The 57,671-nt window shown below is 40.2% G+C and carries 58 protein-coding genes; 7 read left to right on the top strand and 51 right to left on the bottom strand.

The features are described from left to right. Window positions 1-199: 199 nt before the first annotated feature. From ileS to spoIIGA, 11 genes are all read right to left on the bottom strand, one after another. Window positions 200-2,971, bottom strand: coding sequence for an isoleucine--tRNA ligase (ileS, locus tag NCCP133_RS17185; protein WP_264806318.1), 2,772 nt, complete (start codon window positions 2,969-2,971; stop codon window positions 200-202). Between the two features lie 569 nt (window positions 2,972-3,540). After that, complete coding sequence (locus NCCP133_RS17180) at window positions 3,541-4,059, bottom strand: DivIVA domain-containing protein (RefSeq protein WP_264806317.1); 519 nt, start codon at window positions 4,057-4,059, stop codon at window positions 3,541-3,543. 137 nt (window positions 4,060-4,196) lie between these two features. After that, window positions 4,197-4,970: a YlmH family RNA-binding protein gene (locus NCCP133_RS17175; protein WP_264806316.1), complete on the bottom strand. Its 774-nt coding sequence runs from the start codon at window positions 4,968-4,970 to the stop codon at window positions 4,197-4,199. Between the two features lie 66 nt (window positions 4,971-5,036). Further along, window positions 5,037-5,300, bottom strand: a complete 264-nt coding sequence (locus NCCP133_RS17170) for a YggT family protein (protein ID WP_264806315.1) — start codon at window positions 5,298-5,300, stop codon at window positions 5,037-5,039. Window positions 5,301-5,306: 6 nt separating this feature from the next. Beyond that, window positions 5,307-5,753, bottom strand: coding sequence for a cell division protein SepF (locus tag NCCP133_RS17165; protein WP_264806314.1), 447 nt, complete (start codon window positions 5,751-5,753; stop codon window positions 5,307-5,309). Window positions 5,754-5,757: 4 nt separating this feature from the next. Continuing rightward, entirely contained in the window at window positions 5,758-6,444 is a 687-nt protein-coding gene (locus NCCP133_RS17160; RefSeq protein WP_264806313.1) for a YggS family pyridoxal phosphate-dependent enzyme, read from the bottom strand. Continuing rightward, on the bottom strand, window positions 6,445-7,272 hold the full coding sequence (gene pgeF / locus NCCP133_RS17155) for a peptidoglycan editing factor PgeF (protein WP_264806312.1): 828 nt from the start codon (window positions 7,270-7,272) through the stop codon (window positions 6,445-6,447). 70 nt (window positions 7,273-7,342) lie between these two features. Next, the gene (locus tag NCCP133_RS17150) at window positions 7,343-7,612 is read right to left on the bottom strand and encodes a YlmC/YmxH family sporulation protein (protein WP_264806311.1); all 270 of its coding nucleotides are present in this window, start codon (window positions 7,610-7,612) and stop codon (window positions 7,343-7,345) included. Between the two features lie 126 nt (window positions 7,613-7,738). Continuing rightward, a complete protein-coding gene (sigG, locus tag NCCP133_RS17145; RefSeq protein ID WP_026041699.1) occupies window positions 7,739-8,518 on the bottom strand; it encodes an RNA polymerase sporulation sigma factor SigG in 780 nt (259 codons plus the stop codon). A gap of 184 nt (window positions 8,519-8,702) precedes the next feature. Beyond that, a complete protein-coding gene (gene sigE, locus NCCP133_RS17140) occupies window positions 8,703-9,422 on the bottom strand; it encodes an RNA polymerase sporulation sigma factor SigE (protein ID WP_009330857.1) in 720 nt (239 codons plus the stop codon). A gap of 44 nt (window positions 9,423-9,466) precedes the next feature. After that, window positions 9,467-10,408, bottom strand: a complete 942-nt coding sequence (gene spoIIGA / locus NCCP133_RS17135) for a sigma-E processing peptidase SpoIIGA (protein WP_264806310.1) — start codon at window positions 10,406-10,408, stop codon at window positions 9,467-9,469. Window positions 10,409-10,702: 294 nt separating this feature from the next. Between spoIIGA and hmpA the strand changes: the two genes are divergently transcribed. Further along, window positions 10,703-11,932, top strand: coding sequence for an NO-inducible flavohemoprotein (hmpA, locus tag NCCP133_RS17130; protein WP_264806309.1), 1,230 nt, complete (start codon window positions 10,703-10,705; stop codon window positions 11,930-11,932). 92 nt (window positions 11,933-12,024) lie between these two features. Here hmpA and ftsZ read toward each other — a convergent pair whose 3' ends face one another. The 24 genes from ftsZ to NCCP133_RS17010 all read right to left on the bottom strand — a co-directional run bounded on the left by ftsZ (window position 12,025) and on the right by NCCP133_RS17010 (window position 39,859). Further along, window positions 12,025-13,170, bottom strand: a complete 1,146-nt coding sequence (gene ftsZ, locus NCCP133_RS17125; RefSeq protein WP_264806308.1) for a cell division protein FtsZ — start codon at window positions 13,168-13,170, stop codon at window positions 12,025-12,027. Window positions 13,171-13,340: 170 nt separating this feature from the next. After that, entirely contained in the window at window positions 13,341-14,627 is a 1,287-nt protein-coding gene (ftsA, locus tag NCCP133_RS17120) for a cell division protein FtsA (RefSeq protein ID WP_264806306.1), read from the bottom strand. A 125-nt stretch (window positions 14,628-14,752) separates the two neighbouring features. Continuing rightward, complete coding sequence (locus NCCP133_RS17115; RefSeq protein WP_264806305.1) at window positions 14,753-15,121, bottom strand: small basic family protein; 369 nt, start codon at window positions 15,119-15,121, stop codon at window positions 14,753-14,755. Continuing rightward, window positions 15,121-15,852: a DUF881 domain-containing protein gene (locus NCCP133_RS17110; protein WP_264806304.1), complete on the bottom strand. Its 732-nt coding sequence runs from the start codon at window positions 15,850-15,852 to the stop codon at window positions 15,121-15,123. The genes NCCP133_RS17115 and NCCP133_RS17110 overlap by 1 nt, the downstream gene beginning before the upstream one ends. An 82-nt stretch (window positions 15,853-15,934) precedes the next feature. Continuing rightward, on the bottom strand, window positions 15,935-16,630 hold the full coding sequence (locus NCCP133_RS17105) for a DUF881 domain-containing protein (protein WP_264806339.1): 696 nt from the start codon (window positions 16,628-16,630) through the stop codon (window positions 15,935-15,937). Beyond that, window positions 16,614-17,405: a cell division protein FtsQ/DivIB gene (locus NCCP133_RS17100; protein ID WP_264806303.1), complete on the bottom strand. Its 792-nt coding sequence runs from the start codon at window positions 17,403-17,405 to the stop codon at window positions 16,614-16,616. The genes NCCP133_RS17105 and NCCP133_RS17100 overlap by 17 nt, the downstream gene beginning before the upstream one ends. 508 nt (window positions 17,406-17,913) lie before the next feature. Next, complete coding sequence (murB, locus tag NCCP133_RS17095) at window positions 17,914-18,822, bottom strand: UDP-N-acetylmuramate dehydrogenase (protein WP_264806302.1); 909 nt, start codon at window positions 18,820-18,822, stop codon at window positions 17,914-17,916. A gap of 93 nt (window positions 18,823-18,915) precedes the next feature. Next, entirely contained in the window at window positions 18,916-20,019 is a 1,104-nt protein-coding gene (gene murG / locus NCCP133_RS17090; RefSeq protein WP_264806300.1) for an undecaprenyldiphospho-muramoylpentapeptide beta-N-acetylglucosaminyltransferase, read from the bottom strand. 506 nt (window positions 20,020-20,525) lie between these two features. Continuing rightward, window positions 20,526-21,626, bottom strand: a complete 1,101-nt coding sequence (gene spoVE / locus NCCP133_RS17085; RefSeq protein WP_264806299.1) for a stage V sporulation protein E — start codon at window positions 21,624-21,626, stop codon at window positions 20,526-20,528. 166 nt (window positions 21,627-21,792) lie between these two features. Continuing rightward, entirely contained in the window at window positions 21,793-23,145 is a 1,353-nt protein-coding gene (gene murD, locus NCCP133_RS17080; protein ID WP_264806298.1) for a UDP-N-acetylmuramoyl-L-alanine--D-glutamate ligase, read from the bottom strand. A gap of 1 nt (window position 23,146) precedes the next feature. Beyond that, the gene (gene mraY / locus NCCP133_RS17075; RefSeq protein ID WP_264806297.1) at window positions 23,147-24,121 is read right to left on the bottom strand and encodes a phospho-N-acetylmuramoyl-pentapeptide-transferase; all 975 of its coding nucleotides are present in this window, start codon (window positions 24,119-24,121) and stop codon (window positions 23,147-23,149) included. A gap of 2 nt (window positions 24,122-24,123) precedes the next feature. Continuing rightward, on the bottom strand, window positions 24,124-24,573 hold the full coding sequence (locus tag NCCP133_RS17070) for a hypothetical protein (protein ID WP_264806295.1): 450 nt from the start codon (window positions 24,571-24,573) through the stop codon (window positions 24,124-24,126). 1 nt (window position 24,574) lies between these two features. Continuing rightward, the gene (locus NCCP133_RS17065; RefSeq protein ID WP_264806294.1) at window positions 24,575-26,035 is read right to left on the bottom strand and encodes a UDP-N-acetylmuramoyl-L-alanyl-D-glutamate--2,6-diaminopimelate ligase; all 1,461 of its coding nucleotides are present in this window, start codon (window positions 26,033-26,035) and stop codon (window positions 24,575-24,577) included. A 275-nt stretch (window positions 26,036-26,310) separates the two neighbouring features. Continuing rightward, the gene (locus tag NCCP133_RS17060) at window positions 26,311-28,230 is read right to left on the bottom strand and encodes a stage V sporulation protein D (RefSeq protein WP_264806293.1); all 1,920 of its coding nucleotides are present in this window, start codon (window positions 28,228-28,230) and stop codon (window positions 26,311-26,313) included. Window positions 28,231-28,325: 95 nt separating this feature from the next. Continuing rightward, the gene (locus tag NCCP133_RS17055; protein ID WP_264806292.1) at window positions 28,326-30,551 is read right to left on the bottom strand and encodes a penicillin-binding protein; all 2,226 of its coding nucleotides are present in this window, start codon (window positions 30,549-30,551) and stop codon (window positions 28,326-28,328) included. Next, window positions 30,551-30,916, bottom strand: a complete 366-nt coding sequence (gene ftsL / locus NCCP133_RS17050; RefSeq protein WP_264806291.1) for a cell division protein FtsL — start codon at window positions 30,914-30,916, stop codon at window positions 30,551-30,553. The genes NCCP133_RS17055 and ftsL overlap by 1 nt, the downstream gene beginning before the upstream one ends. 51 nt (window positions 30,917-30,967) lie before the next feature. Beyond that, window positions 30,968-31,900, bottom strand: a complete 933-nt coding sequence (rsmH, locus tag NCCP133_RS17045; protein WP_264806338.1) for a 16S rRNA (cytosine(1402)-N(4))-methyltransferase RsmH — start codon at window positions 31,898-31,900, stop codon at window positions 30,968-30,970. 121 nt (window positions 31,901-32,021) lie between these two features. Beyond that, the gene (gene mraZ / locus NCCP133_RS17040; protein ID WP_264806290.1) at window positions 32,022-32,453 is read right to left on the bottom strand and encodes a division/cell wall cluster transcriptional repressor MraZ; all 432 of its coding nucleotides are present in this window, start codon (window positions 32,451-32,453) and stop codon (window positions 32,022-32,024) included. 289 nt (window positions 32,454-32,742) lie between these two features. Next, window positions 32,743-34,377 carry a bacillithiol biosynthesis cysteine-adding enzyme BshC gene (bshC, locus tag NCCP133_RS17035; RefSeq protein WP_264806289.1) on the bottom strand — a complete coding sequence of 545 codons (1,635 nt, stop codon included), beginning with the start codon at window positions 34,375-34,377 and terminating at the stop codon, window positions 32,743-32,745. Window positions 34,378-34,726: 349 nt separating this feature from the next. Continuing rightward, window positions 34,727-35,116, bottom strand: a complete 390-nt coding sequence (locus tag NCCP133_RS17030) for a DUF3397 domain-containing protein (protein WP_264806287.1) — start codon at window positions 35,114-35,116, stop codon at window positions 34,727-34,729. 15 nt (window positions 35,117-35,131) lie between these two features. Then, window positions 35,132-36,016, bottom strand: coding sequence for a 2-dehydropantoate 2-reductase (locus NCCP133_RS17025; RefSeq protein WP_264806286.1), 885 nt, complete (start codon window positions 36,014-36,016; stop codon window positions 35,132-35,134). Window positions 36,017-36,440: 424 nt separating this feature from the next. Next, on the bottom strand, window positions 36,441-37,982 hold the full coding sequence (locus NCCP133_RS17020; RefSeq protein ID WP_264806285.1) for an acyl-CoA carboxylase subunit beta: 1,542 nt from the start codon (window positions 37,980-37,982) through the stop codon (window positions 36,441-36,443). Window positions 37,983-38,287: 305 nt separating this feature from the next. Next, window positions 38,288-38,500, bottom strand: a complete 213-nt coding sequence (locus tag NCCP133_RS17015) for a biotin/lipoyl-containing protein (protein WP_264806284.1) — start codon at window positions 38,498-38,500, stop codon at window positions 38,288-38,290. Between the two features lie 15 nt (window positions 38,501-38,515). After that, entirely contained in the window at window positions 38,516-39,859 is a 1,344-nt protein-coding gene (locus NCCP133_RS17010; RefSeq protein ID WP_264806282.1) for an acetyl-CoA carboxylase biotin carboxylase subunit, read from the bottom strand. A 265-nt stretch (window positions 39,860-40,124) separates the two neighbouring features. Between NCCP133_RS17010 and NCCP133_RS17005 the strand changes: the two genes are divergently transcribed. Next, complete coding sequence (locus NCCP133_RS17005) at window positions 40,125-40,598, top strand: N-acetyltransferase (protein WP_264806281.1); 474 nt, start codon at window positions 40,125-40,127, stop codon at window positions 40,596-40,598. Window positions 40,599-40,698: 100 nt separating this feature from the next. Here NCCP133_RS17005 and NCCP133_RS17000 read toward each other — a convergent pair whose 3' ends face one another. The 4 genes from NCCP133_RS17000 to NCCP133_RS16985 form a co-directional block, all read right to left on the bottom strand. Further along, on the bottom strand, window positions 40,699-41,331 hold the full coding sequence (locus NCCP133_RS17000; RefSeq protein WP_264806280.1) for an RsfA family transcriptional regulator: 633 nt from the start codon (window positions 41,329-41,331) through the stop codon (window positions 40,699-40,701). Between the two features lie 408 nt (window positions 41,332-41,739). After that, window positions 41,740-42,495: an enoyl-CoA hydratase/isomerase family protein gene (locus tag NCCP133_RS16995; protein ID WP_264806279.1), complete on the bottom strand. Its 756-nt coding sequence runs from the start codon at window positions 42,493-42,495 to the stop codon at window positions 41,740-41,742. A gap of 169 nt (window positions 42,496-42,664) precedes the next feature. Then, the gene (rpmF, locus tag NCCP133_RS16990; RefSeq protein WP_009791160.1) at window positions 42,665-42,838 is read right to left on the bottom strand and encodes a 50S ribosomal protein L32; all 174 of its coding nucleotides are present in this window, start codon (window positions 42,836-42,838) and stop codon (window positions 42,665-42,667) included. A gap of 119 nt (window positions 42,839-42,957) precedes the next feature. Beyond that, on the bottom strand, window positions 42,958-43,482 hold the full coding sequence (locus NCCP133_RS16985) for a YceD family protein (RefSeq protein ID WP_264806277.1): 525 nt from the start codon (window positions 43,480-43,482) through the stop codon (window positions 42,958-42,960). Window positions 43,483-44,020: 538 nt separating this feature from the next. Here NCCP133_RS16985 and NCCP133_RS16980 point away from each other — a divergent pair. After that, window positions 44,021-45,235, top strand: a complete 1,215-nt coding sequence (locus tag NCCP133_RS16980; RefSeq protein WP_264806276.1) for a nucleotidyltransferase — start codon at window positions 44,021-44,023, stop codon at window positions 45,233-45,235. Between the two features lie 67 nt (window positions 45,236-45,302). Here NCCP133_RS16980 and NCCP133_RS16975 read toward each other — a convergent pair whose 3' ends face one another. Next, window positions 45,303-46,313, bottom strand: a complete 1,011-nt coding sequence (locus NCCP133_RS16975) for a SepM family pheromone-processing serine protease (RefSeq protein ID WP_264806275.1) — start codon at window positions 46,311-46,313, stop codon at window positions 45,303-45,305. Beyond that, on the bottom strand, window positions 46,313-47,101 hold the full coding sequence (locus tag NCCP133_RS16970; protein WP_264806274.1) for a patatin-like phospholipase family protein: 789 nt from the start codon (window positions 47,099-47,101) through the stop codon (window positions 46,313-46,315). Before NCCP133_RS16970 ends, NCCP133_RS16975 begins: the two co-directional genes overlap by 1 nt. Before the next feature lie 369 nt (window positions 47,102-47,470). Between NCCP133_RS16970 and ylbJ the strand changes: the two genes are divergently transcribed. Beyond that, entirely contained in the window at window positions 47,471-48,688 is a 1,218-nt protein-coding gene (gene ylbJ, locus NCCP133_RS16965) for a sporulation integral membrane protein YlbJ (protein ID WP_309298087.1), read from the top strand. A gap of 43 nt (window positions 48,689-48,731) precedes the next feature. On the opposite strand, the gene coaD is transcribed toward ylbJ, so the two are convergent. From coaD to NCCP133_RS16945, 4 genes are all read right to left on the bottom strand, one after another. Then, window positions 48,732-49,211 (bottom strand): pantetheine-phosphate adenylyltransferase, encoded by a 480-nt coding sequence (gene coaD / locus NCCP133_RS16960; RefSeq protein ID WP_264806273.1) that lies wholly within the window; start codon window positions 49,209-49,211, stop codon window positions 48,732-48,734. A gap of 47 nt (window positions 49,212-49,258) precedes the next feature. Next, a complete protein-coding gene (gene rsmD / locus NCCP133_RS16955; RefSeq protein WP_264806272.1) occupies window positions 49,259-49,831 on the bottom strand; it encodes a 16S rRNA (guanine(966)-N(2))-methyltransferase RsmD in 573 nt (190 codons plus the stop codon). A gap of 369 nt (window positions 49,832-50,200) precedes the next feature. Continuing rightward, on the bottom strand, window positions 50,201-51,619 hold the full coding sequence (locus tag NCCP133_RS16950; RefSeq protein ID WP_264806271.1) for a copper amine oxidase N-terminal domain-containing protein: 1,419 nt from the start codon (window positions 51,617-51,619) through the stop codon (window positions 50,201-50,203). Between the two features lie 341 nt (window positions 51,620-51,960). Continuing rightward, on the bottom strand, window positions 51,961-52,194 hold the full coding sequence (locus tag NCCP133_RS16945; RefSeq protein WP_264806269.1) for a hypothetical protein: 234 nt from the start codon (window positions 52,192-52,194) through the stop codon (window positions 51,961-51,963). 151 nt (window positions 52,195-52,345) lie between these two features. On the opposite strand from NCCP133_RS16945, the gene NCCP133_RS16940 reads away from it, so the two are divergent. Then, window positions 52,346-52,735 carry a DUF7147 family protein gene (locus NCCP133_RS16940; protein ID WP_264806268.1) on the top strand — a complete coding sequence of 130 codons (390 nt, stop codon included), beginning with the start codon at window positions 52,346-52,348 and terminating at the stop codon, window positions 52,733-52,735. A gap of 126 nt (window positions 52,736-52,861) precedes the next feature. On the opposite strand, the gene NCCP133_RS16935 is transcribed toward NCCP133_RS16940, so the two are convergent. The 5 genes from NCCP133_RS16935 to NCCP133_RS16915 form a co-directional block, all read right to left on the bottom strand. Further along, window positions 52,862-53,137 (bottom strand): YlbG family protein, encoded by a 276-nt coding sequence (locus NCCP133_RS16935; RefSeq protein WP_264806267.1) that lies wholly within the window; start codon window positions 53,135-53,137, stop codon window positions 52,862-52,864. A 125-nt stretch (window positions 53,138-53,262) separates the two neighbouring features. Next, a complete protein-coding gene (locus tag NCCP133_RS16930; RefSeq protein ID WP_264806266.1) occupies window positions 53,263-53,703 on the bottom strand; it encodes a YlbF family regulator in 441 nt (146 codons plus the stop codon). A gap of 58 nt (window positions 53,704-53,761) precedes the next feature. After that, window positions 53,762-54,190: a hypothetical protein gene (locus NCCP133_RS16925; protein ID WP_264806265.1), complete on the bottom strand. Its 429-nt coding sequence runs from the start codon at window positions 54,188-54,190 to the stop codon at window positions 53,762-53,764. A gap of 133 nt (window positions 54,191-54,323) precedes the next feature. Then, complete coding sequence (locus tag NCCP133_RS16920) at window positions 54,324-54,566, bottom strand: YlbE-like family protein (RefSeq protein ID WP_264806263.1); 243 nt, start codon at window positions 54,564-54,566, stop codon at window positions 54,324-54,326. A gap of 20 nt (window positions 54,567-54,586) precedes the next feature. Further along, window positions 54,587-54,991 carry a YlbD family protein gene (locus tag NCCP133_RS16915; protein ID WP_264806262.1) on the bottom strand — a complete coding sequence of 135 codons (405 nt, stop codon included), beginning with the start codon at window positions 54,989-54,991 and terminating at the stop codon, window positions 54,587-54,589. Between the two features lie 163 nt (window positions 54,992-55,154). Between NCCP133_RS16915 and NCCP133_RS16910 the strand changes: the two genes are divergently transcribed. Further along, window positions 55,155-55,652, top strand: coding sequence for a PaaI family thioesterase (locus NCCP133_RS16910; protein ID WP_264806261.1), 498 nt, complete (start codon window positions 55,155-55,157; stop codon window positions 55,650-55,652). 305 nt (window positions 55,653-55,957) lie between these two features. Next, window positions 55,958-56,347: a hypothetical protein gene (locus tag NCCP133_RS16905; protein ID WP_264806260.1), complete on the top strand. Its 390-nt coding sequence runs from the start codon at window positions 55,958-55,960 to the stop codon at window positions 56,345-56,347. Between the two features lie 25 nt (window positions 56,348-56,372). Here the strand turns inward: NCCP133_RS16905 and NCCP133_RS16900 are convergent, their stop codons facing one another. Beyond that, a complete protein-coding gene (locus NCCP133_RS16900) occupies window positions 56,373-57,434 on the bottom strand; it encodes a CAP domain-containing protein (protein WP_442874286.1) in 1,062 nt (353 codons plus the stop codon). Window positions 57,435-57,671: the final 237 nt, after the last annotated feature.

The raw sequence follows: 57,671 nt of genomic DNA, 5'->3' as shown, positions 1-57,671 counted from the left end.
TTAACTTTTTCCTGCAGCAATCAATAGGAGGCGCAGAGAGTTCTATACAGGAATTCTTAATGAAACACACTTTGAAGTGCTCTTAATCCATGACTTTATTCAGTAATACTGAACGATGAGGTGTTGTGAGCAATCTTAGCAAAAATTTCTATAAACAAACAAAAACAGCCCCCTAATAGTCAGGGGACCGCTCCAATTATTATACCAAATGGCTATAATTATTTTTTACAACGTCAGCACAGCGAGGACAAAGTGTATCATAGCCTTCTGTCTGGCCTACTTCTGGCGTTACAGTCCAGCATCGCTCACATGTTTCGCCTTCCGCTTTGGATACAGCAATTGCTGTGTTTTCAAATTTCATGGTATTTTCAGGAGCATCTTCCAGGCTGCCTGCTACTTCAAAGCCTGAAACAATAAAGAGCTGCTGAAGACTTTCCTTGATGGAATCCAGGAGATTTTTAGCTTGATCGTTTACATATAGGGTGACATTCGCTGTTAGCGATTTGCCGATAACCTTTTCATTGCGGGCTTCTTCCAATGCCTTTAAAACATCATTGCGAAGCTTCATGAATGCTGTCCACTTTTCTTCAAGCAGCTTAGCATTTGGAAGTTCTTGATATTCCGGCATATCTGTTAATTGTACACTATCTTCTTCCACATTAGGGATAAAGCTCCAGACTTCATCTGCAGTATGGGAAAGAATAGGCGCTACAAGTTTTGTAAGAGCCATCAAGCTCTCATACAGCACGGTTTGGATCGCGCGGCGCTCTGCATTATCTTTTGCTTCAATGTAAAGAACATCTTTTGCAAAATCAAGATAGAACGCACTTAAATCCAATGTACAGAAATTATTGACCGCGTGATAAATGCTGGCAAATTCGTATCGGTCATAGGACTCACGGACATTCATGATCAATTTGTTCAGTTTTACAAGCATAAACTGATCTACTTCACGAAGGTTTTCAAATGAAACCGAATCTGTCGCAGGGTTAAAGTCTGCAAGATTTCCAAGCAAGAAACGGAAAGTATTGCGGATCTTTCTGTATACTTCAGCAACCTGTTTCAGGATTGCATCGGAAACACGGACATCAGCCTGGTAATCAACGGAAGCAACCCATAAACGAAGGATGTCAGCACCAAGCTGGTTCATAACTTTAGCCGGTACAACCACGTTGCCGATTGACTTACTCATTTTTCTGCCTTCCCCGTCCAGTGCAAAGCCATGGCTTAGGACACCTTTATAGGGAGCTTTTCCTGTTACAGCTACTGCAGTGGATAGCGAAGAGTTGAACCATCCGCGATACTGGTCAGATCCCTCAAGGTATAAATCTGCTGGACGCTGTAAATCATCGCGTTCTAAAAGTACCGCCTGGTGGGAAGAACCAGAATCAAACCAAACGTCCATGATATCCGTTTCTTTCGTAAATTGGCCGTTCGGGCTGCCAGGATGAGTAAATCCTTCAGGGAGCAATTCCTTCGCTTCTTTTTCAAACCAAATATTTGAACCATTTTCACGGAAGAGATTTGATACATGTGCGATTGTCTCATCTGTGATAATTTCTTCTCCACTTTCAGCATAAAAGACTGGAATTGGCACACCCCACACACGCTGGCGCGAGATACACCAGTCCCCGCGGTCGCGGACCATGTTGAATAATCTTGTTTCCCCCCATGCCGGATACCAGTTTGTTTCCTTTACAGCTTCTAAAAGCTCCTCTCGGAAATCCTTAATGGAAGCAAACCATTGTGCAGTAGCACGGAAAATAACTGGCTTTTTAGTTCTCCAGTCATGCGGATAAGAGTGAGTAACGAATGTCAGCTTTAAGAGTGCGCCAACCTCCTTAAGTTTTTCGGTGATCGGCTTGTTGGCTGCGTCATAGAACAAGCCTTCAAAGCCAGGAGCTTCATTAGTCATATTTCCCTTATCGTCAACAGGGCATAAAACATCAAGTCCATATTTCATACTTACATGGAAGTCGTCTTCCCCATGGCCAGGAGCTGTATGAACGCAGCCAGTACCTGCTTCTGTTGTTACATGTTCACCCAGCATAACAAGGGAATCGCGGCCATATAGAGGATGCTCTGCAATTACATGTTCAAGCTCGTATCCTTTAACTATTTTGACAACCTTATGCTCTTCCCATTCAAGCTCACTTGCTACAGCTGATAATAGATCTTCAGCAACAAGATACTTATTTCCCGATGTTTCAGCAACTACATAATTTAATTCTGGATGAACAGAAATACCAAGATTAGCTGGAATCGTCCATGGAGTTGTTGTCCAGATGACCATTTGGATATCATGATCAAGCACGTTTTTTCCATCTTTCACTTTAAATCCAACGAAGATGGATGGAGAACGTTTATCTTTGTATTCAATTTCCGCTTCTGCCAAAGCAGATTCAGATGAAGGTGACCAATAAACAGGCTTTTTACCCTTGTAAATATAACCTTTTTTCGCCATTTCACCGAATACTTTAATCTGCTGTGCTTCGTACTCGGGCTTTAGAGTAATATACGGATTTTCCCAGTCACCGCGAACTCCCAATCGTTTAAATTGGTCGCGCTGGCTGTCAATTTGTTCATATGCATATTCTTCACAAAGCTTACGGAATTCCGCAACACTCATTTCTTTGCGCTTAACCCCTTTATTAGTCAAAGCCTGCTCAATAGGCAAACCGTGTGTATCCCATCCAGGAACGTATGGTGCTTTATAGCCAGTCATTGACTTAGATCGAACGATGAAATCCTTTAAAATCTTGTTCAGTGCATGGCCAATATGGATATCGCCATTCGCATATGGAGGCCCGTCGTGCAGCACGAACATTGGACGGTCTTTTGTGCGCTCCTGAACCTGTTCATAAATTTCAATTTCTTCCCATTTTTTCTGAATTTCAGGTTCGCGCTTAGGTAGATTTCCGCGCATAGGGAATTCTGTTTTCGGCATTAATAAACTATCTTTGTAATCCATTCCATTTCCTCCTGTATAAAGTGAAACTTTAAATACCATGATTGCCAATTAAAGGAAAGATGCATCATCAGAGAATATAAGAAATGAGCGGGGCGCCTTGCCCACCTCCGACATGCACAAGAGGAGCCTCCCCAAAAGGCGTCCTATGCCTTTTGAGAATCGGCTTGTGCCTCAAAGGGGTAGGCTGCTTGCGCTAGACAGTCCTCTAAGCTCAAAGGGATATAAATGCTGATATCAAAAAAACCTTCTCATCCCAAAAAGGGACGAGAAGGTTTTATTCTCCCGCGGTACCACCCTTGTAGACGGATTATTTCAATATTCCGTCCGCTCAAAGCATTCTTAACGTGAATGATTCGCCTTGGCCTACTAATCCTAAGATGTTCGGCAAGGAACTCAAGGGTGATTTTCCGGATTTCCGCTTATTCCCGGGCTTCCACCGTCCCCGGCTCGCTAACAGACGTGCCGCTGCACTTCTGCACTTAAGCTAAAAAGCTGTACTATCCCTCTCATCGTTCGTAACCATGGTATTTACTTTGTTTTAAAATTATATGCGATATCGCAAGCTTTCGTCAAGCCAGTGATTCTTCCTCTTTTTTTATTGATTTCAGGTCAGTAGAGTCAAGCTTATACTCCATCAGATGATCCCAATCATCGTTGTTCAGCATATCAAGCTGTGCTTCAACGAGCATTTTGAAACGTGTTCTGAAAACCTTGGATTGTTTTTTCAAGTCTTCAATATCCAAAGCAATTTTTCGAGCTTTCGATAATGACTCATTAACAATCCTGTCAGCATTCTTTTCCGCTTCCTTAATAATCAGCTTTGCTTCCTTGTGTGCATTGCGCCTTACTTCTTCTGCAGCTTCCTGTGCCACCACAATGGATTTATTCAAAGTCTCTTCAATTGTAGTAAAGTGGCCAATGCGATCGTTAACCTCATTGAGCTTCTCTTCAAGTTCCTTTTTTTCTCTGATCAGGATTTCATAATCTTTAATGATTTGGTCGAGGAACTCATTTACTTCATCTTCATCATATCCTCGGAATCCTTTGCTGAATTCCTTGTTATGAATATCTAACGGTGTTAATGGCATAGGTGCCACCTCCCAGATCTGTTGTTCTTATGTAAAAATTTGACTTAGCCTGCTGGTTCTTTTCCATTATAGCAGACTATTCTATCTTTTGACTTATTTATTCGACAGGTTGCATCAAATCCCTTCATTTTTTCAAATTATTTTTGTCTTCCAGCAATAATTCTCCATTTTTCCTTCTTCGTTTTTCCATCAATCTCCATGATCTTTGAACGCCCTTGTCCCCTGACAGAAATTATATCCCTTTCCTTGCATTCAAAGGCGGGATTTTCCACTAATGTCCAATTGATCTTAACAATCCGCTGCTGGATATAAGCCTGAGATTTTTGCCTGGAAAGATTATATATAGCTGAAATAACAGTATCCAATCTTAAGGATGATGATGTTACAGAACATTCTTTCCACTCATCACTGGTCTGAATCGCTTCGGCAAAGGGCTTCTTACTAAGAGTGACAGAGGCTCTTCCGATTGTCTCGAGCTGCAATCGAACATAGTCTTCAATTTCTTCAGATACAAAAAATTGGATCCGCTCATCAGCAAAAAGAATATCTCCGAACTTACTGCGCTTTAGCCCCAGAGACATAAGACTGCCTAAAACCTGTGGATGATCTAAGGTAACAAATTTTTTAGGATAATCTATTTCAAACAGGCAGATTTGAAAATCATCCTGGCCGCTTTCATAATAATCAGGAAAAATAAGACCCCTTTTCCTTTCTGCATCATTTGTACCCCCAAATAAATCCACTAGGATTCCGGAATGCTGGCCAATGATACTTTTAAGGATTAGCTGTTCTCTAGGGTCAAGAAATTCAGTGACCTTTGGAGCATAGGTATTATCCACTTGGTCCTTCCAATTAAGGACTTGGTCAATAAACTCTTTTTCCTCCGGACGGTAATGCTGGTAGATGCTCATTTACTTATCGGAAACCTCCTTTTTCACAAAATAAAAAAGGGCCATAATAGCCCCCCCTTTTTATGGTTATGCAATCCATTGGTACAATTGATGTAATCCCCCGGTAGCAAAGCGCAGAACCAAGATGGCGACAATCGGAGAAATATCAATCATGCCAAGCGGAGGAATGATTTTGCGGAATGGCTCAAGATACGGTTCGCAAATTCTTGCCAGGAACTTTCCAAGTGCAGATTCTTTAGCATTTGGAAACCAGGACAGGAGAATATAAATGATCAATGCCCATGAATAATAATAAATTGCTTGTGATAAGATTCCAAATAAAAATTCCATTAAAAGTTACCACCTCGTATTTTCTAATTCTTGTTCCTTCATCAATTGTGAAATATTGCCTGAAACTTCAACATTATCAGGCGTACACAGGAAAATGTCTGTCCCGACCTTTTGAATATCTCCACCGATCGCATAAACAGTTCCACTTAAAAAATCAACGATGCGTTTCGCCTGATCTTTTTCGATCCGCTGCAGGTTCACCACAACTGCTCTTCTATTTTTAAGCTGGTCAGAAATGTCTTGAGCTTCAGCATAAACTCGCGGTTCAACAAGGACCACTTTAGAAGACTTTTGCACACTTTGCAGGCTGACAACATTTTGCTTTTGCACAGTCTGGTTCTGTTTCTGCGGCTGCCTTACCGGTTCTCTTTCTTCTTCGATGATTTCCTCTTCCTTATAGTCATATTCATCATCCAGGAAGAAAAATGTTTTAAATTTAGATTTTATACTCATTTTATTAAACCTCCTGATCCTTTTCGCCAACTAAAGCCGTTCCAATTCTCACCATAGTTGCCCCTTCTTCAATGGCAATGGAGAAATCATTGGACATGCCCATTGATAGCTCTGCGCAGGGAGCGAATTCATAATTTAAATCTCTCACCTTTGATTGAAGGTCTTTCAGCTTCCGGAAACAGGAACGCAGCAGATCCTCATCGGACGTGAACGGAGCCATAGTCATAAGGCCGATGATATGCAGGTTCTTATATTCAGCAAGTTTTGAAATGAATTCGAATAAATCTTCTGGCTCTATTCCCTGCTTCGACTCCTCACCTGAGACATTAACCTGAACAAAACAATTGATTTTCCGACCTGCCCGTTTATCGATTTCTTTTGCAAGTGATATTCGATCAAGTGAATGAATAAAATCAACTTTATCAATTATATTTTTCACCTTGCGCGTCTGAAGGGTACCAATAAAATGCCAGGTTGGTTTGTCTCCTAAAACCTCCCACTTGGCAAGAAGGCCCTCATCTCTATTTTCTCCTAAATGACGAACTCCTGCCTCGATGGCTTCCAGGGCCCTCTCAACTGATACATATTTGGTTACTGCAATTACCGTAATATCTTCAGGTTTACGGTTTGCTTTTTCACACGCTTCCTGTATTGCAGACCTAATTTGGTTATAATTCTCTTTTACTTTCATTTAGCTTTGGACTTCCTCCTTCCAGCCAATAAAGCTCATCATTCTGCCTGTTCTCCCTTTATCTCTTCTGTGGGAGAAAAAGTAGTCTTTTTGGCAGCTTGTACAATAATCCGTAAGCTTTATATTATCTTCCGAAATCCCTGCATTCATAAGAATTTGCTTATTAAGCTCCTTCAAGTCAAGATGGTACTGATTATCTTTAATTAAATTATATGGCTTTGCCTCGACATCTTCTAGTATTTTTTGCACTTTTGAAATGACACGATTATCGACAATATAACAATTTTTGCAAATAGAAGGGCCTATCACTGCCTGTACCTCGCTTAATAAGATGCCCTCATTAATGTACATTCTGGCCATTTCTTTTCCAATTCCGCCGACCGTTCCCTTCCAGCCTGCATGTGCAATCCCAATCGCTCCAGTATTTTCGTGCATAAAATAAAGCGGCACACAATCTGCATAACAGAGGGTTAACAGAATCCCTTTATCATATGTAAAAAAACCATCTGTCCCGGAAAATGAGTCCTCGTAAACGAAAGCTCCTTTCCCCTGATCTTTCCTAAAGACCTTTTGGATTCTTACTTGATGTGTTTGCTCTGCACCAACCCATTTTTCCTGAGAAAAACCAAGCAAGTCAGCCACATGCTTTCGATTTTGGCTGACTGCTTCATGTCTGTCATTTACGTGAAGCCCCAAATTTAAGGCTTCGAACCCATTTTGACTGCAGCCTCCATTCTTGGTTGTAAATCCTGCTGTTATAGCAGGAAAACGATTGGTCCATTCTTTTATAAGAAAATACTCATCATTTTTCAAAGTAAATGGTTCCATTACTATTACCCCATCATATTTTTCTATAGTTTACCATACAGTTAGGGCTGTTTACAGTTTTAACAGCTCTTTAAGCCTCTTCCTCAATAAATTTTACCTCAGATATGTCCTTATAGCGCACCAATATAACATCTTCCCCTATTTTCAAAATATTCTTCCAAGGAATGACAATGTCCTCATCCTTGCCAAAGAAACCTAGAACTTTCCCTGCTCCGCCTATTATAATTGCTTCAATTTTGCCCGTATTTATATTTATATCTATGTCCCCTATATTGCCAAGCTTCCTTCCATCTGCAACATTGACAACATCCTTCATCTGAAATTCGGATATTTTCACCATCGAGCCTCCACTCCCAATTTTATGTTCTTATTAAATATATGTTAGCTGCTATATGAAAAATGTTAGAAAAGGAGCGAAAAGTGCCCAGCTTTAGGGTTAAAAGCAAAAAGCAGCCGATACGGCTGCTTAGCTTTGAATATTTTTATTCATTTGTTTAATGGCCGCTTTTTCAAGCCTGGAGACTTGCGCTTGAGAAATGCCAATTTCCTCAGCTACTTCCATTTGCGTCTTGCCTTGGAAGAAGCGTTTTCTTAAAATCAGTTTTTCTCTTTCATTTAGCCTCCGCATGCCTTCTTTTAATGCTATTTCCTCTATCCATTGAATATCCTTGTTACGTTCATCGCTCAATTGATCCATCACATAAATCGGATCTCCGCCATCATTATAGATTGGTTCAAATAAGGAGACAGGATCCTGAATAGCGTCTAAAGCGAAAACGATTTCCTCATGAGGAACATCGAGTTCTTTTGCAATTTCTTCTGCTGTCGGTTCTCTTGACGTTTTGCTCATTAATCGTTCTCGCACTTGCAGGGCTTTGTAGGCTATATCCCTCAATGACCGCGATACGCGTATTGGATTATTATCCCGCAAGTACCTGCGGATTTCCCCAATAATCATTGGTACTGCATAGGTGGAAAACTTAACGTTTTGACTTAAATCAAAATTATCAATAGATTTCATGAGACCGATACAGCCGACCTGGAACAGGTCATCAACAAATTCGCCCCTGTTATTAAACCGCTGAATTACACTTAATACGAGACGCAAGTTGCCATTGACGAGTTTTTCCCGTGCGGTTATATCCCCCTTATGCATTTGCTTGAAGAGCTCTCTCATTTCTTCGTTTTTTAAAACTGGAAGCTTTGAAGTATCTACACCGCAAATTTCTACTTTATTTCGAGTCAATCATTTCCCTCCTCACAGGAGCTGCTGTACAAAAAACAGTATCTCCTTGAGAAGGAAAAATATGCACAGGCTATTTCAGCCACAGGATGGGCAATTGCTCGAAACATCATCAATACTAGGTTTTCGACTTGCGAATTTTTGTAAAAAAATTTTAATGCTATCCTTAAAAAGTGTTCCGACTTTTCTAGACCATTTTATTAAATTCTTTCTTTAATCGCTTAATGATTCTTTTTTCCAAACGTGAAATATAGGATTGAGAAATACCAAGCATATCAGCAACGTCTTTTTGTGTTTTTTCTTCACCAGATCCCAGACCGAACCGTAATTCCATGATTTGCTTTTCCCTGTCAGATAGTTGATGCAGCGCCTTCAACAGAAGCTTTTTATCAACATTGGCTTCCAAATCTTTGGTTATGATGTCGTCCTCAGTGCCAAGAACGTCTGACAGCAGCAATTCATTTCCATCCCAATCAATGTTCAGCGGCTCGTCAAATGAGACTTCAGAACGAATTTTATTGTTTCTTCTTAAGTACATTAGGATCTCATTCTCTATACAGCGGGAGGCGTATGTAGCAAGCTTAATTTTTTTCTCCGGGTTAAAGGTATTGACTGCTTTAATCAGCCCAATTGTTCCAATGCTGATTAAATCCTCAATATTGATGCCTGTGTTTTCAAATTTACGTGCAATATAAACAACTAGTCTGAGATTTCTCTCAATAAGAATCGACCTGGCAGCTTTATCGCCTTTAGGGAGCTTAATCAAAAGCATTTCTTCTTCTTCCTTGCTGAGAGGAGGAGGGAGTGCTTCGCTGCCGCCTATATAATAAACTTCATCCGTTTTGATCCCCAGTTTTATTAATAATTTATACCAATAATAGGATAAGCGAAGTTTCAACTTTTTCATAATTTGTCCTCCTTCTACATTATGTTTTGGCAGAGTATAGTGTATTAACTTACCTTTGCATCGGGATGTGTTTTGCTTCTGCCAGTGAGCATTTTTGGATGTACAATACATTGGAAAGCATCATCTGCTGACAGCTGCTGCATAGAAAAGGAAACCAATCCTTTATCTGCTTCAATTGTTTCGTTATCATCCTTTTCAAATGCGATGCGGTCAGGTTTGAATGCAATGATCAGCTGATGTTCTTGTCCAACAACTTTGCATGGTATAACCCTCATTTTATGATCCCACTCTCCGCCAATTGAATCATTGCCCATCATTATTTCTTCGGGGCTTCCGGCAATTTTAATAATTTCTTCAGGAAATTCTTCCAGCCTTTTTTCGATTGATATGAACATAACAGGCATTTTTGAAATTGGGTCATAAAGCTGATTTCCGCTGTCAATCAGGCCTGTGAACCGATATTCCGTTCCATTAATGACAATCAGCACCTTGATTAGAGAGTCGTATTGAATTTTAGTCATTTCAATTCCTTCTATATTCCTTTTAGAAAAATGCCAGACCAAAGGAAAACCCAAGAGCACAAACAGCCAGCTGATCGGATCTCCGAACCCCTGTACACTTGCCATCATGACAGAAGAAGAAGCTTGAAAATCAAACTTAATAAAATAATGGATTCCAATTAATGACCCGCCAATTAAAAATGTCGAAAAATAGAACGTCATGAGACTTTTTAAAAAGGTTCGCAGTCTCTTGAATCCAAAAACAGTGAAGACCATAACAATTGAGAAACATAATTTAGTAATGGGATGTCCTGAATAGGAATTTAATGGTGTAAAAACTAATAAGATAATAATCGATCCTATTAAGCCTCCCGCAAAAATTCTCCAAAGGCGAACTTCTCTTTTTAAAATAATGGCTGTCAAATAAAGGAGGAGGCTATCAAACAGAAAGTTTAATGCCCAAATAATATCTAAATAAACCGCCAAATATCTTCCCCCTTAATACTTCTGCTCTAAAAAAATTCAAATGGAAAAGTCAAAATTTCATGGAGTTGTAATTCTATGAATCTGTTAGAAAAAAGTATACCCCACAACAGCAGTTAAAGTGTGTCACTTTCTGTAAACAAAACGATAGAGATTTTCTCTATTCCCTTCGGATTTTGTCAGTATTTTTCCTTTTATACCCCTTAGAGGTCTTAGAGGTGTGATGTACATCACATATTTCTTTTTTTATATGACCTATAATGACAGTGAAAATATAAAAAAAGGAGTTTTGCTGTTATGCTAGACACTAAAACTATTGAAATTATTAAAAGCACTGTACCTGTACTTGAAAAACATGGTGAGGATATTACAAGAACTTTTTATAAGCTAATGTTTACAAATCACCCGGAATTATTGAATATCTTTAACCATGCAAATCAAAAGCAAGGACGGCAGCAAAAGGCACTTGCAAACTCTGTTTATGCTGCTGCAAAATATATTGACAATTTAGAGGTCATCCTTCCTGTTGTTACACAAATTGCCCATAAGCACCGTTCATTAGGAATAAAACCGGAGCATTATCCGATTGTTGGAGAGCATTTAATCCTGGCAATAAAAGAAGTTCTTAAAGAGGCTGCAACCGAGGAAATTATCGAAGCTTGGACAAAAGCCTATGGAGTAATTGCAGATGCTTTTATCGGCCTGGAAAAAAACCTTTATGAAGAAGCCGCTCAAAAGCAAGGGGGCTGGAATGACTTTAGGACATTCACCGTTGCAAAGAAGATTAAAGAAAGTGAGGTCATTACTTCATTCTACTTCAGTCCGATTGATGGAGGGGAAATTGCAAGTTACCTTCCTGGACAATATATTAGTGTGAAAGTTAATATCCCTGGAGAAGAATATACTCATATTCGCCAATACAGCCTATCCGATTCTCCTGAAAAATCTTACTACCGCATTTCTGTTAAGAAAGAAGAAGGAACTGACATAAAGCCAGAAGGAAAGGTTTCCAATTATATTCACAACAATCTAAATGAAGGCGACCAAATTGAAATTAGTGCCCCAGCTGGAGAATTCGTTCTAGAGCAGACCGATAAACCGGTCGTTCTCCTCAGTGGCGGAGTTGGCATCACCCCTATGCTCAGCATGCTGCATCACCTGGATGCATCAGAAATCAGCAGCGAAACTACTTTTATCCATGCAGCACTTAATGGCAATGTCCATGCTTTTGCGGATGAAGTCAAAGAAATTGAGGAAAATAACCCACTTGTTAAGGCGTATTTCTGCTATGACAAACCTACAGATAAGGATCGGAAAGAGAAAGTCTTTCATAAGGAAGGCTATGTGACTTCTGACTGGCTGCAAACAATAGTATCAAATAAAGAGAGCCAGGTTTACATGTGCGGACCTGTTCCTTTCATGCAAGCGATGTATGAAGCATTACTGGAAGCAGGGTTTAAAAAAGAGAATATCCGTTACGAATTCTTTGGCCCTTCATTAGAGTTAAAAGAAACGCAAAACGCTTAAAACAAAAAAGCATGGCTCCTCATCACAGGGTGCCATGCTTTTTCATACTAAAACACCTGGGACATACCTCATGGCTCCAGGTGTTTTTATTATTATCTTCTGCGGTTACGATTGCGGAGAAACGTTGGAATATCCAATGTTTCTTCCGGCTGTTGAGAATGGCTGCTTCTAACATTCTCTTGTGGAGCTTCCTCTCTCTTTTGTTCACGTTTCACTGTTCCCATCATGCTCGGCGCAGCTTTTGGCTGTCCAAACGCAGGTCGGGCTGGCTTAGGCTGAATCACTTCTTCATTAAAGCCAGTTGCAATCACTGTTACTACAATTTCATCTTTTAGATTTTCGTTAATAACAGATCCGAAAATCATATTCACATCCTGATCTGAAGCAGAAGCAACAATATCAGCAGCTTCCTGCACTTCATAAAGGCTCAGGTTTGATCCGCCTGTGATATTCATTAGAACCCCTTGCGCTCCATCAATAGATGTTTCTAGCAATGGAGAAGAGATAGCTTTCTTTGCAGCTTCAGCAGCACGATTCTCCCCTGCGGCAACACCGATTCCCATTAAAGCAGAACCCTTATTGGACATGATTGTTTTAACATCAGCAAAGTCAAGGTTAATAAGTCCTGGTACAGCAATCAAATCGGAAATACCCTGGACACCTTGGCGGAGAACATTATCCGCCTCACGAAATGCCTCAAGCATTGGCGTGCTTTTATCAACAATTTCTAACAGCCTGTCGTTAGGGATGACAATTAGCGTATCAACTGCTTCTTTCATAGATGCGATACCGCCTGCAGCCTGGGTAGAACGCTTCCTGCCCTCAAAAGTGAACGGTCGTGTCACAACCCCAACTGTCAGTGCGCCTAAATCACGGGCGATTTGGGCAATAACCGGAGCAGCCCCTGTTCCAGTACCTCCACCCATTCCAGCAGTAACAAATACCATATCAGCGCCTTTAAGCGCTTCCTCTACCTGCTCTTTACTCTCTTCAGCTGCTTTTTTTCCTACCTCAGGATTTGCACCTGCACCAAGGCCTCTTGTTAGCTTACCGCCTATTTGCATTTTCACTTCTGCTTTTGAAAGGTTCAGCGCTTGGGCATCCGTGTTAACTGCAATAAACTCGACCCCTTGAACACCATGCTCAATCATTCTGTTAACTGCATTGTTACCGCCGCCACCAACGCCGATGACTTTTATTGTAGCTAATGAATCTAAATTAGTATCAAATTCCAACATGACAAATCCTCCTAATTCGTCGATATTCCTAAGAACACCTTTTTCTGATTCGCTTTTTTATTGCACTTTGTAAAAAAAGCATTCTGCTAGTTTACTGTGCCTATTTTTTTGCTGTTAGCCTCAAGTGGCTGCTTAATTCCGTTTCCAAAACCCTTGCGAATCAAATCAAGTTATTCGAAAAAGTATCCGAGGAACTTTTTAACTCTTGATGTGATTTTTTCTTCCGGCTGTTTTTCCGGCTTTGTTTTTGGTTGCGGCTGTTGTTTTTGAACTCGTTTCTCTTTTGTTTCAGGAACCGTTACTGGCTGCTCCATTTTTCTGCCCTGTATTTTAGCATTTTTGTACGCAAACTTGATCAGACCGACCGCAGTCGTGTACTGAGGTTCCCTGACACCAATATAATCCGGGATTGCAATGCGCACCCGATTCTGAAATACGACCTGTGCCAATTCAAGTATTCCCTGGGTATTCGCTACCCCTCCAGATAGAACATAGCCCCCTGGCAGGTCCTTGGCACCAAGGCGTTTTACCTCATGCTGGATAAGATCAAAGATCTCTTCCATCCTTGCTTCAATAATATCCGATATTTCAAGCTGATTAAATTGCTGGTGCTGGTCGCTGCCAATAATCGGAACGCTGAATACCTCATCTTCAGATGCATGGTCGTAGAATGCATATCCATGCTTCGTCTTAATTTTCTCTGCATCTTCAGTAGATGTGCGAAGACCAATCGACAAGTCCTTTGTAATATGGTCTCCCCCCACTGGAAGGACGCTGGCTGCTTTCAAAACTCCATTTTCAAACAAAGCAATGGTTGTTGAACCACCGCCAATGTCTACTAAGGCGACTCCCAGATTTTTTTCATCTTTCGAAAGGGCAAAAGCTCCTGCTGCCAGTGGCTGAAGCGTAATATCCATAATTTCAAGACCTGCGCGTTCTACACAGCGCAGTGTGTTATGTAGTATGGTTTTGGAACCAGTAATGATTGTGCCTTCCATTTCAAGGCGCACACCGATCATACCGCGGGGATCACTAATCTCATCCAATCCGTCAACGATAAACTGTATTGGGATTACATCAATGATATCTCTTTCAGGAGGGATGGATACAACTTGTGCCGCATCAATGACTCTTGCAACATCCTCGTCCGTGATTTCTCTGTTTTCACTGGAAACAGCCACAACACCATGTGATGGCTGAAGCATAACATGATTGCCGGTAATCCCTACAATCACATTCCTAATTTCCATTCCTATCATTCTCTCAGCCTGCTCTATTGCCTTTTTAATAGAATGAACGGTTTCGTCTATATCAACAATGGAGCCCTTTCGTAACCCTTCAGACTGCACATTGCCCACACCAATAATATTTAAAGAGTCATTGACCATTTCCCCAATGATTACTTTCACACTGGATGTACCGATGTCAAGACTAACATATATTTCATTGCTGTTCATTCTTTGGCACCTCCTCTTTTTGCAATTCCATTTATTGAACAACAATCATTTATTTTTGCTGTTGTTTTAACAAAATAAGTAGTTTATCTATAAAATTATTCGTCAAAACTAATATATTCCCTTTTTTAAAAATCATTTTTTTCTGTTTTTTCTTTATTTTGGGACCATTTCGCGATCAGAATACGCCTAATAACCGCAATATTTTGGAATAGCCTTACTCCAAACGCAAAAACTGCTGCTAAGTACAAGTCTACACCAAGATGAACACCCAGAAAAGCTAAACTTGCCGCCAGTAAAATATTAAAAAAGAAACCGGAGACAAAAACTTTTTCATCATAGATGTTTTGAAGCTGAGCCCTTATCCCTCCAAATAAAGTATCTAATGCTGCCAGAACCGCAATGGATAAATAATTCGAATATTCATCAGGAATTTTGATATCCGTCAATAGACCAAGGATCACCCCTATGATTAATCCTAAAATCGGAAGCCACATTATGATTTGCCTCCTTCTTTAGGTTTCACAGACTCCATATATCTGATTCTAAGTGTATCGTCATAAGCCGGAACAGTAACAGGCTCATCCGGTTTATGCACTTTGACCCGCAGGTTGTCAATAAAAAATTCCTCAGCAGATTTTGAAACCTGCATGCGGTTAAAAAGTTTCTCGGCTGACTGGGCATTCTCAGCTATTACTTTTATTTCGATAGGCAGCCTGTTTAGTGCAAAACCATCTATCATCGTTTCTCGATTGATATCCCGAATGACAGTCGTGTTAATAACTCGGCGCCCGCCAATTGAAATATGCTGGGCTTCGTACATATTCAGCTCGTTGACCAGCCTTTTCAGCAGATCTGGCGAAACTGAGTCAACTTGCTTTCCAAGAAGCAGCTCTTCATAAACCGGTTCTATAGTCAAAATGACCCCTGGTCCAGTGACCTCACTCAATCCGGTTTCCATCTTTAATTCCTCCAGCGTTTCCCGAAGCACTTGTTCTTTGCTTTGCTTGCGCTTTGTTTCGTATTGGGAAATCTTCTCTTCGTTTGAACTAATCTCACGGAGAAGCTTTAATTGCAGTTCCTTTTCTTTTAGCAAATCTTCTCTAAGCTGCCAAGTATCCCGTGTATCACGGACTACAGGCTCTTTTACAGTCTGGAACTGTATGGCAACCATAAAGCCGATGACTGCCGCTATAAAAGTAAAGCTTAGTTTCTTTTTGCTGTCCACTTTAATTCCACCTTACTTTCCTGCACAGATCTGTTGTGGACACACCTTTAAATCAAAAGGGAAGAGGTTGTCACCAGCTGCATTAAGTACCCAATAACGGTTCCATGATAATTTCAGCTTTTTTTTCTAGAGTGAATTGGATATTCTCATCTACCAATGTATCCTTTACTCCGCCCGTTAAATTGAGGGCAGAGGAGAGTACGTCTGCATCACCAATAGCACTTATCACAAATGGCGCTGGATGCTGATAGCCATCAATTTCAATTACAGGCCCATTGCATACCACATAAGAACTGTGTGACAGCCTCTGGCCGTTAACAGAGACAGCTGCAGCTCCTGAAATATAAAGTTCATTAATAACTTTAAAAACATGATGCTCATGAACAATGTAATTGTTAATGTTATCCTCATCAGGATTATAGTCACCGTCTGCAAGGGTAATCTCTACTCCTTCACCCTTTACCTTCACTTTACCTAGATGCATCCTGTACTTTTCTGCATCTTCGGCCAAGTTGAAATAAATCTGTGCTTCTTTAGACAGTTCTTTTTCAATTTCCAGAACGGTTTCCTGTTTTTCGTTTAGCTCTTTTTGAAGCATTCTGTTTTTTTCTTCCAGTTCAACCAGCTGATTCCTGATTTTTAAATCTCTTTCCCATTGTTTGCCTGTCATAGAAGACTTGTCATTTTCCCCCTGTGTAAGATGGTATGAGAAAGCCATCATATACCCAAGCACCAGAAAGACCAGGGAGAAAATCACATGATTACCCTTCACCTTCATTTTCTTCCTCAACCTTATCAGCTCCCTCAGTTTCAAATGCTCTAAAATAAGAGCCTACTTCCAAGTCGATGATACCTTTTTTATCGGGATCCAGCTGACTAATAATAGAAGGGTAATGTGCCATTTTTTCTGAAAAGCTTCTTAAAGTTGCGCTTACCTCAAATCCATCATTCATATATAAAGTAATATGAAAAGAATCAGTATCTTTCGGAGAGTGCTGGATTTCGGAAATGGAATTTAAGACCTCTTCAGGCAAAGTTTCAAGTTCTCCAATCATCATCTCAAGTATATCACCTTCCGAAAATCCGATTAGAATAGGTGCGTTAACTGGAATCTCGGCGACCTTTTCATCTTTGAGAATTTTTCCATTTTCCAAAACCGGCAAATAATGCTTCTCTTTTGTTATGTAGGCAATGCGTTTTAATTCATCCACCTTTATGACAACTGTATTTGGCAGGTGAATTTTCACAGCTGAAGATTTAATTTCAGGCAGCTCTTTAAGCTTACCCTCTATAGCCTCTTCTTCAACCTTCCAAATATTTGTTTTTTCAGTAACTCCGCTGATTTGTATAATTTCTTCCTTTTCATAAATCGAATTTCCGGTTACCTTGATGTATTTAATATGGCTTAAGGGCGATTGGAAGTATATAACCAGAACAATTAAAGAGAAAAAAAGGAGAAGCAAAAATATCAGCCTTCTGTTCGCTTTTTTTCTCCTTTGCTGTTTCAGCTTAGGTATTCGATCCTCAAGCGAGACAACCTTACTTTTCTCCACTTTAAATTCACCCCTCATAGAAAAGCGCAAGGCTCCCGCAAAATGATATACAGACAAAAACGGCGACGCGTTCAGCCAAAACTATTGCTTTTTGGCTTCATTATTTGTTGGAAATATCTGTATACTTCCACTCTGCAGGCCTTAAGTTCCTGGAGCTTAATGTTGTCTGGCCATAGGCAAAAGAGCATTTCCCATTATACTTGCCTTTTTAAGCAAGTAGGGTAATACATGAGTATGGCCAGACACTGACAAGACCTGGGGATATTTTCTTCGAAGTAAGAAAGTATTTGAAAGGGCTTGTCCATTCTTTTCATAATACTTTGATAAATATGCGGATTGAAATCTCATCCCAACAGTATGCGATATTTCAATCCGCAAGAACAAAGCTTTCTTAAGTAATTATAAGGGAACAGAACGGCATGTTTTCCATGCCGTTTCTGCTAGCGATTTGCATATCTAAGAAAATATTATATCACAATAAATGGAATTCGTAAGGTATAATTCCCTGTTACTTTCGGCCGATTATTTCAACTTCCGTTTCCATTTTTATGCCATATTGATCAAAGATCGTATCTTTAACATGCTGAATTAAGGCAAGAACATCTTCAGCCTTCGCATTTCCGGCATTTACAATAAAGTTGCCGTGCATATCTGATATTTGGGCACCGCCTATTGAATGTCCTTTCAAACCAGCCTTTTCAACAAGCTGCCCTGCATATTCAGGTAGCGGATTTCGGAAAATACTGCCCGCGCAAGGAAGGTTCCAAGGCTGGGTCTCCTTGCGGTAGTCCTTGTTTTTTTGCATTGCCGAAGATATATGTTCCTTGTCTCCCTCTTCCAGTTCGAAGACGGCCTCAGCAACAATCCCAGGATGTTTTTTCTGAAGCACGGATGTCCTGTAGGAAAATTCCATTTCCTCGTTTGATAGCCAATCCATTCGTCCATCTTCAAAAAGAATATGAGCCTTCGTTAATATTTTTGAAATATCAGACCCATGGGCACCTGCATTCATATAAACAGCACCGCCGACAGAGCCTGGAATGCCGCTTGCAAACTCGAGCCCCGATAATCCTTTTTTGCTGATAATTGTTGAAAGGGCAACTAAGGAGTATCCTCCCCCCACCTTTAACTCCGTACCATTCAGTTCCATTTCATCCATGCCACGGCCCAATTTGACAACCGCACCTTCGATCCCCTGATCTGATACCAGTAAATTTGACCCTCTTCCAATTGCCGTCCACTTAATTTGATACTGACGTACCAGTTCCATCGTTTTTCCAAGGTTTTCAATAGATGAAGGTTCAATAAACAAGTCGGCAGGACCGCCTATTTTCATCGTTGTATGATTGGCCATTGGCTCGTTTTCTTTGATGGTGCCAATATTCAATTCTCTAAGTTTGCTAATAAATTCGTCCATATATACCTCCATTTCCCTCGTCGTGAAAAAATTCATAGATGTTATTTATCTCAACCTAAATTTATTTATATTATGCATATTAGGCATTCAAGGCTACTTTGCCTTTTTTGAGACTAATTCTTCCATTAGATTATATAGCCTGTTTGCCGCATCTGGAATTCCTAACTTACTGGAAGCCTTTTTCATATCCTTCATTTTATTAGGATCAAGAAGAATTTTATCAATGCTATCAACAAGTTTTTTGCCTGTTAAATCCCTTTCCAAGAGCAGCTCTGCAGCACCGTGGTCACTTAGTGCCCTTGCATTTTTTTCCTGATGGTTATTTGTCACATACGGGCTCGGTATTAAGATGCTTGGGACCCCGAGAGAAGTGATCTCTGCCAAAGTAGTTGCACCTGCCCGGGAAACCACAAGATCTATTCCTGAAAGAACTTCTGGCATATTATGAATGAAAGGTTTGATGACAACATTTTCAGGATTGCCGACCAATTCAACCTCATTCTGAACATCCTCATAATGGACATCACCGGTTATATATAAAACCTGATATGGCTTTTCTCCCAGTTCAGCAAGTGTTTTAATTACTGCCTCATTAATTGGCTTTGCTCCCCTGCTCCCTCCGAAAACCAAAACAGCAGGTTTGCCCGGCTTTAACCCAGCCGAGAGCCTTCCAATTATTCCATCCTGCCCCAGAACTTCTGAAGCACGGGGATTGCCTGTCAAAACCGTGTTATTTTCAGGGAAGAAAGCTTTGGCTTCTTCAAAACAGACTGCTATACGGTCCACATACCTGCTGAGGAATTTATTGGTGAGTCCTGGAACACTGTTTTGTTCATGGATGATTGTTGGGATTCCAAGCTTTGCAGCAGCATAAACAACTGGCCCGCACACATACCCGCCGGTGCCTATTACAACATCTGCTTTGAAATCCTTCAGCATTCTTTTGCTGTCACGGACCCCTTTTAAAAACCTTAACACTGTTTTTACATTTTCTAAAGAAATCTTTCTTCTAAATCCGGTTATATGTATAGACTTAAAAGGGATGTTTTCACGTTTGACTATTGTACTTTCCAATCCCTTTTCTGTTCCTATATACAGGAATTCGGCATCTTTATGTTCTTTCTGTATTTCTCTAATAAGCGCAAGGGCCGGATAGATATGTCCACCGGTCCCGCCGCCGCTAACCACTATTTTCATTCCTTCACCTCATAAAAGAGTCTTCTAAAAAAGGCTCTGTTAAACTTGGATATTAATTTGTGCAGCTGGACTTTATCTCCGCGAATGTCTTACGACCCTCCGGCAAGATAACAATGAATATACTTAAAAAACCCATCTTGAAGCATTTCCTGCGTTTCACTTCAATCAATAAAGTGCCAAATTAATAATTAGCTTTTTTAAAAATTATTTAAAAAGAAAAGAATAAATTCAGCAGGCATCGCCAGCCCACTTTTCTTTTCAGGAGAAGATCATCCAAAGGCATTATGAACACCAGCGTGAAAAAAATACACTCCCCTGCTCTACCCTATTCTACTATATTTAAAACAGATAGATGGGAGCAGTAAACATAATGTTAAAGAAATGTAATAATGAATTGCCCAAATAGAACAAATTCAAAATTTTATTGTTGCTGGTGATGTTTGTTTGCCCCTAGCTCTCTCTCCAAAAAAGAAACCCTGCTGGGCAGGGTTTCTTCATAGCAAATGTTAATACCGTGCATAGCGGCTGATATTCAGCAGAACTCCTATAGCCATCAGCATAAGGGTTAACGAAGAACCTCCATAGCTCAGAAAAGGAAGAGTAATGCCGGTAACAGGCATTAGGCCAGTTACAACTCCGATATTAATCATTACTTGGATGGCTACCATGGCGATAATTCCAACTGCCAAAAAACTCCCGTAAAGGTCTGGCGCCCCCAATGCAATTCGTATTCCACGCCATAAGAGGAGTGCAAATAATAATATTACAAAAGATCCCCCGATAAAACCAAGCTCTTCAGCCAGGATAGCAAAAATAAAGTCCGTTTGCGGCTCTGGAAGATAAAAGAACTTTTGCCGGCTCTGCCCGAGCCCTAACCCGAATAGTCCACCAGGTCCAATAGCATATAGAGATTGGATTATTTGGAATCCGCTCCCTAAGGGATCTTCCCAGGGGTCAAGAAACGAAGTGATCCGCTTTATTCTGTAGGGAGCTGAAAGAACAAGCGCCACAAATCCTGCCAAGCCAGCTACACCAAACCAAACAAAATGGCTGATTCTCGCGCCTGATATAAAAATCATTACCACACAAGTTCCGACCATAACCGTCCCTGTCCCCAAGTCAGGCTGAAGCATAATTAATCCAAAGGCTAAAAAAACAAGGCCCAGGGAAGGGATAAGCCCTTTTCTGAAGGAGGTAATAAGTTTTTGTTTTTCAGATAAGAATTTTGCCATAAAAACAATCATTGCCAGCTTCATAAATTCCGAGGGCTGGATGGAAAAGGCGCCTACACCAATCCAGCTTCTTGAACCATTTCGAACATTTCCGATACCAGGAATCAGCACTAAAAGCAAAAGCACAAAGCAAACAATAATCAATACTTTTGCCCATGTCCTCCAGGTCCAATAATCCACATTCATAATAAAAAACATGGCTATAATTCCAACACCCGCAAAAAGCATTTGCCTTTTTGCAAAGAAAAAAGAGTCATCAAATTTATAGTCTGCCCATATCGCACTTGCGCTATAGACCATAGTCAAGCCTACAGCAAGCAGCATAAACGTAACAATCATTAATATAAAGTCGGGAGTGGTTTTTTTTGTCGGCAACGCAATACACCTCGAATGCAAGTTTTAGGGCTATTAAAAAAAGCAGGCTCCTGCCGGCATGGTTTCCCTTCCAGGCAGGGCTTTTGCTATTCCGTTTAAAGCTCTAAATGTCTTCGCGAAGCAGATGTATGCCTAAGCTGAATATTCTAGTCCCGCAGACAAGCCCTTATTTAAGCTTATGCACCGCATCTATAAACATGTCTCCCCGAACCTCAAAAGTTTTATATTGGTCCCAGCTTGCACAGGCCGGGGAAAGCAGAATCACATCTCCCGGCTCCGATAGCTTATAGGCAGATTGTACGGCTTTTTCAACATTATCGACACGCTCGATGGTTTTTATTCCGGCTTCCAAGGCTGCTACCTCAATCTTTTCTGCAGTTTGACCGAAGGATACAAGGGCTTTGACGTGATTTAGCGATGGGATAAGTTCTTCAAAGCCATTTCCGCGGTCAAGTCCCCCTGCAAGCAAGATTACAGGATCACTAAAAGCTGATATGGCATTTTTCGTCGCCAAAATATTTGTAGCTTTTGAATCATTATAAAATTTCCTGCTTTGGAATTCCCCTACATATTGCAGACGATGTTTCACTCCCGCAAATGTGCTTAATACGTCTAAAATGGCTTCATTTCCAACATCCGAAAGCTTTGCGGCAGCAACCGAGGATAAAATATTTTCAAGGTTGTGTGCTCCCGGCAGGCTTACATCTTTTCTTTGCATCACCTTTTCACTATTGAAATAAATCCATCCACCCCTGACATATGCGCCTTCTGTCAGTTCTTTAGTTGTTGAGAAGGGAATAATTTTTGCTTTGGAACCAGCTGCTGTTTCCATCACTTTGTCTTGATCGGCATTAACAATAAAGTAATCACTGCTAGTCTGATTCACCGTAATATTTGCTTTGGCAGCGTGGTACTCTTCCCTTGTGCCATGGTAATCAAGGTGTGCATCATAAAGATTTGTCAAAATGGCAATCCTAGGCCTGAATTCCTGAATGCCCATAAGCTGAAAGGAAGATAATTCAATAACAATCTGATTCTCTACAGTAGCATCCTGGGCAACCTCAGAAGCAACCGTTCCTATATTGCCGGCAATTATAGGTTTTTTACTTCCTGCCCGAAGCATTTCAAATACAAGTGTTGTCGTAGTCGTTTTTCCATTTGTACCAGTAATGCCGATAAAAGGAGCTTCAGAAATCTGATAGGCAAGCTCTACCTCTGTAATAACTGGAATCCCTTTTTCCTCAGCCCCTTTAATCATGGGGTTGTGATATGGAATACCAGGATTTTTAACGATTAGCTCGAAACCTTCCTCAAGCAATTCAATAGGGTGGCCTCCGCAAATAACTGTAATTCCCTGCTCAAGCAGGCCTTGAGCTTCTGGGTTTTCCGCCAGAGGCTTAAAGTCGTTAACTGTAACAAAGGCTCCTAGTTTATGTAAAAGGGAGGCTGCTGCAACACCACTCTTAGCGAGCCCCAATACTAATATTTTCTTATGTCGATAGCGATTAATTTCCTTCACTTTACACCCACACCTCAATATAAATTCCGATGATTGCAAACAGCAGGCCTACAGTCCAGAAGGTTACAACTACCCGCCATTCCGACCATCCTACTAGTTCATAATGATGATGAAGCGGACTCATCTTAAAAATACGCTTCCCGGTTGTTTTAAAAGAAGCTACTTGCAAAATAACAGAAAGCGTTTCGATAACAAAAACACCGCCGATAATGATCAAAATGATTTCAAGCTTTGTCAGGATAGCAATCGTTGCAATTGCTCCGCCTAGAGCCAGGGAGCCTGTATCTCCCATAAATACTTTCGCAGGGTGAGCATTAAAAACAAGAAAGCCCAACACTGCTCCAACGACTGCAACAGAAAAAATTGATATTTCAAATTGCGATTGGTTCCAAGCCAATACCGCAAAAGCCCCAAAGGCAATTGCCGCAGCGCCTGACACGAGACCATCAAGTCCATCTGTCAGATTAACTGCATTAGAGAACCCGACAAGCCAAAAGATAATAAAGAAAACATACCACCAGCCCAAATCAAAAGAAAGGTCTGTTAGCGGGATATATACTTCAGTAGAAAAATCATTTTGCTTGAAAACAAAATAAAAAATAACCGAAATAATGATCTGGCCCAAAAGCTTTTGCTTAGAAGTAAGTCCCAGATTTCGCTTCAACGCTACCTTTATAAAGTCATCCAGGAAACCAAGAAGACCAAAGCCCAATGTTACCAATAATAATAAATAGGTTTTTACAGTAGGCTCAGAAAATTTCCCTGTCATCAGTAAAGTTGTTGCGGTGATGGAGAAAAGGATCATGATCCCACCCATCGTCGGTGTACCTGTTTTTTTCTGATGGGATTTGGGCCCTTCCTCACGGATGCTTTGCCCAAATTTCAATCTTCTTAAGAAGGGAATAAATATAGGAGACAGTAAAACCGTTATTAAGAAACCTGCCAAGATCGTGAAAAAAATAACTTGCTCCATCATATTTATCCCCTCCTTTCTTGCTTGTTTTGTCCATAGGCTGCATGCAATTTTTCAGCCATCACAGCAATATCATATGTCGCATCATTTTCTTTCAGACTTTTTTCATCTAAAAAAAGGAAATTAGTTGTATTTATCTTTTTATCTGCTCTTTTCATTTTTTCTATATATAATTCCATGATATCCTTTAAGCCTTTCCTTAAGTCATTCATATAAAATATTGGGAAATGATTTGGCGTATATGCCGGTAACTGGTCTTTTTTATTCCAAAGGGCAGCAACTGCTCCATTTCCAATCGCTTCTTTCAGATTTTCTTTTTCTTCTAGCGGAATATATATTCCTTTTGGCTGAACGATCGAAGAGGAAGCAGCTACCGTATGAAAATGCAGCTCATTGTCCTTAATACCTGAAGCTTTTGGAAACAATTCTGCTAAATCACCATACGTTAAATACATTTTATCGCTCCTCTATCGCTTCTTTAGCAACTAGGCGGTCATCAAAATCAAATACTTGGTTCCCAATTATTTGATACGTTTCATGGCCTTTGCCGGCAATCAATATAACATCGCCTTCACTTGCATTTGCCACAGCATAGCGAATGGCCTCTCTTCTATCGACGATCATCTTATAATTTTCACCCTTTGCGCCTACTTCCATATCCCTTAAGATCTGCTGCGGATCTTCACTGCGCGGATTGTCTGATGTGAAGATCGGATCAGTGCTAAATTCACATGCAATTTCTGCCATAAGAGGTCTTTTGGATCGATCTCGATCTCCTCCGCAGCCGACTATTGCAAATATTCTTTTCTGCGCAAATTGCTTAACCGTCTCCAAAGCGTTCTTCAAGCTATCTGGGGTATGGGAATAATCAACGATTACTGAAAATCCCTGGCCTGCGTCAATGGTTTCGAACCTGCCGGAAACTCCATTCATTTGCTCAACAGATTTAATAATCTTAGCGATTGGTATGCCAGAGGAAATTCCTGCTCCAATACTTGCGAGCACGTTGTATACACTGAATTTGCCAATCATTTTCAGCAATACTTTATGTTTTCCAAAAGGGCTAACCAAATCGAATGCAGTACCTCCTGAAGTCATTTCGATATTGACAGCGCGAAGATCAGCGTCATGTTCAATGCCATATGACAATACATGGGCTGCAGTTGATTTTTCATATTCAGCTGAAGCCCGATCGTCCGCATTCAATATGGCATATTTGGGCCTTTCCTGGTTAAAAGCACTGCCCAGCTGCGCGAAAAGCAGACCTTTAGCATGGCGGTAATCATCCATCGTTTTATGATAATCCAAATGGTCCTGGGTCAAGTTTGTAAACACGGCTACATCATAATCACATCCATGGACACGGCCTTCATCAAGCGCATGGGAAGAAACCTCCATAACAGCAGAGTCAACCCCTGCATCGACCATTTTTTTGAAGGTGCTTTGAAGGGTAAGGCTTTCAGGTGTAGTATTTTTCACTTCGAAAGTCTCTTCACCAATTTTCGAATACATCGTTCCAATTAATCCCGTTATCTGACCTGCATCAGATAGGATTTTTTCAATTAGATGACTTGTTGTTGTTTTACCGTTTGTGCCAGTTACCCCGATCAGGTGGAGCTTTTGACTCGGTTGGCCATAGAAAGCATCAGCAAGCAAGGCCATTGCTCTCCGTGTGTTTTTCACAAGTATAACAGGTATGTCCAAATCCAATTCCTTTTGGGCTACAACAGCTGCTGCTCCTTTTTCTGCAGCTGAGGCAGCAAAATCATGCCCATCAACCGTATAACCCTCTATACAAATAAATAAGCTGCCGGCTGTTACTTTTCGGTTGTCATTGACAATGGATGTAATTTCCGGATTGTCCCCGCCGTAAGACATGTATGGCCGCAAATATTGCAGCAAGGTATGTAATTTCATATTTTTCATTCCTCTCATTCTAAAGCAACGCTATCTGTTTTCCTCTTTTAATAGCAATCTGAATTCCTTGCATATTTCAGCTTAATTGAGTAGCGCAGAAGATTCATCTCCAGCATATATAAAACTTCCCCAAAATCATGGCGTTATATATTGTACATGATAATTGCCTTTTTAGCCATTTAATCATACTCCTATTCACAAAGCGGCAAAGGCGTATCCTTCAAAAAAACACAAAAATTCAGGCGGCGCAAAAATTGTGCCGCCCTCTATGGCTGCTAATCCTCTTCATCGAAGTATAGACGAATTGTCGACCCTTCCTTTAGCTTTATACCAGGCTGAGGCGTTTGCTTCACAACTGTATTGCCCGTGCCGCTCGCATCGATTTTTAAGTTCAGATAGAGCTCGCCCAGATCCTTCTTAGTCATGCCAACCATATCGGGAACTTCAATCATTGGAGAATCCATCCAGGTCAGTTCCTTTTCAATCTGTTCTTTTCTAGGCTTCACACCCATGGCACGCAGACTGTCTCCCATTATTTCACCAACAATCGGCGCAGCAACAACGCCTCCAAATTGAACAGTTCCTTTCGGATTATCTACTGCCACATAAACAACCAGCTGCGGGTCATCGGCTGGAGCAAAACCAATAAAAGAAACAATATGGTTATTTTCAAGGTAACGGCCATTTTGTGCTTTTTGCGCGGTACCGGTTTTACCTCCAACTCGGTATCCTTCCACGAATGCCTTTTTACCAGACCCCTTCGCAACTACATTTTCAAGAGCATATCTAATTCCATCGGATGTTTCCTTTGAAATTACTTTTCTTTTAGCCTCAGGAGACTTTTTCATAAGAATCTCTCCATTAGCAGGATTAATCAGCTCTTTGGCAATATAAGGAGTATATAACGTTCCGCCATTGACCGCAGCTGAGATTGCTGCTACTTGCTGGATTGGCGTTACGGAAACCCCCTGTCCAAATGCAGTGGTTGCCTGTTCGACCGGTCCTACACGATCGAGATTAAATAAAATCCCTTTGCCTTCACCCTGAAGGTCAATACCTGTTTTCTCCCCAAAACCAAAATCACGGATATATTTAAATAACTTTTCTTTTCCCAAACGTTCCCCCAATTCTACAAACCCAGGGTTACAGGAGTTTTGGACTACTTCAAGGAAAGTCTGGCTGCCATGGCCACCTTTCTTCCAGCATCTTAGCCTCGCACCGCCAACTTCCACATAACCCGGATCATGAAAATGGTCTTTCGCCAAGTCTACCTTCCCTTCTTCAAGTGCAGCCGCCAGCGTAATAATTTTAAAAGTGGAACCCGGCTCATATGTACTCCAGATTGGCAGATTCCGGTTGTAAATTTCAGGAGGCACGTTTCTAAAATTAGCAGGGTCAAAATCAGGTCTGCTTGCCATGGCAAGGATTTCCCCATTATTTGGATTCATGGCGATCGCTATGATTCCGTCAGGATTATATTCTGCTTGGGCAATATCAAGCTCTCTTTCAACGATCGTTTGGATTTTCGAGTCTATCGTCAGCCTAAGATTCATTCCGTCCACTGGCGGTTTATAATCATCCGCCATATCATTCATGCGCTCCCCTTTTGCATTTGCATAAAATTTCACGGAACCTTTTTTTCCTTTTAGTTCTTCATCATAATATAATTCAAGGCCCATTAACCCCTGATTGTCAATTCCGGCAAAACCAAGGACATGGGAAAGGTAATTGCCAAATGGATAATGCCGCTTGGAGTCTTCACCAATATAAACACCTTCTATTTCCAATGCGCGAATTTCCTTTGCTTTTTGATGAGAAATTTTTTGACCTTCAGGAATTTTCACACTAGAGGCTTTTTTTGTAATGAGCTGGTAGGCTTTCTCTTTCGACATATTCAGTACAGCGGCCAATTTTTCCGAAGTGTCAGCTGGATCCTTTATTTGCCTAGGAACTACATAAACAGTAGGTGCACTGACATTAGTGGCTAGCGGAACACCATTCCGGTCGACAATTTCCCCCCTCTCCGGTTCAAAAGGGATATCTCTGCTCCAGAGTTCTTTTGCGCCATCTGTAAGCATATTCCCAAGAAAAAACTGTACATACCCAAGACGTAAATCAATGATAAAAAAAACAAGAATACCAACGATCAAAGCTACAGTCAGCCGTTTTCGCACGGTCACATTTGAAACTCGCATGTAAGAACGAACCTCCTTAGATTATGGCTCGTTCCAATATATGCTTGTACCCATATGAATAGAACGCACTGCCTCACAGACAATGCGTTCCAACATTAATCAAGCACCGTTTCCATTTCTTCCTGCTCATCTTCTTCTGTATTCAAATCATTATCCTTGTATTTTTGTGAAGGAGGTTCCAGTTCGACGATTAAATAATCCCCTTCTTTTAAGGAGGATCCTGCCTTCAGGTTTTGTTTGACAACGTAGCCGTTCCCAACTGTATTAAGCTTTAAGCTGGCCAATTTCGCTACTTTCATGACATCCCTTAATGACCATCCATTCATGTCGGGTATGGTTAATTCACCATCTGTTTTCAAAATCACCCTTTCTCCTTCAAGCAAGTTATACATATTGCCTGGAACCTGTCTCTCGACTTTATCCCCTTTTCCAAGGACAATGGCTTCAAACCCGGATTTCTCCAGCTCCTTTTTCGCCTCTTCAGCAGTCAGGCCCTCCACTTCAGGTGCTTGTTCGGAATTGATTTTTAATTTTTTGGAAGGTTCAATATTTAGATATTGCAAGCTGCTCTTCATAACGGGCGTGAATATTTTCGAAACCGGCTCGGCACCATTTGTGCTGAGATCTAGGTCTGGCTGCTGCACAGCAACATAGATAATTAATTCGGGATTATCTTTTGGCGCCATGCCCAAAAAAGAAAAGATAAAGTTTTCATGACCGGTTTGATATCCCCCCCCATTTGGGTCGGGGATTTGCGCTGTACCTGTTTTTCCGGCTACTTCGTAACCTTCAATGTTATAACGTTTATAGCCTGTGCCATTTTCAGACGAAACGACTGTCTCAAGTATATCTCTCGTTTTTTTAGCTGTCTCCGCTGTTATCGGTTCAGCTTTGACCTCGGGTTTCGTTTCTTTGACTACTTCGTTTTTGTCACTATCAACAATTCTGCCGATTACATGCGGCTGCATCATTTTTCCGTCGTTCGCGATAGCTGTGGCCGCCTGTATCTGCTGAATAGGTGTGATGGCAGTTCCTTGTCCGAAACCGGTAGTAACCTTTTCCAGCGGCCATTCATATGCGATATTTCCGCCTGTTTCATTTGGCAAGTCAATCCCTGTTGGATCTTCAAATCCAAACTTTGTTAAATATTCCCGATAAGACTCAAAGCCAAGCTTTTCTTTAACTATTTTCGCAAATGCAACATTCGATGAGCGCTGGACACCTTCAAGATAAGTAATGGACCCCCATCCTCTTCCCTGGTTATGATCTCTTATCGCAGGAGAATTTTCAGTTACTTTATAACTGCCTGATTTGAACCCTTCGTTTGGATTAAAGACACCCTCTTCAATGGCAGCTGCCAGGGTAAAAATCTTCATGGTGGATCCTGGCTCAAAAGAATTTTCAATGACTTCGTTATGCCAGGTTTCTTCTATCCCTTCCTTTGTCTTAGGGTGGAAGGATGGCCTTTGCCCCATAGCAAGAATATCACCCGTTTTTGCATCAGCTACGACTGCTACCATTTTTTTCGGTTTATACTCTTCGTCCACTTTATTTAATGAGTCTTCAAGGAAGGTCTGAATTTTTTTATCTATTGTCAAATAGACATCTTTGCCATTTTGTGCTGGCTTGATCATTTGGTCGCCATTTGGCAGCAAATAGCCCCAAATATCACTTTCATATCTGAATTTCCCATCCTTGCCTGTCAATATTTCATTTAAACTCTGCTCAAGACCCAGCATCCCAATGGTATCAGTCTTATTGGTTTCATTATTTTTCTTTTCAACATAACCAATCAAATGTGATGCAAAAATACCATTCGGGTAAAACCGCTTTGAATCAGTGATGAATGTAATGCCAGGAAGTTTCATCTCCTCAATTTCAAGCTTAGCCTTTAACGGAAGGTCTCTTCCGGCTTTGCCAAACTCCACTTGAAAAGGAGTCTTCCCTTTTTTTGTTTTCTTAGTGAGAATTCTATAAATCTCCGACTCTTTCAAATCTATTACGTCCGAAAGTGCCTTTGCCGTCTTATCTGGATCCTTCACATAATCCGGTTTCATGCTCTTATCGAGAATAGCCACAAGCTTGTAGGAAACAGTATCCTCAGCAATCACTTCACCATTCCGGTCATAGATCGTACCCCTTTTGGCTTCTATCGTTTTTTCCCGTTCATATTTTTGCTGAGCTTTTGCCGCAAGGGCATGTCCAGCTGCTTCTCCGGTAAATTGAATCGATATAAAGCGAAAAATCAATACAAAAAAGAGCAGACTGAATATTAGGAATAATATCGCTGCTCCAAAATTTATATTAGGCTGCTTATTCATTAATCTTCCACAACCTTGACATTATTTCCGCTGAATTTTAATCCCATTTCTTCAGCTTTCGCTTTTATGCGTTCATATGTACTTAACTCGCTGACTTGCATTTCAAGATCCCCATTAACCTTTGTCTGGTTTTGAATAGCCCGCTCCGTTTGCTGAATCTCTTTGTTGACTTCGTATATGGCTGCCTGGTTTGAAACCATCTGAACTGCACCAAAACATACAATTCCTGTAAAAGCAAGTCCCAGAATCTTTTCACCGGGAGAAAGCCAGGACTTTCGGGACTTTATTTTTTTGGGGGCCTGGATTTGCTGGGTTTGCTGCTGAAGCTGCTGTTCTTCCTGCATCTTTCGTGCTAAATTGCTCATAAATTCCCTCCTATTGATTTATTTCTTCTATATCGATCAAGTCTTGGCAGCTTATCGTTTTTCCGCAATTCGGAGCTTTGCAGACCTAGCCCGGTTATTGTGCTCAAGCTCTTCTTCTGAAGGAAGAATCGGTTTTCTGTTAATCAGCTTTAAGACAGGTTTATATTCGTCAGGAATAATCGGAAGTCCCGGAGGCAAATTTGGTGTTTCACTTGCTTGCTTTAATGCCGCTTTGCAAATTCTATCTTCCAGAGAGTGGAAAGTAATCACACTAATTCTGCCTTTGGGATTAAGGATCTCAATGGCCTGCTGCAAAGAATTTTCAAATACACCCAATTCATCATTAACCGCTATTCTAATAGCCTGAAACACTCTCTTTGCAGGATGTCCTCCTTTTCTCCTTGCAGGTGCAGGAATGGCATCCTTGATAATTTCAACTAACTGCCCTGTCGTTTCGATAGGAGATAGAGCTCTGGCTGCCTCAATTTTTCTCGCAATTTGCTTGGAGAATTTTTCTTCACCATATCTGAAAAATATCTTTACAAGGTCTGCATACTCCCACCCATTTACCACTTCATAAGCTGAAAGATCTGCGTCTGTATCCATTCTCATATCAAGGGGGGCATCATTATGATAGCTGAAACCCCGTTCAGGTGTGTCCAATTGCGGCGAGGAAACACCAAGATCATATAACACACCGTCCACTTTCTGCACACCCAAATTTTGAAGCTCTTCCTGAAGATACTTAAAGTTGCTTTTAATAATCGTTATTCTGTCGCCGTATTTACTTAACTTTTCTTTAGCAGTGGCGATTGCTGCATCATCCTGGTCAAAAGCATATAGCTTTCCTTCTCCTGTAAGCTTGCTGAGAATAAGTTCACTGTGCCCAGCACCTCCTAAGGTACAATCCACATATACTCCATCAGGATGAATATTTAAGCCATCAACCGTTTCTTTTAATAGTACTGTAGTGTGATCAAACATCATTGTTTATTTCCACCTTTCCAATCCGAAATGCACTAGATGCCAAGACCTGCCGGGAGCTTACATTCATCTTTGTAAGAAATAATAAATAACGGGAAATTATATTAATAAAACATTCCCATTATATATCAAACCCAATCATATTTTCTGCAATATCAGCAAAAGATTCCTCTGATTCTGCAAAATAATCTTCCCAAAGACTTTTGCTCCAAATTTCAATCCGATTGGAAACGCCCAGTACCACACATTCTTTTTCCAATTTTGCATATTGAAGTAGCGGGGAAGCAATATTTATTCTTCCTTGCTTGTCTATTTCACATTCTGTAGCACCCGAAAAGAAAAATCGGGTAAAAGCACGGGCATCTTTTTTTGTAAGAGGCAAACCTTTCAGCTTTTCTTCCAGCAGCCTCCACTCATCCATTGGGTAGCCAAACAAACATTGATCAAGTCCGCGGGTCAAAACAAATGTCTCACCCAAATGATCACGGAACTTAGCAGGCACAATCAAACGGCCCTTGATATCAACGTTATGATGGAACTCACCCATGAACATACCCACTGCACCCACTTTCTAACTTAAATGTACCACATTCCCCCACTTTCCTCCACATGTTTTTAATTATTCTACCACTCCATTTAAAATCCTGCTTTCATAAAGTTTTTCTGCTTATTTCCGTTCGTCTTTTTATTACAATTTCTTTAACGGCATTACTATTTTTTCACTGTTTCCACTTGCATGCATAAATGCTTGCATATCACTATTTAATTCACCTTTCCAGGGGAATTAGACATAAAAAAAACACCTTATCCATTTGGATAAGGCTAGAAAATCTTAGCGAATATTAAATTTTAATGACTTTGTGTGTCCCATCGAATTCAAAGCGGCACTCGAGCAAATCATAAACAAAATTCAATCCATATTTATTAATGTAATAAAGTCCGTTCCATACCCTCTCCTGCGGAGTCCCAGCCGGTTTTAAAGTATTCCCTGCTCTTTCATACTTTTTGATGATAACACTATGCTTCTGCTGGATTGATTTTTGGATCTTATTCTCCATAAAATCCATTTGCTTAGTGAGCAGTTCCTCGTTTTTCTTTAACATCGGAAGCAATGAATTGGCTTCTTTCTCAGTTAACTCTTTAATTAAAAGATAATTTCGCTTTAACTGTTCTTTTGTTTCCCTGAACTGCCTTTCTATACTTTCATTCTTTACAAGATCCAGATATTCTTCTTTTTTTTCTTCCGTTCCCAATACAAGCACCTCTCGTAAATCAAGCTGCAATTCCCTCAGGTCGCTTTCAACAGAACGCTCCAATATGGTCATATTAAGCCGGGGCATAATTGGAGGCATCTTCATCCCAAACCACTCAAATGCCATTTTGAGTTCAGCCCAATAGGCAATTTCCCCCGGCCCAGCAATAAAGGAGAGCGTTGGGAACAGGCATTCCTGAGTGATTGGCCTTGTCACAACATTATTACTTAACCGTTCAGGATCGTTTTCTGCAATCTCCAGCAGTTCGTTCATTGTAAACTCGTAAAAACATTCCTTCCCTGTGAACACCCCTTTTTCATGATTGTATTCAAGAAGAATTCGTTCCCTATGTTTTTCATCATAGTAAAATAAGTTTGCAGCATTATGGCTAATTTCGATTGTGTTAGAAAATCCCAATTTTCCCAGCTGACTTTGCTGATCCTTTACACACTTGGTGATTTCTGCAAAGTTTTCAATCTGTTTTGAAAATATGTCTCTTTCAAGCTTTCGCAGGCTGGGATCACCAGAGTCGATCAGAAGCAACCCGGAATCCTTAAACAAATGCATGATAATACCTGCAAAGAAGTCAACAAAACTCTTAGATTCGTTTATCGTTTCACTTAACATTCCAAGCAGGTCTTTGGTGTATTGTGTCTCTCCAAATGATTCAACGATATCCTCAACCCATGCCCTGCACTTTCTGTGATCCAGTCTAATCGCAGAAACCATCCTCTTTTCATGCACCTTCTCTGGATAAACGGCTTTTTCCATTCTGTTGCCTTTCTCAATATACACATGGTTTACTTCCTGATAATCATGATCCTCACCAGCAATCCAGAAAACAGGTATAACTGGAATCCCGAGCTCTTTTTCCTGTTGTTTGGCGAGAGAGACAATTGAAATGATTTTATGTATGGTATAAAGCGGGCCTGTCAAAATGCCAGCCTGCTGTCCGCCAATAATAACAGTGCTATTTTCCTGTTTCAGCTTCTCAAGTGATTTCTGTACAGCTGATGATCCTGGAAAGCGGTCCATAAACCTTCCGATATGCTCAGAAAGTTCATTCCTTTTAAATGTCCGATCTTTTAATTCACTTATTCGCGCTTTAAAGTCCGAAGAAGAGTTGAAACGGTAATGGAAAAACTTCATTAGTTCTTCTTCTTGTGCGATATAATCTGTTGCAAACCGGTTTGTAGCCGGCAATGAGAGATTTAGAATCTCCATTAATGAACTTCCTTTCTCATACACAATTTTTCAAAGGTTCTTCAAAAAGTCCGGGGAAACAGCAGTATAATCTGCTTGAATACACAATGTGCTGATCCGGAGTTCGCCACAGAATGCGGCGGCCTTTCGTCAGGCAGTGCCAGTTTGGCTCCATCCTCAAAATCCCCTCTTAATGCTGGTTTTCAAGAACCACCATTTTGCTGAAGCTGCACTTCCTCAATCTTCACAGCCCTTTTTGTCCGTCTATTGAACACCCAAGTTATTTTCATCTTCTGAGTATATCATTGTCTGAATCTAAAAGAAAAAAACTTTGCTTGCCTAAAAGTTTTAATTCTAGATGTTTAAGTCTTTAACCTACTACAGCTGTAATCCTTTGGATGAGGCCAATTATAATGAGAATAATATAGGCAGTAAAGTATAATAAAAAATTAAATCGCCAAAATCCTTTAAACATTACCCTCATGCCTATTTCTTTTTTAGCTTTCCAGTGAAAAATAACAAACATTACCGCTGTAAGGAGCAATGATAAAAGAATGACCCATAAATAGGATTTATCCCAAATCACAATGATTAAAAAATGCACAGATAATATAAATAAAAAAGTACTGGTATCCAAGGCTATATGTACAGATCTTTTATGCTTTTTTGTAATTTGTTTGCTTACTATAAAAACAGTCAAGTACCCGAGCAGCGGAATAGTGACCAATGTCGCGATAAAGGCTGAAAGTACTGAATTCAACTCATTTCTCCTCCTTTACTCCTTCCCTTTAACCAGACAATAAAGACTTTCAGAATATGGCACAGCCATTTTCCTGTCATTTGCTTCCTTAAGGATATAGCCCAGGATGGCATCTATTTCAGTCGGCCTCCCTGCTTCAATATCCTTTAGCATAGATGAGCGGTTATTCCCTGTGGACTTGCAAACACTTTTTACATGCTCTAAAGCTGCTTCTTTATTAGAAAGACCCAATACCATGCTTGCCTCCTCAAAAAGGTTTAGGAACAAACGAAAATAATACTGATTGTCAAGAAGCTCTCCATTTCTGACCCGCAGGACAGCAGTCAATGGATTAATGACAGAGTTGACAATCAGTTTTTCTGCCAGCATCTTTCTATAATCATCACGAAAAACAAAAGGAAAATGATCGAACTCTGGTTCAGAAATGGCCTTTAAAAAAGCAGCATCCCCTTTAATGGCAGCCAGCTTGGTTACTCCAACACCTGTATGCTCAACAGTATCTGGTCCTATTTTTAATGCACCATGCTCCACGCTTCCAACAAACAGCCGCTTTGTCTGAATATTACTTATCCACTTCAAATGCTCCATGCCATTTTGAAGAAACAGCATAGACAGAGGACGGACAGGATTCACTTTTTGGATGCTGCTTACAACATCCGGAATGCTATACTGCTTCACAGCAATAATTGTTAACTCTTCCTCTCCCTTCCATCCGGAGAAGAGCTCCGCCTTTACAAGAGATTTATTTTGTTTCCCATCTCTTACAAAAGTAAGTCCCTGTGAACGCAGCTTTATTGCCTGACTGCTGCTCCTGACATATATACGTATGTCATGATGCTCACTAAGATAATTGGCAAATAAAAGACCTATGGCGCCTCCGCCAATAATCGCAATCTTCATATCCATCCCCACCATTATTTTTGTCAAATGTTCGGTTAAACTTTTAAGTGTCCATTTCCGCTGGATACACTGGATTTCTGCAGAATTCCGACTTCTCTGCCTGCTTGGTCTTCATTAGGTGAGCTTGGTGCAGGTATTTTAGGAAGTGCATCATCCTCCGTAAATGGAATCCCTCATAAAGGAAACGTGAAAATCTTATGATGACATTATGCATTTCACTCCATCAGATTAGAGAAAAATAAACACTTGACTATGCACGGGATTGTTTCTAGTTATATTTTATCAAAATAAGAATATAAATGGGTAAATTGGAATGTTTACACTTTTTATTAGGGTATATTTTAAATTCCATTTCAATTAAAAGAATTCCTTTAAAAAAATCCCTTTTTCGGAAATAGAAAAAGGGATTTTAATCTGTGTTCTATTAAACTGGGTATACAGGGTGCTTTCGTACACTAAAAGTCAATTCTTTTGTCTCGTAAAGATGATAACGGTTAATTAATACATTTCTTAAGTCTGATGGAGAAACAATGTCATCAACAATTAATTCAGAGGCAAGCTTATAAATATCAATTGTTTCTTTGTACTCCTGCTGTTTTTCCTGAACATATTTAATTTTTTCTTTCGGATCTTCGATCGCATTAATTTTATTGGAATAAACTGCATTAACAGCGGCTTCCGGCCCCATAACCGCTATTTGTGCAGTAGGAAGCGCGATACAGCAGTCAGGTTCAAATGCTGGGCCTGCCATCGCATAAAGTCCTGCTCCATAAGCTTTTCTAACAACAACCGAGATCTTAGGAACAGTTGCTGAACTCATAGCTGCAATTAGCTTTGCACCATGACGGATTATTCCAGCTCTTTCTACCTTGGTTCCAATCATAAATCCTGGAACATCCGCCAGGAACAATAATGGAATATGGAAAGCATCGCAAAGCTGAATGAACTTCGCTCCTTTGTCGGCAGAATCGACAAACAGCACTCCGCCCTTCACTTTCGGCTGATTGGCAATGATCCCAACTGTCCTTCCTCCGATCCGAGCCATACCGGTAATCAATTCAGCTGCAAAAAGCCTTTTTATTTCAAAAAAGCTTCCCTCATCAATCAAGGAATCAATACACTCATACATATCAAATGGGGCATTTTGATTTTGGGGAATAATCTCTTCAAGGGCGCGTCCAGCCTTAGGCTGGATAGCCTCTATCACTCCAGGCTTTTCTTTAAAGCTTGCTGGAAAATACCCCATATAAATTCTCGCATATTCAATAGCCTCTTCCTCACTGTAGGCGAGCACATCACCACACCCGCTTACTGAACAATGCATTCGTGCTCCACCCATCTCTTCAAGTGTTACCTTTTCGCCAATTACCTTTTCAGCCATTCTTGGTGATCCCAAGTACATGGATGCATTTTGGTCAATCATAATGACAATATCACAAAATGCCGGAATGTAGGCTCCTCCTGCTGCAGAAGGCCCAAATAATAGACAAATTTGCGGTACCATGCCTGAAAGTTTTACTTGATTGTAAAAAATTCTGCCCGCACCACGCCTATTTGGGAACATTTCTAGCTGATCTGTTATGCGTGCCCCTGCTGAGTCAACAAGATAGAGGATCGGAACTTTTAATTTTTCAGCAGTTTCCTGGATTCGAATGATTTTTTCAACCGTTCTGGCGCCCCATGAACCAGCTTTCACTGTTGAATCATTTGCCATAACGCATACCGTCTGCCCATTGATTTTCCCGATTGCAGTTACAACACCATCTGCAGGCAGACCCTTTTCTTGGCAATTGGCAAACTTGCCATCCTCCTCATAAAACCCATCATCAAAAAGAAGCTCAAGACGTTTTCTGACAAAAAGTTTATTCTGCGCTTCATTTTTCTCATGGTATTTTGGATGTCCGCCAGCTTCGATTTCCCTGCTTCTTTCCTGCAGCGTTTCAGTTAATGTCTTTGCAGTGGTCATTCTCTTCCTCCTAAAACTAATATTTTCTGCCCGCTTGGTTTAATTGCGGATGCAGGCTTTGTTAAATCTGCCTTTTGATATCTGCTCCAGGCACTAAAGCAAACCGGACACAGTTTAGTGAGCCTCACCGGAAACATATGCATCTGAATCCCTTTGATAAGTTTCTTGCAGGACTTTTAAAAAGGATACTTGTAAAAACAGCCCACGAATACCAGAGAATAAATTTCGGGCTTTCTTTGCCTGGATCTCGTACATGCCGCTTATTCAGCAAAGTGCCTAATTCATAGAGCGATAAATAGCCAATTTTATTCAAAAGTTATCAAATCATCGCCTTCGTTTACGAAATCTCCGACATTGACTTTTACTTCGGAAACTTTACCAGAAGCATCACTTTCGACCGGAATCTCCATTTTCATGGATTCCAGCATAAGCACTTCCTGGCCTGCAGCAACCTCCTGGCCAGCTTCCACTAAAATATTTAATACAGTACCTGCCATTGATGATGTAATTACTTTCATTTGTATTTCCTCCTTTTATTTGACAGCGAATGTTTTATCGGTTAGAAATGCGGTTGAATAATTCCCATTGCAGAAATCTTCGTCCTTTAAAATCTCTTTAAATAAAGGTGCGTTTGTTTTAATGCCTTCCAATTTCAGTTCATCAAAAAATTGTACCGCTTTTTCAATTGCTTCTTTTCTTGAATCTCCTTGGATTATGCACTTAGCAATCATCGGATCATAAAATGGGCTGACGGCCGTACCGGAACTATATCCATAATCAACCCTGACGCCAGGGGAAGTCTCCCACTCAAACAGTGATAATTTCCCTGGAGAAGGCAGGAAGTTTTTTGGATCTTCAGCGTACAATCTGAACTCGATGGAATGTCCCTGCTGCTTTATTTCATCTTGCGAAAGCGGCAGTTTTTCTCCACTGGCAACTATCAGCTGCCATTTAACCAGATCAAGGCCTGTAATCTGCTCTGTTACTGGATGCTCAACCTGAAGTCTTGTGTTCATTTCCAGAAAATAGAAATTTTCTTTTTCATCGACGATAAATTCAATCGTACCTGCATTTTTATATTGAACAGCTGCTGCTGCGGTCAGAGCCGTTTCACACATTTTTTGCTTCGTCTGCTCCGATAGAAATGGTGATGGTGATTCTTCCACCACTTTCTGATGCCTTCTCTGAATAGAGCAATCCCTTTCATATAAGTGGACGATATTGCCATGATCATCTCCGAACACCTGGATTTCTACATGTCTGGCATTTTGAATGTATTTCTCTACAAATACTTCTTCTGATCCAAAATAAGCTTTAGCGCGGGCTTTTGTAGATTCGAATGACTTAGCGAGCGCTTGCTCATTTTCACAGCGCACCATGCCAATCCCCCCGCCTCCGCCGCTTGCCTTCAGCATAACCGGATACCCCATTGAATTTGCAAGTTCAGCTGCTTCTTCTAATGTAGAAGTTCCTTCGACGCTTCCAGGCACAACAGGCACACCCGCTTCCATCATTGTTTTGCGAGATACTATTTTGTCCCCCATCAACTCAATGGTTTCAGGTTCAGGACCTATAAAAGCAATTCCAGCATCTATTACCGCTCTTGCAAAGCCTGCGTTTTCAGATAAAAAACCGTAGCCCGGATGAATTCCATCCACTTGTTCCCTTTTAGCGATTTCAAGTATGGCTTCTGCTCTTAAATAGGATTTATTAACAGGCGGTTCACCTATATTGAAAGCATATGTAGCTTCTTTAGCAAAAGGCAGGTCTTTATCTGCATCGGAATAAATGACAACCGTTTCAATTCCCATTTCCCTGCAAGTTTTAATGATGCGCAAAGCAATTTCTCCCCTGTTTGCAATTAAAATTTTTCGCACAATCGATCCCCTTTCTAAGCATAATAATCCTGCAATAATAAATATTTCTACAATCTTCTGCCTTTTTCCTGCTAATTTTGAAAACGCTTTCTGATTTTTATAAAAAAAACTAAAAATATATTAAGTTTTTCATAAGTGCAGAATTTTTTGTTTACTTGTTATATAATAATAGATAAAGAAAGATACTTCAAAAAAAAAGGAAGGTCTTATTAAGCGGTTACATCTATGTGAATCTATATACATCGTTGGCCAAGGGGGAGATTACATGAATTATAAGGTTGAAAAACTTAAAGTAAACTATAAGACTTTGGAAGAGTTTAAAAAATTTAAAGAGTATGGACTCCAGGAATTGTCGATGCTTGAGGACCTTGAAGCTAATATTATCGAAAATGACAGTGAATCGCCATTTTATGGCATTTATTTTGGCGATAAACTTGTCGCGCGTATGAGCCTTTACCAGATAGATGCAAAATTCGACCGTTATTTCGAACCTTCTCAGGATTATTTGGAGCTATGGAAGCTCGAGGTACTTCCCGACTACCAAAAGAAGGGCTACGGTCAAGCTTTAGTAGAATTTGCTAAAGGTTTCGGACTTCCTATTAAAACGAATCCTCGTGTAAAATCCAAATCTTTCTGGGAAAAATTAGGTTTTTCATCCGTACAGTACGATATGGAGCGCGATCTTGGGGAGAACCCGCTTGTGTGGTTTCCAGCAGGCGTTAAAGAACAAACACATTAATCATTCAACTAATGATAGCAAGAGACAAGCGGACAATTGAAAGTCCGCTTTTTTTATGTTAGTTACTCTATTTGATTCATTTAAAAATTCGAACTTGCATTTATTTCTCAACTTTTTCGAGCTGACTATTTGGATCAACGGTAAATTTTAGATTTTTTTTGCGATCTCCATCTTTTAGCCCAACAAGTTTGCGTGCGCTTTCCATAATTTCTACTATTGCCTTATAATCCTGCTCCATTGTATTCAGTTCTTTGATTAATCTTTCATTTTCAGCCGCAAGGTAATACATTTGCTTTTCCAGTGCCTGTATCCGTTCCTTTGAGGAATTCCCATCGAGCTTTTCGGGTTTTTGGGCTTTGTCATATAACGTTTTCAGAAAACTGACTAATTCATCAAACTTCATATTATTATAATCATTTTGAGCAGCAGGATCGGTATGGTCTATCACTTTAACATCAGGCACCACAGAAACTTCTTTTTCCCTTTCGGATTCCTGAAAATGCTTTTTCATTTCTTTTCTCTGCTTTTTAGCTAGTTCAATTCCGGATTTATATTGCTTTCTTACATAGGAATTCCAGCGGAAGCCGCAAGCTGCTGCAGTTCTGCTTAATTGTTTGCCCACTTCTTCAAATGCCTGAAGCTGGGTTCCCCCTTCACGGATATGGCGGAGCACCACTTCGGCAAGGAGCAAATCTTCATCTGGAGACCAGGCATCCTGACGGGTTGAAGACATCAGTATATCCCTCCTAGTGTTTTTTCTTTATACATATGCCTATGCTAGAAAAGATAGACTGATATCATTCTATAAAGTGAAACTTTATTCAGGCAAAACCCGTTTTTTTAGTTAGAATCTTTTAACATATATTGTTTTTTGACTTCAATCTTTGACCGTTGATTTCAGCATGGGGCACTTGCTTTCCTCGGGGAAAAATGAGAGCATGCTCGGCTTCGCCTGTAGGGTCTCCCGCCTCACTTTTCGCAGGACATTGAATAATCTCCCTGATACAGCACCGTACGAAAGAAAATGCGGATGCATTTTCGATGATCAAACGCCCGCCGCGAAGATCAATTCAGTGGCTGAACTCTGTTAACCGCCCAAAAGCAATAAAATTTATAAAACAGCCTTAAGCAAATACTACCCTTATTTTTCCATAAAGAGTTCAACCTGCTTATGATGGGATTCACCTTCCCACAATATAGCACAGCTGCGGACTTCTTCATCAATCCGTTCCTCTATTTTATTGACCTTCCACTTTTTAATTAGAATTTCTTTATAAGCCCTGAGTACACCACTTTCAAGCAAAAGCATTTTCTGCATAAATCTTCTGCCGGACACAATCGCTTCCCCTTCATAAACAAAGTCAATAAAATCCATTTCAGTTAGTTCTTCGTGCGAATATAAAGCAGCTTCCATAAGCATTTTCATTGCATTTGCAGGAATTAGCTTTTCCGTTAGCATCGTTCCGCCTCCCCAGCCAGTTGTAATGGCCAGAGTTCCTTGGATAAACCCAGCTTTGGCACCGGCTTTGGCGATTCGGTAATCACAAGCAGCCGCAAGCTCGCAGCCTCCTCCTACAGCCGTTCCGTTTAAAATTGCAACAGTTGGCTTAGGCAAGAAAAGCAGCTTTTTCAGGATCCCAGCCATTCTGCTAAGCATTTCAAATGCTTCTTTCTCCGTTTTCAAAAGATGGAAGGAAGCAAGATCGCCTCCGGAGCAAAATGCATGGTCTCCTGCTCCCGTTATCGCAAATGCCTTAATTGAACTTCTGCCTGCTTTTGAAAGGGCATCTTCCAAACCGTCCATCACTTCATAACTGACAGCATTTCTTTTTTGAGGCCTGTTTATTGTAAATACTAAAAGTCCGTCCTCAAGTTCTTCGATTATGTACGGCTTCATAGGTGCCTCCTTTAAAATAATTTATCTCTTATGCATTCCAACTGTATTTATAGTCAACTATTCTTAATTTTAGCAAAAATTAAAACCTACTTGTATATAGAAAGCCGAACATACCTCCTAAAACGACAAAAGCACAAGAACTGAGTTCTTGTGCTTTGTATCTAAAGGATTAGTCGTTTACTACTTCTTTTCCTTTGTATGTTCCGCAAGCTTTGCAAACGCGGTGAGCAAGTTTCATTTCACCACAGTTTGGGCATTCTACCATACCAGGAACCTGTAATTTAAAATGGGTACGACGTTTTCTCTTTGCAGTTTTAGATGTTCTTCTAAAAGGTACAGCCATTCTTCCCACCTCCTTAAAGAGTATTAGAGGATGTCCAAAGTGATTTGGACACACCCGTTAAGAAAGTTATGAAGGCCAGATCATACTGGTTTCTTCAAGTGCTTCTTGTTTTTCTTCCGTTATGAATCGGAAGAAGGATCATTTTGATCAAAAAATTGAGCAAGTCCGGCAAGACGAGGATCTACTTTATCCTGTTTATCTTGCTCCTGAATGACCTCCCAGTCCTTACCGGATTGAGGAGCTCCTTCTTCACTGCTGTCTTCGCAGAAAACTTGCATTGGGACTTCAAGTAAAAGAATCTCATGAAGGATCGGATTTAGATCAATCACATCCCCTTTTACTTGGTGAACTTCCTCTTCAGTTTCATAATCTAAACCTTTTAAGAGAAAAGTTTCTGTTGTTTCAACATTAATTGGATAATTTACGTCAACTAAAGTACGAGAACAAGGCAGAATTAAATGACCTTTTATATTTAAATGAAAAGTCACTTTGGCCGAATCGATATCCGCACGTCCTGTCACGTGCATAGGTGAAGCACCGCGAATGTCCGAATCCAATTTCATGCCCTCATCTACATTGACCATTTCATCAATGGGAAAATCCTTGCTTCGATATTTTTGTAACTGACTTAAAGTCCATTTCATACGAATCACCCCAAGGCAACAAAGGTAATTATAGCCTTCCTATAATTATTTGTCAATATTTTTTCTTTACACTATAATGTAGCTATTATTATACAATTGAAGGCTTATTTTATCATATCAGAATTTATATCCTTTTGAACTTAGATAACTGTCTAGCTCCAGGCGCCAACCCCCTCGAGTTCACAAGCTTGTCTAGTTGCGGCTCCAGGGACTCGGGGTCATAAGCCAATCCCTTCCAGAAGGAAAGTACACCTTCTTACAGGGCTTGTCTTATGCCTAAGGCCCGCAGGACAAGGAAGGCTTCGTCAGCAAAATCTTCGCACGACCGAAACCTGCAGATTTTGGGAGGATGCGGGTCATGCAGACGTTGCCACAGGAAGTGGCGCTCTTAGTCTGCGTTCCTTCGCGGTCAAGGCGCCTTGCGCTTTTCTTATCATCATTTTCAGAATGATCCTTGGTTCCTTTTTATTCATTTAGGCTTTCTTTTTACTTTTTCCAATACATATCTTTTTAAACCTTTTCGAGGAGTATGTCAAATATGGATGCAGTTGGAGTAATTGTAGAGTATAACCCTTTTCATAACGGCCATGCCTATCATGTGGAGCAGGCAAAAATGGCTTCCGGGGCAGAAATTGCCATTGCCGCCATGAGCGGCAACTTCTTGCAGCGGGGTGAACCGGCGCTTGTATCCAAATGGAAGAGGACTGAAATGGCATTAAAAGGAGGCGTCGACATTGTTTTTGAGCTTCCTTATCAGTTTGCAGGCCAGCAGGCAGATATTTTCGCAAGCGGTGCTGTATCAATTCTTGATGCAGCTGGATGCACCAGCCTGTGCTTTGGAAGTGAATCCGGGAATATGGATCGCTTCCATCAAGCTTTATCCTTCTTAGAAAGTCATAATAGTGAATATCAAAGCAGAGTTAAATTTCATTTGGAAAAAGGATGCAGCTATCCAAAAGCGACATCCCTGGCTTTTAATGATATCAATCCTGAAAATGATTTGATTGACCTTTCGAAGCCTAATAATATTCTCGGTTTTCAATATTTAAAAGCTGCAAGCAACCAGAAATCCTCAATGAAATTTTTGACTGTAGAAAGGAAAAGTGCAGGATATCATGATGAGCAATTTTCTTCTGATTCAATCGCAAGCGCAACAAGCATCAGAAAGGCTCTTTTCTCAGATATTGGAGAAATTAATTCCATTCGGCAGTATGTCCCTGACACATCATACCGAGGCCTAATTGAATATAAAGAGCATTTCGGAAAGTTTCACCAATGGGAGGATTACTGGCCTTTCCTTAAATACCGGCTAATCAATCTGCTCCCTGAACAATTGAAAGATATCTATGAAATTGAAGAAGGACTTGAACATCGGCTGCTGTCCGCCGCTCTGCGTGCTGAAACCTTCCAGCAATTTATGGAGGAAATCAAAACAAAACGCTATACATGGACTCGTCTCCAACGGGCTTGCATCCATATCCTAACAAACACATCAAAAGATGAAATGCCTTCAGTGCCGGGGAAGGCATCATACCTGCGCTTATTAGGCATGTCCAATAAAGGCAGGGAATACTTAAATAAACAAAAAGCAGACTTCGCTCTTCCGCTTATTTCAAGAATTTCTTCCCAATTAACAGATCTCTTGAAATTGGATATTAAAGCTTCACGTGTATATGCACTTGGTGTAAAAGGCAAACATCAGCAAACCCTCCTGCATCAGGAATTTAAACAGCCTCCTATTATAATTAAGTAGAGGAGAGTATATAATTAACAGCAAGTAAAAGCCACCGGTATATTAGTTTCATGCCGCTGGCTTTTATTCAATCTAATTTCCTTAAAAATTCCACTGCATCGTCAAAGGTATTAATTGGAACAATTTTCATATCTGTGTTAATATCCTTTGCGGTTGCGACTGCATCTATATAATTTGAATCCTCTGCTCCATTTTCGTTAGGGGCAAAGAAAATTTCTGCATCTGCTTTATCGGCCGCAACAATTTTCTGTTCAATCCCGCCGATTCTGCCAACGGTGCCTTCTGCGTTAATTGTGCCTGTACCAGCAATCCTATATCCCCTAGTCAAGTCTTCTTTAATGAGCTGATTGTATATTTCAAGAGAAAACATGAACCCTGCAGAGGGTCCTCCAATTTCTTCGCTGTCAATATTTACAGCGGGGTCAACCTCCACTTCCTTGTCATCAACCAGAGTGATTCCTACACCAGGTTTCCCTGTTTCCTGAAGTGTTTTTAATGTAAGGTTCGTTTCTTTTGTCTGATTCTGCCGTTCGTAAGTTAGCGTGATCTCTTCTCCCTCCTGCTTTGCTGAAACCGTACCGATAAACTCTTCGGAAGATTGGAACTCTTTACCATCCACTTTAAATATCCGGTCTCCTGCCCTTAGCTTTCCTTCAGCAGGCATATCTTCCATTATGTTCAAAACGTATACACCATTATAGTGGTACTTGAGGGGGATTCCCGCTTTTTTATAGGCAGTTTCAATCGCTGCCAATTTAGACGATGACATCAGATGCAGCTGCCGTACATTATATTCCTCATCCGTTTCATTTTCTCCTCGTATTTCTTCGACAGTATAAAGCTCCTGATATTTGCTTAACTTTGCCATTACAAATGCATATATATTGGCGCGGCCCATTCTGACGGTAGTAAGCATAAAGCTTCCCTTCTCTTCAAATCCATCTTCAACCTTGATGATCGGTTCAAGTTCTTTCGCCATACCCGGTTTAGAAACATAGTAAGGCAGATAATAAAAGGAACTGAGCAAGATTATAACTGCCGCGATTAAGAAGGAACGGAAATAAAAATTTTTTCTCATTATTCAGGGTGCTCCTTCCATTGATTTATGTACTGTTGAATACTGTCAATATGTTTTTTTGCTTCCTCTTCTCCGATTTTTATGATTTCCTCAATGTTGGTAAATGCCCGGGAACTATACATTTCCACTCTAGGCCTAATCATAAAATCCGATGCTATTTCCCGGTGTGTAACTAGTTCCATTTGCATAATATCCAAACTTTGCATGATTACATCATAAATCGAGGTAATTTCAGCGTTTGTTTTCACGTGGGAAACATCTATGGCTATAATGATATCCGCTCCCATTTCTTTAACAACAGAAACGGGAACCCGATCCACTACTCCCCCATCTACAAGCAGACGCCCATTCAATTTTTCAGGCACAAAAATACCCGGTATGGAAATGCTTGCCCTAACTGCGTCTGCTATTGGCCCCTTATTAAATACGACCTTTTCGCCTGTCATCAAATCAGTGGCCACAACATTGACGGGAATATCGAGGTCCTCCAGATTTTTTCCGTGGGTAAAAATACGAATAAGTTCCTTTACTCGTTTGCCAGCAACAAACCCCATTTTCGGCACCATAAAATCAAGATAATACTTCCTTTTAAAAGCTTTCGAAAGCTTATATAAGCGATCAGCATCCAAACCTGCACCATAAAAGCATCCGACCATTGATCCCATGCTGCTTCCAGCAATCAAATCAATTGGGATGCCTGCTTCTTTTAAGACCTTGATAGCACCTAAATGGGCGAACCCTCGCGCTCCTCCCGAACCAAGTGCCAAACCTATTCTCGGACGACGCAAAGTACTACCTCCTTTGGATCAGATGGCCTTGCATCCCAGCCCATTTAATATTCTATCCTTTTTTTGCACATCAGTTACCGAATCTGAAGATCTTCCTAGACTATAACTTCTTTTTCGTGCCCTGTTTTTTAAAATAACCTTGGTGATAGCCTGTATTTAATTCTATGGTCTATTTTAAAGTTCTATGAGTATATTGATTTATATGGGGACAAGGCCCGAGCGGAAGTCAGATTATCGGCCATTCCTGACAAACTTTTCTTTTTCCCAAAATGACATTTATATGATTGCCTATAAAATCAAACGCTACTTTATTTTACCATTGTTTAAAAACAGTTGCACAATCAGTACAACTCTGAGGGAGGCTTGTCCGTGTTTCGTTCTAAATTAAAAACGGTTACTCTTGCACTCTCTGTAACCTTGATGGCTATTTCTTTAATTTCCTTTCCCCAGGAATCAGTTGATGCCTCAATCAGGGGACTAAATATGTGGTGGGAAATTGTTTTCCCTTCCTTATTGCCATTCTTCATTATTTCAGAAATGCTGATCGGTTTTGGCGTAGTTAAATTTATCGGAGTTCTGCTGGAACCTTTGATGCGCCCATTATTCAAGGTTCCAGGTGTAGGCGGTTTTGTTTGGGCGATGGGGATGGCCTCCGGATACCCGGCAGGGGCAAAGCTGACTGTAAGGCTTCGCCAGGAAGGACAACTGACTAAAACAGAAGCAGAGCGGCTTGTTTCCTTTACCAATTGTTCAAATCCACTGTTTATATTCGGTGCCGTTTCCGTCGGTTTTTTTAATAATGCAAAGCTTGGAGTGATTTTAGCCTTAGCTCATTACCTTGGCAATATTACAGTCGGCTTGTTCATGAGGTTTTACGGAAGAAATCCTAAAAAGCACTCCCTTAATGAAAAAAAAACAAAGCCTTCTTTACGTGCAGCCTTTTCAGCTCTCCACAGGACAAGGATTAATGATAACCGACCCATTGGCAAACTTCTCGGCGATGCTGTCATGTCATCCATTCAAACTCTTTTAATGATTGGAGGGTTTATCATTCTCTTCTCTGTCATTAATAAGCTGCTTTTCCACCTGGGAATCACGGCAATACTTGCTAAAGGCATAGAGGTTGTCCTTGCGTTGTTTCACTTGCCAGTTGAATTAAGCATCCCTTTTATTTCTGGACTTTTTGAAATTACGCTTGGAAGCCAAATGACGAGCCAGGTGCAGCAGGCTGCATTAATGCACCAAGTTGTGATTGTCAGCTTCATACTCGCCTTTAGCGGCTTTAGCGTACAAGCACAAGTAGCAAGCATACTTGCCCAGACAGATATCAATTTTAAGCCTTTCTTTATTGCAAGAATTATTCATGGGTTTACCGCTGCGTTTTATGCATATGTTCTATGGAATCCTATTTATCAACGCTTTTACAATACAGAGCAGCCTTCCAATGCAATTCCAGTCGGGTTATTCGGGGAACATTCATTTTTTGGTACAATGCTTATTGGATTATCTTCTGCTGGTCCTCTTATTACAATATTGTCACTCTCTCTTTATACTTTTATATTGGCCAGGCGCCTTGATAAAAGGTGAAAAGAATAATAAAAACGGGCAGCCCCCAGCGCCCGTTTCTATATTATTGGTACTTTTCTTTTAGTGCTTTCTCAACTGTATCCGGAACAAGTTCAGAAATATCTCCATTATATTTTGCCACTTCTTTTACAATGCTTGAACTTAAAAATGAATACTGGTTATTAGTCATAATAAAAAAGGTTTCCACTTTATCATTCAGCACCCTGTTCATAGAGGTAATCTGCATTTCATATTCAAAATCAGATACAGCCCTCAACCCGCGGATAACTGCACTTGCTTTAACAGAGTTTGCATAATCCATTAAAAGTCCTTGAAAAGAGTCAACCCTAACATTCTGTATATCTTTGGTTACTTCCTCTATGAGCCGGATTCTTTCCTCGACAGAAAATAAAGGGTTTTTGGAAGAGTTATTTAAGACAACCACATAAACCTGCTCAAATACCTTCGCGCCTCTTTTAATTATATCCAGGTGGCCATATGTAATTGGATCAAAACTTCCTGGACAAACCGCAATGCCGCCCATGTGAATCCCCCTATCATTTTTATTTAGATATGTATATTTATCCTCAATCAATCCTCGTTATATGGCTGTTCAGTCCTGCCATAAATAGAAATGGATATGATTCCATAATTTTCATGTTTATGCTGGATAAGCCTGCCAACTGACTGAGGCAATGTAACATCAAAACTATGTTCGCACAGTATTGTACCGCTTTCTGCAAGCAGGTTCTTCACGTCTATGACCTGAAGAAGTTTAAGAAGCTGCTGTTTGCGATATGGAGGATCTAAGAAAATATAATCAAAGGCCAGTTCCCTTTTTAAAAGTGCTTTTATTGCCCGATCGGCATCGTTTCGGTATATCTCTGCCTGTTCTTCAAACCCGCATATCCGAATATTTTCATGAATCGTTTGAATTGCCTTTCCATCCCGATCGACAAAAATAATCTTGTCTGCCCCTCTGCTAAGAGCCTCGATTCCAAGACCGCCGCTTCCGGCAAAAAGATCAAGCCCAAGTCCTCCATCAAAATAAGGGCCAATTATATTAAATATGGCTTCTTTAACCTTATCAGTTGTTGGGCGGGTGGATGACCCCGGAACAGCTTTTAAAATTTTCCCTTTTTTTTCACCTGATACAACACGCATAAAATCACCGCTACCTAGCTTAATTTTATCTTCCTGCCAACTCAACCCTTTTCATAGGAGAAATCATTGGCATATTTTTTCTTCCCTATCCTACCATAACTTACAATGGGTAGCCAACCTGCTAATTGAAAGCGTAATATTTTTAGTAATATGCACTTAAAAAAAATATCCAATTAAGTGTATATCCATGATGATTGTGGAAATAATGTTACTAACAGCATCTATTCGAAGATGTTGTTGCCAACCGCGGAGAAGACTTACGTTTCCCCATAAGTTCTTCCTCCGGTTTCTCCTCTCCCTTTGCCTTCTATCCTGAAAAGGATCTAGAAGGACCCTGCAGGAAACTGCAGGGCTTTTTATTTTTCTTTATCATTTCGTGTCTTTTATTAACTTGATCTTCTGGTCTCCTTCTTCGACTGTGATTCCAAAAAGTGATTTTAGCCATTGAATCTCAATATAAGCGGTCCCGTTTAAAATAGTCAACGGATTTTCCAGAAGTCCATAGTCCTCTTCATTATAAATGAAAACATTTTTGTTAAAGTAAAAGCGATAGCTATTTTTCCCTTTGGCAAGCAGCAGCATTTCATCACCAGAAAGGACTTTCACTTCATACCCCATAGCTTCCATTACCTCTTTTAAAGGCAGAAGCCGTTTCCCATTTTTATAAATCAGCCTTACTCCTGTTTGCTCGATTCCGAAAATAATCACTTTTTTTCCCCCTTCAAAAAAAAGAGGGAAAAATGAATCATCGTATCTTATATTCATTGTAAAAAAACGGGTTGAATGGCCTTTTATATTGCCCAAAAGTTTATCCAGTTTTTCAGTGCTGAGCGTATTTTCCGTGTTCATATTCTGATAAAACGATAGAAGTTCATCTTTACCAAGTTCGTTTAATAATTCATTTTGGACCATGATTCCTTTGGCGGTTCCTGCCCTTTTCCCCATCAGATGAGCTGCAAAGGCTTCGATAAGCCAAATTTCTATGTCGGGATGATCCCCAATTTTCTGCATAAGACTTTGATTCAACAGCATTTTATTCAGCTCTTCTTTTTTTGTGGCAGTTTCTGCTATAAGAATTCCTTTTCCATTAGATTGCTGATATTCATCTGTTAATACCACAGTTATTTCAGATGATCCCCCTAAGCTAACAGGGTTCCCCGCATCTAAATCAGGAGCCAAAGGATTGCTGGAGTAAAACTCAAACCTGTTTTTAGCTGTCTTTATAAGTGGTGCCTGCTGCCAATACAGAGAAGGTGTCCCGCCTTGTCCTTCAAAGATATAGTAATCAATAACCTCCAATTCTTTCTTTGCTCTTAACGGAAATCCCGCTGCCCATACACCTTCCCTCTGAATCGAATCAGACACCATGATTGACGAATCTTCAATCTCTACCCCATGTATGGAGACAGTCCAATCATTCAATAAAAGTGCTTTTTGTTTCTTTTCCTTTGGCAAAACATAGGTAAATACCATTTTATTTTCATTGGTAAAGAATGTATAGGGATCATCATCAGCTGAATCACATGCTGCCCCCTCTCCGCTTTTGCATTTCCATTGAAAAAGTGTATCCGGAATAATTAATCTATATTCTTTATTAGGAAGTAAACCTGATATTGTTTGTGTAATTTTCAACTCGCTCTTGAGAGATTCAACATCTATTTGCTGGCTTATAGAAAGATGCCTTTCAATCTCCCCTGTCTGCTCAGAATAAGCTTTCCATTGCCATACAACCAAGCCCGTAATGATCCCAGATAATATTAGAAAAATAAAAAAAAATGTTCTCCACATGGTATACCCTCTTAGTCGTATTCTTTTACCATAACAATACCAAAGGGAAGGACATCCGTCACACAAAAATTGTATAATTTTTTCAAATTTTTACGATTTGCTGCTGAGAACAATTAAGTGAGAATTTGTTGTGAAGCAGGTTAAGAGTTTTTTCACATAAACTATTTTTGAAGCGGGTTTGCTATGCTGAATGTGAGGTATGTACAAGGTAAATCTGGGCTATCTTCTTTAACTGGGGTATTTTTTATTTTCTCATTTCGTCCTATTAAGCGAAATGATAATCCGGGCTGCCATCAAGCAGAGTACAACTAACCCCGATACTTGAGGCTGCATTAGCCAAGTCACCTATCTGCAAACCTTAGGATATGGAATTCCTCAAGATCTTCTACTGACACCGAGAAAAGGTCAGTATTTTGCACAGCAAGCAGTCCTTTTGCACTTAACACCGCTATGATCGATACGACGACAAAACCATTCATATTATAAATATGTTTCTTTTCTAATGAAGAAATATCTGCCTTTATAAAATAAGCGGCACAAAGAAAGGTAGTCTTCAAAAGAAAAATATAAAGCATGCAGTCACACTCCTCTCAGCTTTTTAGGTGCTACTTCTATTTTTATGCTGGAAATGATAAAGTATGGATGGACATAGACCATTTTATTTTATTGAACAGGGTACATAATGAAGAGGTGTATTCCGCTAAAGAATAAAAGGAGGGACTAACTTTGATACAGCGTTTTATAGAGATTGGTGAAGGTTACTCTGATATTTATGAATTAATCGAGATTGCAATGGCCAGCCAGCACCGGCTATCCCATTTGGCAGCTTTCCATACAAATATAAAGGATAGAGATGTGACGTCTTTAGCTGTTATCTTAAAGCCTACAGATCCTGGAGATTTTCAGCCGCTTTATGTTTGCCGAGAAGGGACACCAAATCCAAATATAATACCTACTAAAAGATACGATTTATTTGCTGAAACGGCTAGGATACTTAACAAAGAAGTCATTCAGCTTACGGTAAAGCCTTCTACTTACTTTAATGAAAAGGAATTGTTTTATCAGTATTTAATTGGAATTTTGAGGCTTAATCATTATATTGCTCCATTGCAATAAGCGAACTTAACCTGCGGTGCCGTGCTCCAGTCCTTCTATAGGGTATCGAGACATTCACCATGAGGCATATCAAGGAAAGAGTGTTTTTCCGCAAATAAAAAAGGCATGAGCCTTTAGTCATGCCTTTTATATTCCCATTTTATAATCGTATTCCTTTGCCTTGTCAGGCTTAGAATTTTCAAATTCCGTTTTTAGGAATGGCTTATAGGATAGTTCTACGTTTTTCACAAAAGAATATGAATTAATTTTTTCCATTATACCTTCAGCATCTGCAAGATCACTGTACAATACCACGTATTTCAGCCGCTTTGAAACATAATGGACATTTCCGAATCTTCTTAACATTTTTGCTTGCTTTAATGAATAAAGCCAGACAATTATTCCTTGTCTTTGACCAAGCATATATTTTTCCCCTTCGATCAATCAATTGTTTTCATTAGTCTAGCATAGAAAAACAGCAGGTTTCAATGCATAAATTACAATCATGCATATTTTGATAACAAAAAAAACCAGCAAAAGCCGGTTTTTTATGCTGAACAGCCACAGCTCCCACCATTGCCGCAGCCGCCTCCGCAGCTTGATTCAAAGAAAGGATTCCCAGTTGGAACCTTTATATGTTCAGAAACAGATCGGCCAATTAGTACACTTACTTCATCAAGAAGGTTTTGCAGGCCGTTTTCAGCTCTTCTGAACTCCGCCACATGGACATCCATATCCATTTCACGCTTAAGTTCCCTAATGGACATCATCACTTTTTTATATTCTGGGTGAAATTTGCCAAAACGCTGAACTTCTTCATAAAGCTCTTTCATTTTGACAAACTCCTTAACTTTTCTTTGGGTCTCACGGCTGTTCTTTAATATATATAAACTTTTGCGGTATTGGTTCGCTTCTTCTGATTCAATAATCATTGCTGCAATCTCGTCAGCTTTGTCCAAAATTGCCATTCTCTCTAATGTAGCAAGCAAAAAGCCCACCTCCGTTTCCTATTTTATCATGAAACGATTGAAAGCTAAAGCAAGGAACCTACGGAATGGACACATAAAACTCTTTATTCAGCTCTGCTGAAGGCTGATTCCCTTTCATAAGTGCCAGCCTTATCCGGTGGGTACCCGTATCCAGGCCTTTAACAATAAACGCCGCAGAAGATATTTCCTCTTTTTTAACACCATCTACATACAAGAGAATTTTTCCCTTGTCTTTTGTGCTATGTCCCCTGAAGGAGACACCTTGAACTATACATTCAATAAGCACATCTTTTCCTCTTACTTGATGCCGAACATAAAAGGGATCCTTCGCATTGCTTTCAATACCCAATACCGGTATATCTGATGCTAACTCAATTGCACTGACTGATTCAATTTCCAACATTGTTTCTGGTTCAGGGATATCTTTATGGCATGCAGCAAGAATCAAAAGGAATAATATGCTAATAAGGTATTTTAAGCCCTTCATTCTAATTCACCCCTAAAATCGGCTTCCATTTTTTTTAAAAAGGATTCCCTATATGATCATAGTGTTTGCACCTATTCCCTTTTTTACTCTTAACCATAATAAAAAGCTCTCTCGGCTTTGCGAGAAAGCTTTCTTAATTGGACTGTGAATTCATTGCCTGAAACATACTCATCATCATGGAAGCCATTTGTACCCCATTTGTAAATTTTTCGACTTGATGGGGAATAGTCTTTTTATAATAATGAAGTGCAGCCACTTCCAAAGAATGGATTTCATAGGGGTTCCTTGTTAAAGTTCTGTACCAGCGGGGCTGCTCCCTTATAAATTGCTTTAATTCTTTTTTTTGTTCAAGATAATTGACAACATCTTTCCTCATTATTCCATTCCCCTCTGAATTTAATCTTTTCTAAATGAAAAAGGGTTATTAGGTTTTGAATTTCCTGAATTGGAGCTTCCTCCTGCTGGCTTGCCCCCTTGAAATTGGCTAATGACTCCCTGGACAGCTGAGAGTGCCTGGCTGAGATTATTGATATATCCCTGCATTTGATTGGAATCCATTTGCTTCAGCGTCCCCATGATATTACCCATCCAATCGCTTTTCTTTTCATTAGAGCTTTTTTCTGACTTCTTATTTTCTTTAAACGAATCCCATCTTGAATCCTCTTCCCCCAAAAGATACCAGTCTTCGTACAAATCTTGCCAAGTGGCATTCCCAGTCCGTACTTCCTTTATAATTTGCGGATTCTGTTTGACAAACTCTTTAAACTTTACAACAGAGGGATGAAGCTTTTTATCAGACATGCCTATCTCACCTCATTCTGCTACAAATGCCTATAATACCATATGAGCTGAATTTGAAAAGGTGAATGCCAACCGACTGTATCCACTAGTAAAGAAATATAATTCAAAAATTCTGCCATTAGTGATAATATATAATGCAGATTGCTAATGAAGGGTGAAAAACATGGATAAAGATCTAATGGAGTTATTCGATAAATGCATCGACCAGGCGACGGACGAAGAAATAGAGGATTTAAAATCAATTCTGCATGGGTTTCATAAGAAACAGACAGGACAGAACAGTTCTTATATAGGGGGACTGCTTCATATGGAACGCTCGATCACTGACGATGAGTGTGTTTTAACCATCCCCTTAACTTCCATAGTGGATAACCCTCTCGGAATTCTCCACGGAGGGATCACAGCAACCGTCATAGACTCGGCCATGGGCTCACTTGCTGCTTCCTTACTTCCTAAAGGGTTTGGAGCTGTCACTACACAGTTAAACGTTCATTATTTATCAGTCGGAAAAGGAGATTATGTGACATGCAGGGCAACTATTAATCATAAAGGCACTAAAAGCATGGTATTGTCCGCAGATGTTTATCGGTCGGATGGTAAAAAAATTGCACAAGCAACAGGGAGCTTTTTTATCATCGAAAAGAAAGTCATCAAAAAATAAGGCTGTTTTCGTAAAGTATGTTGCTTTACACTATCTTAGTTAAATTTGCTGAGTTGATTGGAGCGGAGGGTACTTGATCCTCGAAAATGCATCCGCATTTTCTTCGTGCGGTGTTGATTCGAGGAAGATTATTCAATGTCCTGCGGGAGGAGAGGGAGCGGGAAACCCCACAGACGCAGAGCGTCGAGGAGGCTTCCGTTCCTCCCCGCGGAAAGCAAGTACCACTTGCTGAAATCAACGGCTAAATTCATCAACAAAAACAACAATCTATGAGAAAAGAGCCAAAAATAAAAAGAGGTGGAAACATGGTTACAGCTATTGTCATCCCAATTATTTGCCTCTACTTTTACTGGCTGACCAAAAAAGAAATGCGGGAAAGTTATGATAAGTGGGCTGGCCTTAATAACGTCCTTGAAGAAGCCATCATCTCAGGAGTGATTGCCGATAAGAAAGAGAGTAAACAAAGATATTATTATAATCGATATGTCCATGTTCTTGAGTTAACCATACAAGCGTCAGGAAAACTATGGAATGCAAAAAAAATCACACCGCAGCTGAAAGACTCCTGCTTTCCTTCAGTGAATATTGGGGATATTGTCCATCTATATGGTAATTGGAAGGAAGAGTTTTTTCATGTCAGCCGTATCGAATTAAAAAAGAAATCTGATGCAAAAAAGGAAAAGAGCCTGAATTAATTGGCTCTTTTCCTTTTTTATTTTATTATTCCTCTTCCAGTTTTCTTATGAAGTTTTGAGTGTAATGTTTCTTATAGACGCCAACCCCCAGATGAGTAAACTTTTCATTTAAGAGGCTCTCTCTATGTCCTTTGCTATTGAGCCACCCTTCCACAACTGCAGGGGCATCCATATAGTTTGCTGCAATATTTTCACCTGCAGTTTCATAGAATACCCCACCAGCTTCAAGTCGATCAGCTAATTCACCGTATGTTTTGGAAGTATGTGAAAAATCATTGCTTTCGTACATATCCCTGCTGTGTGCATAGGCAACAGCTGCTGTTGCTTCATCCCATTTCAGCGGGTTTAATCCATTTCTTACCCTCATTATATTTGTAAGGTCAAGAATCTGGTGTTCCTTGCCTCTCTCCACCTCTTTCTCAAAAGCAGGCGAAGGCAGGGGCGCTTCCAATAATTCCCCACGGTATACCACCTCATAAGGTCTCATCTTTATTAAGGTTGCAGTGTCCATAAACCTTACACTTGAGAGAGTTCCTGTAAACTTATCGATATTCAGCTGGGCATATTGGCTGCCTACCATAACCAGCGGTCTTATATGAAGATCTTCTTCAGATAGTTCAAAAAGATAGGTACTATCTTTATATTCAATGTTAATATTTGTTTCAACGAAGACTGAGGAATTAATCTCGCTAACTGGCTGGCCGATCTTAAAAGGGGTGACATCCAGATTTTTACCTGCTGCAAAAATAGTCACAACTTTATTGTCGCTGACGCCAATTTGAGCATAGTCAGTATTGCTTTTAGGATATACCCACCATTCAAATCCAAAAAAAGAAGGATCAATCCTTGACGGCTCACCTAAACTTTCCTTGAGTTTCTGGCTTGATTTTCCCATCAGCTTGGCCAGCCCTTTTTCAGGAATTTCAGTATTTGAAATCAAGTTATGGTTCTTGTCCTGATTCAAATCCCTGATTGGATTTTCTTTATTGACAAGCAATTCCCCCTGTTCCTCACTGGCTATATCGAGATAAAAGCCTAACCCCAGAAAAACGGCAATTAATATTAATATTCTTACTAGTGTGCGCAGCGAACCCCCCTCCCTTCTAATTTCCTCTATATTAATATTTACTATTCACTATGTAATGTGTACATGTATGAAAACAACCACTGGTAACCCAGTCTTTTACCCTAATCATATCATCACGTGTATTGATTTTCTATCCTTTTTGCCAGTGGGAACAGTTAAATAATATACTCAACTTTCGCACCGATATAACGTGAGCCAATCGGTGCGGCTGTAAAGCGCTTCTGCAATTTAACTGGT

The sequence above is a fragment of the Cytobacillus sp. NCCP-133 genome (assembly GCF_026011715.1).
GTDB lineage: Bacteria > Bacillota > Bacilli > Bacillales > Cytobacillaceae > Cytobacillus.
This window is presented reverse-complemented; position numbering and strand designations above follow the sequence as displayed.

What these genes read in the sequence shown, in the direction of transcription:
- murB (WP_264806302.1), bottom strand. Translation starts at nt 18,822, where the DNA reads ATGGACGAATTTATTAGCAAACTTAGAGAATTGAATATTGGCACCATC.
- NCCP133_RS17000 (WP_264806280.1), bottom strand. Translation starts at nt 41,331, where the DNA reads ATGTCTTCAACCCGTCAGGATGCCTGGTCTCCAGATGAAGATTTGCTC.
- NCCP133_RS16945 (WP_264806269.1), bottom strand. Translation starts at nt 52,194, where the DNA reads ATGCTTTATATTTTTCTTTTGAAGACTACCTTTCTTTGTGCCGCTTAT.
- NCCP133_RS16975 (WP_264806275.1), bottom strand. Translation starts at nt 46,313, where the DNA reads ATGAGAAAAAATTTTTATTTCCGTTCCTTCTTAATCGCGGCAGTTATA.
- rsmD (WP_264806272.1), bottom strand. Translation starts at nt 49,831, where the DNA reads ATGCGTGTTGTATCAGGTGAAAAAAAAGGGAAAATTTTAAAAGCTGTT.
- NCCP133_RS17165 (WP_264806314.1), bottom strand. Translation starts at nt 5,753, where the DNA reads ATGAGTATAAAATCTAAATTTAAAACATTTTTCTTCCTGGATGATGAA.
- rsmH (WP_264806338.1), bottom strand. Translation starts at nt 31,900, where the DNA reads ATGTTTGATCACACTACAGTACTATTAAAAGAAACGGTTGATGGCTTA.
- rpmF (WP_009791160.1), bottom strand. Translation starts at nt 42,838, where the DNA reads ATGGCTGTACCTTTTAGAAGAACATCTAAAACTGCAAAGAGAAAACGT.
- mraY (WP_264806297.1), bottom strand. Translation starts at nt 24,121, where the DNA reads ATGATGGAGCAAGTTATTTTTTTCACGATCTTGGCAGGTTTCTTAATA.
- NCCP133_RS17180 (WP_264806317.1), bottom strand. Translation starts at nt 4,059, where the DNA reads ATGCCATTAACACCGTTAGATATTCATAACAAGGAATTCAGCAAAGGA.
- NCCP133_RS17055 (WP_264806292.1), bottom strand. Translation starts at nt 30,551, where the DNA reads ATGAATAAGCAGCCTAATATAAATTTTGGAGCAGCGATATTATTCCTA.
- coaD (WP_264806273.1), bottom strand. Translation starts at nt 49,211, where the DNA reads ATGGGCGGCATTGCGGTTTGTCCAGGAAGTTTTGATCCAATTACATAT.
- NCCP133_RS16980 (WP_264806276.1), top strand. Translation starts at nt 44,021, where the DNA reads ATGGATGCAGTTGGAGTAATTGTAGAGTATAACCCTTTTCATAACGGC.
- NCCP133_RS17065 (WP_264806294.1), bottom strand. Translation starts at nt 26,035, where the DNA reads ATGAAATTACATACCTTGCTGCAATATTTGCGGCCATACATGTCTTAC.
- NCCP133_RS16910 (WP_264806261.1), top strand. Translation starts at nt 55,155, where the DNA reads ATGGATAAAGATCTAATGGAGTTATTCGATAAATGCATCGACCAGGCG.
- mraZ (WP_264806290.1), bottom strand. Translation starts at nt 32,453, where the DNA reads ATGTTCATGGGTGAGTTCCATCATAACGTTGATATCAAGGGCCGTTTG.
- NCCP133_RS16995 (WP_264806279.1), bottom strand. Translation starts at nt 42,495, where the DNA reads ATGAAGCCGTACATAATCGAAGAACTTGAGGACGGACTTTTAGTATTT.
- NCCP133_RS17015 (WP_264806284.1), bottom strand. Translation starts at nt 38,500, where the DNA reads ATGAAAGTAATTACATCATCAATGGCAGGTACTGTATTAAATATTTTA.
- NCCP133_RS16925 (WP_264806265.1), bottom strand. Translation starts at nt 54,190, where the DNA reads ATGAAGGGCTTAAAATACCTTATTAGCATATTATTCCTTTTGATTCTT.
- pgeF (WP_264806312.1), bottom strand. Translation starts at nt 7,272, where the DNA reads ATGGAACCATTTACTTTGAAAAATGATGAGTATTTTCTTATAAAAGAA.
- NCCP133_RS17025 (WP_264806286.1), bottom strand. Translation starts at nt 36,016, where the DNA reads ATGAAGATTGCGATTATTGGCGGAGGCGCCATAGGTCTTTTATTTGCC.
- NCCP133_RS17115 (WP_264806305.1), bottom strand. Translation starts at nt 15,121, where the DNA reads ATGTGGCTTCCGATTTTAGGATTAATCATAGGGGTGATCCTTGGTCTA.
- ileS (WP_264806318.1), bottom strand. Translation starts at nt 2,971, where the DNA reads ATGGATTACAAAGATAGTTTATTAATGCCGAAAACAGAATTCCCTATG.
- ftsZ (WP_264806308.1), bottom strand. Translation starts at nt 13,170, where the DNA reads ATGTTGGAATTTGATACTAATTTAGATTCATTAGCTACAATAAAAGTC.
- NCCP133_RS16915 (WP_264806262.1), bottom strand. Translation starts at nt 54,991, where the DNA reads ATGTCTGATAAAAAGCTTCATCCCTCTGTTGTAAAGTTTAAAGAGTTT.
- NCCP133_RS17170 (WP_264806315.1), bottom strand. Translation starts at nt 5,300, where the DNA reads ATGGAATTTTTATTTGGAATCTTATCACAAGCAATTTATTATTATTCA.
- ftsA (WP_264806306.1), bottom strand. Translation starts at nt 14,627, where the DNA reads ATGAACAGCAATGAAATATATGTTAGTCTTGACATCGGTACATCCAGT.
- sigE (WP_009330857.1), bottom strand. Translation starts at nt 9,422, where the DNA reads ATGAAAAAGTTGAAACTTCGCTTATCCTATTATTGGTATAAATTATTA.
- bshC (WP_264806289.1), bottom strand. Translation starts at nt 34,377, where the DNA reads ATGGAGATTCTAAATCTCTCATTGCCGGCTACAAACCGGTTTGCAACA.
- ftsL (WP_264806291.1), bottom strand. Translation starts at nt 30,916, where the DNA reads ATGAGCAATTTAGCACGAAAGATGCAGGAAGAACAGCAGCTTCAGCAG.
- NCCP133_RS16905 (WP_264806260.1), top strand. Translation starts at nt 55,958, where the DNA reads ATGGTTACAGCTATTGTCATCCCAATTATTTGCCTCTACTTTTACTGG.
- NCCP133_RS17020 (WP_264806285.1), bottom strand. Translation starts at nt 37,982, where the DNA reads ATGACCACTGCAAAGACATTAACTGAAACGCTGCAGGAAAGAAGCAGG.
- NCCP133_RS16985 (WP_264806277.1), bottom strand. Translation starts at nt 43,482, where the DNA reads ATGAAATGGACTTTAAGTCAGTTACAAAAATATCGAAGCAAGGATTTT.
- hmpA (WP_264806309.1), top strand. Translation starts at nt 10,703, where the DNA reads ATGCTAGACACTAAAACTATTGAAATTATTAAAAGCACTGTACCTGTA.
- NCCP133_RS17070 (WP_264806295.1), bottom strand. Translation starts at nt 24,573, where the DNA reads ATGTATTTAACGTATGGTGATTTAGCAGAATTGTTTCCAAAAGCTTCA.
- NCCP133_RS17060 (WP_264806293.1), bottom strand. Translation starts at nt 28,230, where the DNA reads ATGCGAGTTTCAAATGTGACCGTGCGAAAACGGCTGACTGTAGCTTTG.
- NCCP133_RS17160 (WP_264806313.1), bottom strand. Translation starts at nt 6,444, where the DNA reads ATGAAAGTAAAAGAGAATTATAACCAAATTAGGTCTGCAATACAGGAA.
- NCCP133_RS16935 (WP_264806267.1), bottom strand. Translation starts at nt 53,137, where the DNA reads ATGCTTGGTCAAAGACAAGGAATAATTGTCTGGCTTTATTCATTAAAG.
- murG (WP_264806300.1), bottom strand. Translation starts at nt 20,019, where the DNA reads ATGAAAATAGTGGTTAGCGGCGGCGGGACCGGTGGACATATCTATCCG.
- NCCP133_RS17175 (WP_264806316.1), bottom strand. Translation starts at nt 4,970, where the DNA reads ATGAGCATCTACCAGCATTACCGTCCGGAGGAAAAAGAGTTTATTGAC.
- NCCP133_RS17150 (WP_264806311.1), bottom strand. Translation starts at nt 7,612, where the DNA reads ATGGTGAAAATATCCGAATTTCAGATGAAGGATGTTGTCAATGTTGCA.
- NCCP133_RS16950 (WP_264806271.1), bottom strand. Translation starts at nt 51,619, where the DNA reads ATGTGGAGAACATTTTTTTTTATTTTTCTAATATTATCTGGGATCATT.
- NCCP133_RS17005 (WP_264806281.1), top strand. Translation starts at nt 40,125, where the DNA reads ATGAATTATAAGGTTGAAAAACTTAAAGTAAACTATAAGACTTTGGAA.
- NCCP133_RS17105 (WP_264806339.1), bottom strand. Translation starts at nt 16,630, where the DNA reads ATGAAGGTGAAGGGTAATCATGTGATTTTCTCCCTGGTCTTTCTGGTG.
- NCCP133_RS16920 (WP_264806263.1), bottom strand. Translation starts at nt 54,566, where the DNA reads ATGAGGAAAGATGTTGTCAATTATCTTGAACAAAAAAAAGAATTAAAG.